Genomic DNA, 57,303 nt, shown 5'->3' on the forward strand with positions numbered 1-57,303 from the left:
TTTTTTCTTATGTCTTTCGATTAAAGAGGTTTTAGCCATGATTGCGGGCTCCTTATCTCAGGTTCCGGAACGGCATACCGAAAGCGGCGAGAAGGCTATAAGCTTCTGCGTCCACCTTGGTGTTCGTTACGAAGGTCAGGTTCATCCCGTAGAGAGTGTTGATCTTATCCACTTTGATCTCGGGGAAGATGATTTGTTCTTTGATGCTAAAGTTATAGTTTCCGCGTCCGTCGAAACCTTTCTCGGAAACTCCCTTAAAGTCACGCACCCTTGGTAGAGCCACGTTCACCAAACGATCCAGAAACTCATACATATAGTTTCCACGTAAGGTAACAGTGGTACCGAGACTCATACCTTCACGGAGTTTAAATCCCGCGATGGATTTTTTAGCCTTGGTTTTAACCGGGCGTTGTCCGGTAATCAATGCGAGTTCTTCCACGGCTGCTTCCAATGCTTTCGGGTTGGTATGAGCCTCGCCCATTCCCACGTTTAGAACGATTTTTTCCAAACGAGGAACTTGCATGATGGACTTGAAGTTATATTGTTTCTGAAGAGCGGGAACGATTTCTTTCCCGTATTTTTCTCTCAATCTAGCTGCTGCCATGACTTAGATCTCTTTCCCGTCCGCTTTTGAAACACGGACTTTTTTACCTTTATTCTCTTGGTAGCCCAGACGAACTCCCTTCTTCTTTTTGGAATCGTAGAACATTACGTTGGAAATGTGCATTGGAGCTTCCACTTCTACGATACCACCTTGCGGGTTCTCTTGGGTAGGTCTTAAGAAACGTTTACGTTTGTTCAGTCCTTCTACTACTACACGATCCCTTTTCTTATCGATAACCAGGATCTTGCCTTTTTTACCTTTCTCTTTTCCTGCAATGACTACTACTTCGTCATCTTTATGCAGGCGAACGGACTTGAATTTTGTATATTCGGATCCCCGATACGTCAGCTTAGACATTATAAAACCTCCGGCGCTAGGGAGATGATCTTAGCGTATTTTTTATCGCGAAGTTCGCGAGCTACTGGCCCGAAAATACGGGTCCCTTTCGGGTTTCCTTTGTCGTCGATAATTGCGACTGCGTTATCATCGAAACGGATATAAGAACCGTCCGGGCGACGGATTTCTTTTTTAGTTCTAACAACAACTGCGCGTTGAACGGCCTTGTTATGGACCTTCTTCCCCGTGGAATCCTTTAAACCATAAGCTGGTTGTGCGTCCTTAACGGCGACGATGATCTCGTCTCCTACGGAGGCGTAACGTTTTTTAGAGCCTCCTAGAACTTTAATACACATAACTCTTTTGATTCCGGAGTTATCGGCGACTTGGAGGATGGTTTCCTGTTGGATCATCTTACTTTGCCTTTTCTACGATCTTAAATAGACGGTGACGCTTTTCACGGGATAGAGGTCTGGTTTCGATCGCCAGAATTCTATCTCCTACTTGGCATTCATTTCTTTCGTCATGAACCTTCATTTTAATGGTTCTACGAACGATCTTCTTAAACTTAGGGTGAGTCTTACGAGCTTCCACGAGCATCACGAGGGTTTTATCCATAGCGGTGCTCACGACTTTACCTTCGCTCAGAAGTGATTTTTTTATATGCTTCTTTGCAGTTTCCATAATCAGTTCGTTCCTTTAGCTGCTTTTTTAACAGAAGCATTCGCCTTTGCCAGAGCTTGTCTCTTGCGAGTCGCTCTTGAATAACGTCTGGCTTTAGTGGAACCAGGCTTCGCAGCCAACTCTCTGTTCTTTTGGATAGTCAGAAGACGCGCGATTTTCTTTTTCGCGTTAGCAATCACCTTCGGGTTTTCCAAAGAACGAGCCACTCCGTATTGGAAACGTGCCGTACGAATGATCTTACGAGCGTCTTCCAATTGTGCTAAAATTTCTGCGTCTTTCAATTCTGCGAGTTTGATCTTTTTCACAGTGTAGACCTCTTCACAAATTCGGTTTGAACCGGCAGTTTATAAGCAGCCAGATCCAAAGCTTTTTTAGCGGTCGCTTCGTCGATCCCGCTCATTTCGAATAAAACTCTACCAGGTCTGATCTCTGCGATCCAGAACTCAGGGTTACCTTTACCTTTACCCATACGAGTTTCCGCTGGTTTTTTGGTAATAGGTAGATGAGGGAAGATCCGAATCCAAAGTTTCCCGCCTCTTTTAACCTGACGGTTGATAGTGATCCTTGCCGCTTCTATCTGTCTTGCAGTCAAACGTCCGGAAGTAACGGCTTTCAAACCGAACTCTCCGAAGGACACTTTGGAACCGCGCTCGTCGTTTCCTTTCAAGCGGCCCCTTTGTCTTTTTCTGAACTTAACTCTTTTAGGTGATAACATCGTTTTTTACCTTTGGATCATCAAAGACGATCAGTTGGTCCTTCTCTTAACGGCGTATTTATCTTCTTCGGACTCTTCTTTATTGCTAATGAAGTCCCCGGTATAAGTCCAAACCTTCACTCCGATTTGTCCGAAAGTGGTGCTGGCTTCACGGAATCCTAGATCGATTTTCGCTCTAAGCGTATGAAGAGGAATTCTTCCTTCACGATAACCTTCGCGACGAGCCATGTCCGCTCCGTTCAAACGACCAGAGATAAGGATCTTAATTCCTTCTACTCCACCTCTCATCGCACGACGAAGTTCTTGTTTCATCACGCGGCGGAACGGTTGGCGCTCTTGGATTTGGATCGCGATAGACTCAGCGATACATTGTGCGATCGTCTCCGGTTTCTTAACTTCGATAATGTTGAGGTTAAGAGGTTTTTCGGTCATAGTCTTAAGGACTTTTTTAACGGCTTCGATATTCGCACCGTTTTTACCGATTACCACACCTGGCTTAGCAGTGTGAAGGTTTACATTGATCTTCTCAGGAAAACGCTCCACTACAACTTTTACAACGCCTGCTTCTTTGAAACGGCCTTGGATAAATCTACGAATTCTAATATCTTCGTGCAGGTTCTTCTTATAGTCTGCTTGCGAGAACCAGATGGAATCCCATCCGCGGGTAATTCCGATACGAAGTCCGATTGGGTTAACTTTCTGTCCCATGATTTCCCCTATTAATCCGAGATTACCACGGTTACGTGGCTGGTTCTCTTACGGATCCTTGCAGCTCTTCCACGAGCACGAGGACGGAAGCGTTTTAGGATCGGGCCTTCGTCCACCAGGATCTTTTTAATGAACATCTTGCCTGGATCAGCATTATCACTTTTCACAACTGCGTTCGCGGAAGCGGATTTGATAAGTTTGAAAATAGGCTCGATGGCTCTTTTGTTCGTATATTTCAGAATATCCAGAGCTTCTGCAACTTCGTAGCCACGGATCTCATCCGCAACAAGGCGAAGTTTACGTGGGGACATTCTGACAAATCTTGCGATTGCTACGGCTTCCATTATTTCTTAGCCGCCTTTTTATCGGTGTTTCCATGACCACGATAAGTACGAGTAGGAGCGAATTCTCCCAACTTGTGTCCTACCATGTTATCATTGATGAAAACAGGGATAAATTTGTTTCCGTTATGAACCATGATTGTGTGACCGATCATGTCCGGGAAAATCGTACTTCTACGAGACCAGGTTTTAAACGGTTTCTTTTGGTTTTCAGAGTTCAGCTTGATCACCTTGCTCATGAGGTGACTGTCGATGAACGGACCTTTTTTAGAAGATCTCATGATGATTACCTGCTCCTATTTCCCTTTCTCTTCTGGATGATGAACTTGTCGGAAGGTTTAGCCCTACGACGAGTTTTGTATCCTTTGGTTGGAATACCCCAAGGAGTCACCGGGTGGCGTCCTCCGGAAGTACGTCCTTCACCACCACCATGTGGGTGATCAACCGGGTTCATTACGACCCCTCTGACCTTAGGACGTTTTCCCAACCATCTGTTTCTACCGGCTTTACCGATGGAAACAAGGTTATGATCTCTATTGCTGCAAACTCCAACGGTTGCGTAGCAGTTCTCATGAACTTTACGAACCTCGGAACTTGGAAGTTTCAGAAGAATATATCCTCCGTCTCTACCTGCGATAGTAGCGAAGGATCCTGCAGTTCTTGCGATCTGCCCGCCTCTTCCGATTTTCAATTCCACGTTATGTACGTTAGTGCCTGGAGGGATCTTTCCGAGTGGAAGCGCGTTTCCGATCTTAATCTCTACGCCTTCTCCGGAAGAAATTTTATCCCCTACCTTCAATCCTTCTGCGTTCAGGATGTATGCATATTCTCCGTCAGAGTAGCTGACAAGAGAGATGAACGCGGAACGATACGGATCGTATTCTACCGTTTTTACGGTAGCTGGAATCCCGGTTTTGCGACGTTTGAAGTCGATGATACGATATTTGCGTTTTACTCTTCCGCCTTTTCTGCGAACCGCAATTTTACCGCCTTCTCCGCGACCTGCTTTGTAATTTAAGCTGATCGTTAAAGGGCGATACGGTTCCGACTCGGTAATTTCCTCGAAAGTTAATACCGATTTGAAACGGCTGGCGGAAGTAACGGGTTTAAATTTTTTAATTCCCATTTCTTATGCTTCCTTTCCGAAGTCGATGCTCGCTCCGTCTTGGAAAGTCACGATTGCTTTTTTCCAATGAGCTTTAGGAGCGGGTAGATGACGGAATCTTTTTACTTTTCCGCGATACACTTGGATATTTACGGCAGAAGGTACTACATTGTAAATTTTGCGGAAAGCTTCCTTCACTAGAGTTTTGTTTGCTCTAGGGTGAATTTCCACGGTGTATTTTACGGTTCTTTTACCGGCTTTTTCACCGATCGTTTCCAGGTCTTGGGACTTCTCGGTAATAATCGGAGATAAGATCACTTCGTTAAGATTCATTTTCCTTCTCCGTAATGTTTGAGAATTTCTCCCAAAGCGCCTTCAGTGATTACAAGATTTCTGTTATACAGAATGTCTCGAACCGCGATACGTTTGGAGTTGATGTATTTTACGGTAGGGATATTGCGAACGGACTTTTTAAGGAAGTCGTTCTCTCCACCTACTAAGAATCCGATCACTCCGGTGTTCTTTAATCCGATATTATTAAATAAAGTAGAGAAAGCTTTCGTGCTGAATTCTTTCGGATCCAGATCTTCTACTACTTTAATGACCGCGTCTTGAGCCTTCTTATTCAAAACGGAAAGTACCGCTCTGCGTTTCACTTTTGGAGAAACATTATAAGAATAATCTCTCTTGCGAGGGCCGTGAACAGTACCACCGCCCACCCACTGAGGTGCACGGATAGAACCCTGACGAGCTCTACCGGTTCCTTTTTGGGACCAAGGCTTTTTACCACCCCCGGAAACTTCCGAGCGGGTTTTGGTATGATGATTCCCGGAACGGAGGTTAGCATTCTCCGCTTTGATGGCGTCGTAAATCGCGCCACTGCTATATTTGGATTCGAACAACGCTGATGGAAGTTCGATTTCCGAGAGCAGTTTTCCTTCTTTTGAGTACTTCTGTGCTTTCATGACTAACCGCGGTCTTTATATCTTCTCAATAGTGATGATGGAGTTTGCAGGTCCCGGAACGGATCCGCTTACAAAAACCAAATTTTCTGCTTCGTGAATACGAACCACTTTCAGGTTCAATACAGTCTTTGTATCAAAACCCATGCGGCCCGGTAATTTACGACCTTTGAATACTCTTCCAGGAGTGGTGTTGGATCCCATGGATCCAGGGTGTCTATGAAAACGAGAACCGTGAGCGCCTGGTCCACCATGGTGTCCGTATCTTTTGATAACACCTTGGAAACCTTTACCTTTGCTAGTTCCTGTAACTTTTACAGTATCCGAAACCGCAAACACGTCTTGTGCTTTTATCTCAGCTCCGGCAGCCGGCTCTTCGCCGAAATTCCGGAATTCCTTCAACACTCTCTTAGGAGCAAGGCCTGCTTTAGCCAAATGACCCTTTTGTCCTTTGGTCAGGTGTTTTTCTTTATCATCCTGAAAAGCCAACTGAATCGCGTCGTAACCGTCCGTAGCTGCGGACTTGACTTGGGAAACTGCGCAGGGACCTACTTCTAAGACGGTCACAGGAATAATGTTTCCTTGCTCGTCGAAGATTTGGGACATCCCTATCTTTTTACCGATTAATCCCTTTGCCATTTTTTCTTCCCTTAGGATTTAATATCCACTGAAACACCTGCAGGGAGCTGTAGCTTCATCAAAGCTTCAACTGTGTCTTCGTTGGTGTCCAGAATGTCGATGAGCCTTTTGTGAGTTTTCATCTCAAACTGCTCTCTTGATTTTTTATTTACGTGTGGAGAACGGAGGACTGTGTATATTTCCTTCTTCGTTGGAAGAGGAATCGGACCGGAGACAGTAGCTCCGGTCCTTTTGGCAGTCGCAACGATCTCGTAAGTTGATTGGTCGATCAACTTATGATCGAAAGCTTTAAGCTTTACTCTGATCTTTTGGCCAGCCATTCCCTTTCTCTTACTCGGTGATCTCAGCCACTACGCCGGAACCGATAGTCTTTCCACCTTCGCGGATCGCGAATTTAAGACCTTTGTCCATAGCGATCGGGTGGATCAACTCGATGCTCATTGTAACGTTGTCACCAGGCATTACCATTTCCATACCGTTAGGCAGGTTACAAACGCCGGTGATGTCGGTAGTTCTGAAATAGAACTGTGGACGGTAGTTATTGAAGAATGGAGTGTGACGTCCACCTTCGTCCTTAGTAAGAACGTAAACTTCCGCGTTGAATTTTTTGTGAGGAGTGATTGATCCCGGCTTAGCAAGGACCTGTCCTCTCTCGATGTCCTCTTTTTTGGTTCCACGAAGAAGAGCACCGATATTGTCTCCAGCTTCTGCGGAATCTAAAAGTTTACGGAACATTTCGATACCGGTAACAACGGTTTTAGTAGTAGGACGAATACCAACGATTTCAACTTCGTCGTTGATTTTCAAAGTTCCTTGCTCTACTCTTCCGGTTGCCACAGTTCCACGACCAGTGATAGAGAATACGTCCTCTACTGGCATTAGGAAAGGTTTGTCGGTAATACGTTTCGGATTTGGAACGTAAGTGTCCAGAGCTTCCATCAACTTAACGATCGCTTGGGTTCCGAGTTCTGAATCCTCTCCTTCGAGAGCTTTCAGAGCGGATCCGTAAACGATAGGGGTATCGTCGCCAGGGAAGCTGTATTTGTTAAGAAGGTCGCGAACGTCCATCTCAACCATTTGGATCATCTCTTCGCGTTCGTCCGCAGCAAGCATGTCCGCTTTGTTGATGAATACGATGATATAAGGAACACCTACCTGACGAGCGAGCAGGATATGCTCTTTCGTTTGAGGCATTGGTCCGTCAGTTGCGGAAACAACTAGGATCGCAGCGTCCATCTGAGCAGCACCGGTGATCATGTTTTTAACATAGTCAGCGTGACCTGGGCAGTCAACGTGAGCATAGTGGCGATTCGCTGTCTCATACTCTTGGTGAGAAGTAGCGATGGTGATCCCACGAGCTTTTTCCTCAGGTGCGTTATCGATTTGGTCGTAAGCTACGGCTTTGTTTTTTCCACCCAATACTTTTGCAAGCGTAGTGGTGATTGCTGCCGTTAGCGTGGTTTTTCCATGGTCAACGTGTCCGATTGTACCAACGTTTAAGTGTGGTTTGGACCTGTCGAATTTCTCCTTAGCCATAGCGTTTTAAACTCCTTACTTTATTAACAAATCCGAATACGGACTTGTTTGTTAAAACAATACAGAATGGTTATCAAAGTCAAAAAGGGTGTCCAAAGACAGGACGCCCCTTCCCTGTGCCATATTTCTAAGGACACCGCTAAAGCCAAGCAAGTTTTGCGTAGAAGCGCTTGCCTGGATCAAATGACGCCCTTCGGTCAACTCAGTGACCTTACGAATCTTCGCGTCCCTCTTAGCCAAACTGGCCAATATATCTCCGAGATATTGATTCGGTGTAAGAATCTCTAACTCGGAAAGGGGACCAATGAAATCCGAATGATTCGGAATTATGTCCTTTAAACCTTTGATGACAGCTACTTTGATCAGGGAAGAAACATCGAAAGACTTTGTCTCATTTGGAGGCTCGTAACCTTCGATGATCATTTGTAGACCGAGAACTTCCTCTCCGTCTATTCCCCGGGCGGTGACTTCCGTAAATGCGGATGAAATCGCCTCTTTGATTGGATCAGCTAGCTGAACATTAAACCGCACTCCCTTGGAAAAGTTGTGAGAACTTTCCAAGGACGCGAGCACCTGACCGCTCGAGATCTTTTGATCGAACGCGGTATGCTGAAATGCGACCTTTTGAACCAAATTTTTCCATAGAGCAAATCTTGCAACTTTGATTCCACTTGTTTGAAAACTTTTCGAAAAAGATTCCTTCAAACGGGAAAGAGAGATCTCTAAATGCAACTCGCCTGTCCCTGATAAGCGAAATTGTCCCGTTTCCAGGAGAATATCCACGCTTACCGCTTCGTCTAGCCAGGCCAGATCCTGGAGGCGATCCCAAAGCTCCTGTCGATCTTCTTCTTTTTCCGGTTCAACCAAGATCTGGAATTGTTTTCGGATCGGAGAAAGTAACGTTTTGGTTCCATTTTTTGTATTATGTCTCGAAAGAATTTCTCCCGGAGTCCAATCAAGGAGGGAAGTGGTTGCGAGAAGTTCTCCTACTTCTCCTTTGCTGACTTCGTCGTAGTCTCTTGCGGAAATTTGGTATAAGTTCTCTATCTTATGTTTCGTTTCTCCGTGAAAGAAGAAGTCCCCGATCTTAATGGGGGCCAATGTTTGGAAATGAAGAAGTTTTCCAAGTTCCGGATGGATCTCTCTTTTGAAGGCAATCCCGATTTGTTCTTTGGGAGAAGAGTGAGAAGGTTTGCCTAGAGCGAGAACCTCCAAGAACGAAAGTAATTCCCGTACGCCAAGACCTTGTAGAGCGGACCCTCCGAGGACGGGAAAAATTTTCCCTTCCCAAAAACCTTTTACCAAACCCTCCAGCGCCAGTTTAGGAAGAAGGTCATGGTTTTTTAGATATTCTTCCGAAAGATCATGATCCCATTCTATCATAGGTAGGAGCTCCGACTCCTGACCTTCTCCTTTTAAAACAGGAATACTACCGTCTTCTTTGAATAAAAGGATTGGTTCTTTTCCCAAGGCAACTTCCAGATCCACTAGAGGGGAAAGAATATCGGCTCCGTGGCGATCCAGTTTATTTAAAAAAAATAATATTGGTTTTTGTGATTTTCGAAGAGCCTCCACATTCTGGAAGGTTTGGGATTTTAATCCTTCGAACGAATCGATGAGAACGAGGCCGAAATCGGAAACCAGTAGTGAAGCATTTGCCTGGGACTGAAAATCCAAATGCCCCGGATTATCCACGAACTGTAGAATGACCCGAGAATTTTCCGCATCCGGATACGGGATCCTGGCCACAGTGGATTGGATAGAAATTCCTCTTTCTATCTCCTCGGGAAGATAGTCCGACTCGGTGGTACCTTCTTCTATTCTGCCCGGAGCGGAAATTTTGCCGGTCTCGAATAAGATCCTCTCTAAGAGTGTGGTTTTGCCCGCATCAATATGTGCGAATATTCCTGGATTTAAGAATGGTACTGACATGAGGAAAGACTGCTTGCGAAATCCATTCGCTCTTTTGCGAGACTCTAAGTCAATTCGAAGAGAGCTGCATAGTTCGCACAGAGATCACGGAGAACACAGAGGTTTTTCTCAGTGGCCTCCGTGCGAAACTATCCTCTAAGTTGGATCTTTTTGGTTCGACAGATCTCCGCGTAACGAAGCGCACTTAAGCGCGGTTTTCTTTTCATTGTAGTATAATCCACTTCTACCAAACCGAAACGAGGACCGTATCCGTCGTTCCATTCTAAATTATCCAGAAAGGACCAATGGTAATAACGCTCAACCCCTACTCCCTCATCCAGAAGACGTTTGATCTGATAGAGATGGTCCACGATATATTTTTCTCTCTTCTCGTCTTTTGCGTCCGGAATTCCATTCTCCGTGATATAGATAGGAAGTTTGTATCTGTCCCAAGTACGACGGCAAACTTTATATAGGCCTTCCGGATAAATTTCCCAACCCAGATCATTCTTTTCCGAATCGGAAATACTAGGATCCACCATAGGAGTGGCGAATAGATTCCCGGGATTATAGCTAGCTTTGAACAGATGTCTGGAATAATAATTGATCCCTATAAAATCGCAAAAAATCCCCTTCCCCTCCGGATAACCGAATCCTAAAGGAAAACAAAGTTTGCCTTCCACAAAACCTTTCATTTGGATCTCGTGAAATAGATAATCGCTTAGAAAGCGGCCTAGTTTAGCCAGCGGATGAGAATTAAAAGGTTCGAATATGGCAAGGTGGTGGGCGAAACCCACTTTTGTTTCTCCTTTAAAACCTTTTTCTTTCCGGATCTTATGAATGAGCTTATAGGATTTGAGATGTGCGATCACTAAACGTTTAGTGACTTTCATATAAGCGACAATATCGCCGTGACTTCCCGGTGGATATTTTCCGTCCATGTAACTATCGTTTGCGAATACGTTCGGTTCGTTGATCGTGCACCATTCCGAAACCAAATCCCCAAAACTTTTAGCGGAGAAGTCCACGAAGCGAATAAAATCCTCGACCGCATTTTCGGAGAGCCATCCTCCTTTTTCTTGGAACCACTGAGGACAAGAAAAATGATGGAGAGTTACAAGCGGTTTGATCCCTGCTTGGATGAGTCTCCGAAACTCGTCTCTATAATGTTCTACCCCTTCCTTAGACCATTCTCCTTGTTTGGGCTCTATTCGACTCCACTCGATACTCATTCTATAACATTCTTGGTGAAGTTGAGAAAGAAGTTCTATATCCTCTACATACTTACGATAATGATCCGCTCCCGTGATGGAAGATTCTCCGTCTCCAACTTTTCCGATGAGAGACCATGCATACCAATTATTATTGATATCACCTCCTTCTATCTGCGTTGCCGCAGTTGCACATCCTAATAAAAAATCTTTTGGAAGTTCGAAATTATTGCTCATTTGGTTTCTCCTTTTTTGCTCTCGGTTCTTTTTCCGGAATAAGTGCGATAACGATCAGATCGATTTGAGTTTGTATAAGGGTCATACCTTCCACTCCGAATTCCCTATGTATAAGATTCTCGCGAAGTGCGACCCTTTGTCCTAATGCCCAGAGAACAGTGGTAATCGTAGGTACTAAGATAGATGGCGGAGCAGGAAGTTTCAAACTTCCGTCTTTTTCTCCTTTCTCTAAAATTTGAGAGATTAAACCTTCTGTGACTTGGAACTCCGCATACATGGATTTTTCGGAAGAAAGATCCAATTGAAAATTCGGTCTCTCTCGAAACACGAAGTCGAACTCTGCAGCAAAACGGACCAAGTCTTTATGTATCTCCAGATGGCGGGCTAAGGTTTCCAAAAAGTAAGAAAGCTCCTGTCTTCCCGTTAAACCGGAACCTCGGAGTAACCTGAATGTTTCCTGCTGGAATTCATTCCAGGGAGCCAAAAGTTTACGGAGTACCGCAATCACGAGAGATTCTTTTGTCTCGAAATAACGATACAAATTGCGCCTAGTACAATTCGCCAGGGCCGCAATCTCTTCCATAGAAACTTCCAGGAGTCCTTTGGTCAAAAAGAGGGATTCTGCGGCTTCTAGAACGAGTTCTCGGGTTTGTTCTTTTACTCCCACTTTCCCCTCTTCTCGAAATGTCACAATATGTGACATTTTTCTATAGTCTTAATCGAAAAGAGTCAAGCGATTTGTGTAATTTTTCATCGATCCAAATCCCACAAAAGATTTTCAGATTTCTATTTCTTGCACTGGCTAGTTACATACGGCATTTTCCTGGCACATAAAAAAGTACTGTTAAGCTCCGCCCAAATTCTTATCCTGTAAAATATCCCAAATCGAATAGGCCCACCTTAAGTATATTATGAAATATTAATTCATTCTTCATGCTTGTAGGTGGGATTAGTTCCATATTGAAGCCATGAACCTTCAAAAGAACAAATTGATCATCGTCTCGAACCGACTCCCCGTAAATCTTACTGTTCGCAAAGGTAAATACTATTCTCGTAAAAGTGCAGGCGGTCTCGCGACGGGAGTTTCTTCTTTTTTGGAAAAACTCGGTCCTGATACTAAATTTGTGTGGGTCGGTTGGCCGGGTCTTTTCGTCCCGGAAGTAAAAAGAGAGGAAGTAAGCAAAACTCTTGAAGAAGGATTCGGATATTTTCCCGTATATCTTTCCGAAAGTGAGTTAAAACAATTTTATTTCGGTTTTTGCAACAGTACTATCTGGCCGTTATTCCATTATTTCCCGAGTTATACGAATTATTCCCAAGAAGAATGGCAATCTTATAAGGAGATCAATTTAAGATTTGCGGAAAAAGTACTTCGTGTTTACGAACCCGGTGATACCGTGTGGATACACGATTATCATCTCTTTCTTTTACCTTCATTACTTAGGGAGGCGGTTCCTGATATAAAGACCGGCTTTTTTCTGCATATTCCCTTTCCTCATTTCGAAATTTACAGACTTTTGCCTATGTCGTGGAGAAAGGAAATACTTTTGGGGATCCTAGGAAGCGATCTAATAGGATTCCATACTCACGATTACACTCAATATTTTTTAAGATCTGTACTTAGAATATTAGGATTAGATAATCATTTCGGGCTTATTAATCACGGCGATAGATTCATAAAGGTGGAAACTTTCCCGATGGGAATAGATTTCGAAAAGTTCCGGCAATTCTCACTTACCGATTCATGCGAAGTTTTAAGACAAGAATTAGGACGCGGTATCAAGGATAAAAAATTGCTGCTAACGGTGGATAGGTTGGATTATTCCAAGGGAATAGCGAAACGATTGGAGGCATTCCAATTATTTTTGGAAGAACATCCCGAATGGAAAGAGAAAGTCGTTCTCTTGATGATTATCGTTCCTTCCCGCTCGGAAGTGGAAGAATACGGCAAAATGAGGGAATCAATAGAGAAGATGGTGGGCAGGATCAACGGTCTTTATACCACGATGGAATGGTCCCCGATCATTTACCGTTACAAGTATTTTTCTTTCGAAGAATTAGTCGCATTTTACGGCATTTCGGATGTCGCTTTAGTCACTCCTCTTCGGGACGGTATGAACTTGGTCGCTAAGGAGTTTCTGGCTTCGAGGCCGGACGATTCTGGAATGTTAGTTTTATCCGAAATGACCGGGGCCGCAAAAGAATTAGGGGAAGCGATCCTTATCAACCCGAACAATCCCCAAGACGTAAGTAGCGCGATCCTTGAGGCTCTTACCAGTCCGATTGAAGAACAAATAGTAAGAAACCTTCCTATGATCGAACGTATCCGTAAATACGATGTAATCAAATGGGCCTCGGACTTTTTGACCCGACTAGACGAGACCAAAAAGAATACCAGAGATCTATCCGCTAAAATTATAGAAGGAAAGATCCAAGGTGAGATCCTGACTAGATTCTTGAATTCATCGAAGAGGGTCCTGTTCTTTGATTATGACGGTACTCTGGTCCCTTTTGTAAACAATCCTGCGGAAGCGACTCCGGAATTCAAACTAAGACATCTTTTGTTACGCCTTTCCTCCGATCCAAAAAATACCGTCTACATCGTAAGTGGAAGAGATAGGCATTGGCTGGACAAAACTCTTTCCGGGTTAGGCTTATGTTTTATCGCGGAACACGGAGTCTGGTACAAGGTTAACGGAGACTGGAAATTATTTAGGGAACTTTCCTCAGGCTGGAAATCGGATCTCTATCCGATATTGGAAGAATACTGTAGACGTCTTCCGGGTACTTTCATCGAAGAAAAAGAATTCTCTTTGGCTTGGCATTACCGCGGAGCGGAAAAAGATGCTGCTGACTCTATGACTCGGGAACTTCTGAACGATTTAGTCAATTATACCGGAAATTTGGATGTTCAGGTCTTAAAAGGTAATAAGGTTATTGAAGTAAAATGTTCCGGAGTCAATAAGGGAATTTCTTCTAAACAAATCGCTTCGGAAATTTCCGCTGATTTTATTTTGGCGGTGGGAGATGATTGGACTGATGAGGATATGTTTCGTGAACTTCCAAAATACACGTATTCCATAAAGGTTGGAATCGGCCCAACAGATGCCCGCTACTATCTCAGATCCCCCGAACAAGTATTAAACTTAATCGAATTATTGGCAAGACCTCTACCGGGAGAAGACAATTTTGGATAAACATATATATTCCTCCGGGATCATCGGAAATTGTTCCTTCCTAGCGTATATCTCCAAAAATACGGAAGTAGAATGGTTATGTTGGCCTAAGTTCGATTCCTCTTTTATTTTCGGCTCACTCTTAGATCGGGACAAAGGAGGGTCCTTCCGTATCGTGCCCGAAGATCAAAGCGCAAATTTCGAACAAAAATACGAAGAAAATACAAATATCATTCGAACAAAGGTGACTTGTCCCGACGGGATTTTTTTGGTAACAGATTTCGCGCCCCGTTTTTTCGAGGCTGAATTACATTATAAACCTTTAATGCTTATCAGAAAGATTGAACCTATAGAAGGTTCTCCGAAGATCAAAATAATCTGTGATCCTAGGGATTCGTACGGGAATTTCCTACCGAAAGCCAGTTTGGCCAGCAACCATATACTATTTACCGGTCTAACATCGGAACTCCGACTAACTACAAATATATCACTTCACTATATTCTTAAAAATACATCCTTCGTTTTGAACGAAACCAAATACATGGTATTAAGTTACGGCGATCATCCGGAAAACCCTTCCGAAAGGAAGATCCAGGATTTGCTGGATCGAACCAGAGAATATTGGAGAAATTGGGTAAAACACTGCTCCATAGGCGAATTCCAGCAAGAAGCAGTCATTAGATCTGCTTTAGCTCTGAAACTCCACCAATTCCAGGATACGGGAGCGATCATCGCTGCAGGAACTACAAGCCTTCCCGAATCTCCTTCCAGCGGGAGAAATTGGGATTATCGTTACTGCTGGATCAGGGACGCTTACTATACTCTTAGCGCGTTGAACGGCATAGGCCATTTCGAGGAGATGGAGCATTATTCCCATTTTTTAGAAAATATAGCTTCGACCAAAAGAGAGAGAATACAGCCTTTATTTTCCATTTTAGGCGAGGAAATTCTGGAGGAGAAGATCTTAGATCTGGAAGGTTATCTGGGAAATAAACCGGTTAGGATCGGCAATCAGGCGTTTACACATATCCAAAACGACGTTTATGGACAAATTCTACTTTCTATCATGCCTTTATATTTGGATGCAAGGTTTCATAAAAAAAGTAAATCTTCCTCTGGACAATCCATATTAAATCTTCTTAAACATATAGAACGGACAATGGACGAACCGGATGCCGGTTTATGGGAATTCAGGAATCTTCAACAGAAACACTGTTATACTTTTTTATTCCATTGGGCGGGTAGCGCAGCGGCTGAAAAAATCGGACTTAAATTGAATGATAAGGATATTTGCGACTTAGCAGCTTCCCTTAAGGAAAGATCCACGCTACGTATCGAGGCATGTTATGATAGTAGAAGGGGCGTTTATACGCAAGCGGAAGGTACTGAACATCTGGATGCCAGTCTATTACAATTGATCAGCCTTGGATATCTGAAAGACGAGCCGGATAAAGCGAAACAACATTTAACGGTCCTGGAATCGGAATTAAAAACGAAGGAAGGATTATTTTTCCGTTATAAACATAATGACGATTTCGGCCCTCCAGAAACGGCCTTTCTTGTTTGCGCGTTCTGGTACGTGGACGCATTAGCCTGTGTGGGAAGATTAGAAGAAGCAAAAGAATATTTTCTAAATCTTCTATCGTATACAAATCATCTTGGTCTATTCTCAGAAGACGTGGATCCGGTAAACGGATCCCAATGGGGAAATTTTCCCCAAGCATACAGTCATGTCGGACTAATGAATTCTGCATTCAGGATCTCAAGAAAAATGGACATACCTTTATTTTTATGCCCTTAAGATCAGGATCGAGACTTTTTCCCCGTAAAAACAGCAAGTATCGGGTTTCTAGTTTTATCCGTCCTGTTTATACTTTGGAAACATGAAAGGACAACAAAACACTGACTTCGATAGGATCTCGGAAGCGATCTTTTATCTACGTAAGAATTTTAAAATACAACCGAGCCTGGAAGATGTGGCAAACAAACTAAGGCTTAGCCCTCATCATTTCCAAAGAATGTTCACCGACTGGGCCGGAGTAAGTCCGAAAAAGTTTTTACAATATACTACTTTGGAATACGCGAAAGGATTATTGAAGAAGAACGGTTCCTCCCTATTGGATGCCGCCTTGGACTCGGGACTTTCCGGAACAGGAAGATTACACGATCTGTTTATCAATATCGAAGGAATGACCCCGGGAGAATATAAGAACGGAGGAAAGGATCTTTCGATTAATTACAGTTACGCGGAATGCCCCTTTGGCAAAATATTGGTGGCCTCCACTCCAAAAGGAATTTGTTATATTTCATTTTTCGAAAATGAAAAGAGGGTTTTCCAAGAGCTAAAGTCCCTTTTTCCGAATGCAACGTATCACCAAACCGTTGATATGATCCAACAAAATGCTTTATTCATATTCACTCATGATTGGAGTCAATTAGGTAAGATCAAATTACACCTAAAAGGTACGGACTTTCAACTCAAAGTATGGGAAACACTTTTGAAAATCCCGATGGGAAAACTTTCCACCTACGGACAATTAGGAGAACAAATTGGAAATCCTAAAGCGACAAGGGCGATAGGCACCGCAATCGGAAACAACCCGGTTGCTTTCCTTATTCCTTGCCATAGAGTGATCCGTTCTTCCGGGGAGTTCGGAGTATACCATTGGGGAGATTCCCGTAAAGTAGCAATGATCGGTTGGGAAGCCGCCAAGACGGATATGATCAACAGGAACGATCTATGAATTTATTCCGAGAAGAAGCGTATAGAAATCTTTTACCTTATGAAGGGTTTGTACGGTATTTTGGTCCAGTTCTTGCTAAATCTTCGGCGGACGGTTACTTGGATGTACTTCTAAAGGACATACCTTGGAAAAATGACGAAGCTATTATATTCGGAAAACATATTATCACCAAAAGAATGGTAGCTTGGTATGGGGACGCGGATTATCAATATACTTATTCCAATACGACTAAGAAGGCACTCCCTTGGACAAAATGGCTTTCGGATCTTAAAACTTTAACGGAAGAGATCACCGGGACCAAATTTAATTCCTGCTTACTCAATCTATACAATAATGGACAAGAAGGAATGGCATGGCATAGTGACGACGAAAAAGCATTAGGAAAAAATTCCACAATCGCGTCCTTGTCGTTCGGAGCGGAAAGGAAATTTTACTTTAAACATAAGTCCACGAAAGAACAAATTTCCTTACTATTGGAACATGGAAGTTTATTGATCATGAAAGGGGAAACTCAAGAATTTTGGCTACACAGTTTGCCTAAAACCAAATCGATCCAACAACCTAGGATCAATCTGACATTTAGAACAATGCTCTATTGAGGTAACGGTTCCAGATATTTTCGAACCAAACGGGCAGCGGCATAGTATGCGGGAGAAGGATTATATTCGTATTCTTTCAGACATACTTCCGTAAATTTGATCGCATGTTCGTCTCCATGTTCTATAGCTCTTTCTATCATCTCTTGCCTGGATTCATTCTCCGATTTTTCAGGCAGTTTCAGATCCGATCTTTTACCGAATGTAGAAAACAACGCCGCCCCGGATTGCCAGGAATATCTTAAAACCGATTTCTTTTCGTATTCATTCAAAAACGGTAATATACTTCTAAGAGCCGACGCACTTGTGACAGAATGGATAAAAACGATCGCTGAAAGTGTATCCTCTACATTATTCAAGACTACTCTAGAAAAAACTTCCGACAAACCGGAGATAATTTCTTCCGGTTCGTCCGACACATTCAAATATCCGATCACCGGTGCAAAATTTTCGTATTCTCCCAATCCTTGTAGCGAAGAAACGATCGTACCTGAAAAATTTTTGGATTCCTCGGGAATAAAATCCACCTTTTGGATGGCGTCTTCCGGTTGTAAACCCAGTAAAGAATCGAAAGAAGTAGGCAATTCCAAATAAGCAGAAGCCCAAACTGCCAAGCCGGAAGCGAGTTCCCTCTTTTTACGTTTAGTTTCCTTTCTAGAAAGACTTCGGACCGCATGTCCGGTACGGATCACCCCATGAGTAGCATCGGCACAGATACCCGGAGCAAGTTTGACAGCCCATTCGGAGAGAGTATTCTGCCAAGAACCTCCCTCTAACTCAGCATTAAAAAATATTTCCCATTCCGGATAAGTATCAGGAATCCCTAAAAATGTTTTCCAGTCTCCGCCGTAAATTTTGTTCCTAGGTTTCTTTTTCTCCATGAACTGATTTCCATATCTTTCCAACCAAGGAAAGATACTGTCTTTTTTCCCCATGGTGAGTAATGCCTCACAGGCCATGGGAGCATGATTACTTAATCCGTTTTTCAGATCGGGACCGAAAGGTTCCAAAAATACCAAAATTTTTTCCAGGGTTTCCTCATCATCCATTATAACCACCTTGATACTTGCAAACCAGTATATTAAAATAACAGAATACTTTCGAAACCTCTTAGGATCTTAAATTGGATCCCGTCCTGAGACGTTTTCCGTATTATGAATTCCATTCCGGTTTTTACATCATCTCCTAAACTAAGATTAGGCTCCAAAGGTTGACTTAAGGGTTTAAAAAAGTTATCCCAATGTACGGGAATCACCATCTTGGGAGAAGTTTTAACAACTGTTTCTTCGTAATATTTAGTCTTAAATCCTTCTTCCTGCTTTCCTAACATCGCGATCCCTAAAAATACTACATCGGCTTTCAGGCCTTCCCAGGCATTCTCTATATAATTCGTGCTCCCTTTGATCAAGATGGAATGTTTTCCATGTTCCACTAAAAAATCGTAAGTCCCGCCTTCTATATAATCTTCCGCCTTAGCCGGTTGAGACAATACTTCCGTTAAATCCGGCCTGTTCGGATCCGCAGCATTCGTCTTTCCTAAAATTTTGAAAGGAGGAGTATGTTTCGAATTTAGTACGGTGATCTTAAACTTACCGATCTGGATCTTTTTACCCGGTTGAAATAAAGCCAACTGTTCGTCCGGGACTCCTCCTCCTTTTCCGATTTGAATGGTGGAAATAGAACCGTATAATTTTGCTCCGGTCTCTTTCGCGATAAAAGGAGAATCCATAGAATGATCGTAGTGAGAGTGACATACCAAGATCCCTTTTAACCGGTTTATACCTGCAAGAAGCATAACGTATTTGATCTCTTGTTCGTCGGACGAAATTTTAGAGAACATCGTACGAAAAAGAGAAGGCCTAGAAAAAAATCCGTCCGTTAAGATTTGCGTCTCTCCATCATCCAATAGGATGGAGCTGGTCCCTAAGAACACCGCTCTTACTTTTCCCTTAGGGATCTCGGAAGAAAGATCCTTTGGATCATTGCCTATAAAATGTTCCTTATAGTCCTGGATATTCGCTGAAGCAGTCAGACAGTTTTGCAATAATACGACCGCAGTCAAAAGACTAAAAAAACCGGACCTGGAACCTCTTTTGTTCATAATACCTGCCGAAAATAACTTTCATAAAGTTATATATACTTTAAACTTCTGCCAAGTAGAAATTTCCGAATGATAACAAAGTTCTTTAAGACCGGAAAGGAATTCCGCTCCTGGCTTTCCAAAAATCATAAAAAAGAGACCGAACTTCTTCTAGGATTTTATAAAACAAAATCCTCTAAAAAAGGAATTTCTTATGGAGAAGCGGTAGACCAAGCATTATGTTTCGGCTGGATAGACGGGATTAGAAAGAATATAGACGAAGAAAGTTATTCTGTCCGATTTACTCCCCGAAAGATAGGAAGTATTTGGAGTCAGGTTAACGTAAAACGTATACAAGCGCTGATACAAGAAGGTTTAGTTCAAGAGTCCGGCCTCCAAGCATTCCATTCCGAAAAGAAAAAAACCGCACAATATTCTTTCGAACAGACGAAAATAGAACTTCCTTTAGTATATAAAAAACAATTCCAAAAAGATATGAAGGCGTGGGAGTATTTTAATACGCAAGCCCCCTATTACCGGCGAACCTCCATTTGGTGGGTGATCAGCCCCAAAAAGGAAGAAACTAGACTTAAACGGTTGGATATTCTTATTTCCGATTCCAAATCTCAGAAGAGGATAGATGCGGTTACTTGGAAGAAAAAAGATCCTAAAAACTAGGCCGAACATTTTACGATATAAAAATCGGGTTTTTAGACGGTAATTCCTCTCAAAGAGACCGACTAGTTCGTTTCCCGGAATCACTTCAATTTTGGAACCTGCCCGGGCAAAGTGAAATAAAAGGTAGCGCCTTCTCCTTCTTTAGATTCTGCCCAGACCCTTCCACCATGACGAGAAGCGATCCTTTTTACTATTGCAAGACCTACTCCTGTGCCTTCAAAATCCGCATTGGAATGTAATCTTTGAAAGACCCCAAAAAGTTTATGATAATATTGCATATTAAAGCCTGCACCATTATCCTTAACGTAAAAAACGGTTTCTCCATTCGATCCCAATGAGCCTACCCGGATTATGGGCAATTCGATTTTTTTGGTATACTTGATCGCATTCGAGATAAGGTTCACCCAAAGTTGGCGAACGGCAGGTTGATCCGCCCTTATATTCGGAATATCTTCTATTTCGAATCGGATCTCTCTATTCGATTCTAAGTTTATTAATTCATTATATACTGCGACAGCCAGGTCCTTCATGGGAATTTCCCCTTCGGCAAGCTCCGTTCTTCCCAACCTGGAAAACTCCAGAAGGTCATCCACTAACTGCCCCATCTGCTTGGCATTTTCTAGAATTTTGCCGATAATTCTTTTCCCTTCCGCATCAAAATTCACTCCGTAATCTTCCATCAGGATCTGAGTAAATCCGCTGATCCCTCGGATTGGCGCTCTTAAATCGTGAGAGATCGAATAAGAAAAGGACTCCAATTCTTGATTGGCCAAAACCAATTGTTCCGTCCGAATTTTAACTCTCTCTTCCAGTTCGTTATTCAATAAACGGATCTCATTCTCCGCCTCTTTGCTAGCGGTAATGTCTTGATGGACCACAATCACTTCTAAGATATTTCCTGCAGTGTTTTTAACGGGATAAAGGAGCATTTGCAACCAACGGTGCCTTCCGGAACTCCCGATTAACTTAGGATCATAAGAAAAAGGTTCGGAGATCGCCGGCATTCCTCCGAATGCCTTCTCAACAAAAGGAAAGAATCCGGCTTCCTTTATCAGTGGATCTTTTAATATATTATAATCTACTAATACATCTCTCCTGGTATTCCACATTTCTTCCCAGGCGTAATTTGCTCCAGTGCAAATCCCTTCCGGATTATATGTCAAAACAGGATAAGGGAATTGTTCTATAATGGTCCTAAACCTATTCTCACTTTTGAATAGATCCATGGTCCTGGAATTCACCAACTTCTCTAATTCATGATTCAATTCCGATAATTTTCTCTCAGCTTCCGTCCTTGCTTTATCCGATTTTTCCAATTGATTGGCGACGAACCAAACCAAAACGAAAAAAGTAAGTATGATCCCGGTCATCAAGAAGCCTACTCCCAGTTCCAAACTGACAGGATTCAATTTATTCAAATAGATGCGGAAATAACCGAATAGAATCGGAATAACGATCAGGAACGGAATTAAAACCCGCGCTAAAATCCCCCCTGAAGTTTTGCTAGTAAAAACCTTCATAAATCCGAACTGTCCGTTGATCAATAGAAGGGCGAAGGCGAGTAGAATAAAACTAACGGCTGTATGAATAGCCATAGGAATATACGAAAGAATTCCGTAAAATTCCTGAACCTGATACAAGTAACCGATGAAGGAGAAAAGTCCGACCAGAAGGACCAAAATACATAGATAATTGGAAATTGAGTTGAATAGGTCCTTACGATAAGAACTTAAAAAAACGGCGGTTCCAAGCACAACAAAATCGAAAGCGGTATTCGGCGCCATTCGGTTCGGAACACCTTTTACGATATCCTTTGCTATCTTATCCGAAAAAAGAATGTTATCCATTCCCAAATCGAATCCGCTTGCGATCGAATACAATTTAGAAACGCCGACAAAAATGACAAATAACGCTATAAAACGTATAATGTTGCGCGACGTTTTTAGATCAGGCAGATTTAAATTGAGATAAAGTGCAAGTCCGATCAGAACGAAAGAAAATGCAGACATTGGATTCATTGCGACCATGGAAGCCCTGGGTCGTTTCAGGATCTCAATATCCAATAGCCATCCGAGAAGGACCAAAATTCCTATCAAAGAAGGAATAAAAATGAATACGTTATGCTTACTTTTCAAGAGGAACTTCCGGGGGCCCATCGGAAATAAATTTCGGATCTTAGATTAAGATATAAAAAGAGATCCCGATTTGGAATCCCTTTTTTTAAATATACTAGGTTGATTGAATTTCTTTCCGGAATTTTAACCCGGCCAAACCGCAAGAATTAGCCCTATAGCCGCTAAAGAAACCAAATTATACGCCGCATTGATAAAAAACAATTTCCAGGATCTAGATTCCCAAGCTACGGAACCCAAAAGCATCGGTACATAAAAACCTAGCCAAGTATAGAATGCGGCATAGGCTCCGTACATCCAAGCAGGTCCGTCTCCAGGAAGATTCCAAGAAGAAGGTTTCCAAACAAATAAACTATGAGCTAAAACATACGCGGTCAGAAAAGAACCTATGATCATGATGACCATCGATTTGATCATCTGCTTATTATCGGGTTGTAAATTTTCATAACCCATCTCTTTTGCCCAAACCTTCCCGAAGATCGGGCCGAACCAAAGGAATCCAATCACAATGTTTGCAAGAACTCCGACCAAAATTGCCAAATAATTTAGCGGTATTACCGGTAGCATAAAATCTCCTATTTCAGCCGGTGCTTTTTAGCAGAATCCATGATTCGGTCAAGTAATTTCGAAACCGATGTAAGAAAGAGAAGTTAAAGTTGTTATTTTTTCACATTGGCAACGGATTCTTCTATTGCGGATCTGAATTCCGAAAAATTTCTCCAGAGAATGATCGAAGTCCGACTTACTTAAAGTATAAATTTCACAGGCGCTCGTAGCTCGAACTGTCGCAGGTCTATGCTCGTCCGTTACCCAGGCCAACTCACCGAAAAACCGACCTTCTTGCAAATTCAGTAAAACCGTTTTATCCTTGCTTTCAGAAAAGAGTCCACTTGGGTCATTTTTTTCATTTGGGACGCTTTAGCTAGATCAATATTTTCTAATATACTTGCTATATTACCGATAACGGTTGCATACACGCCTGCGCCTAACATAATAACAAATATCGTATATATTCTTTGTATGTCCGTAGAGGGTGTGATATCACCGTATCCCACCGTGGCGATAGTAGTAACAATGCTCTGATATATTCGGACTGACCGGTCTGATAATTGCGGATCACTTGTGATCGCAAGACGACCCATTTACCTTCTTTATATTCGGGAGTGAAACAATTCCAAATGATATCCAACGCAAAGACTGAATCTATAAAAAAATAAACAGTCGTAAGAAGTATATTCTGATCGTAAGAAATAACGATCCGGAGAGGAGACTCCAAGGATGCCCAAAATATTCAAACGAATACGAGTATATCCCAATATACTCTAACACGATTATTCGAGCTTATCATATATTTTACCGAAAGAACTGATTTATATATCGGATCGAGTAAAGGCCTTTCGGCAGGGCCGCGTATGAAAAAGAAAGTAGGTTAACCTAAATATTCCAAAACGACCATAGCCATATCGTCGTGAGAACTTTGTTCCTCTTGAGTGAAATGTTGGATTTTTCCTATCACCGAATTACAAAATACTTCAGGCTCTAATTCGGAAAAGCTTTTGAGCAGATCTAAAAATCTATCATCTCCATAAAAGTCGCCTTCCCTCGATCTTGCTTCCGGAAGGCCGTCAGTGTATAGTATAAGTTTATCACCTTTACTTAATTCGGTTTTCAAAGTCTGATAATTCGGAGTGGATAGGAATTCATTGATCGCAATCCCGGCAGGACGATAGGTCTCATGTTTTCCACTGGATTTACGGATCAAGATCGCTTCCGGATGTCCGGCATTTGCGATTAGGATCCGTCCAGACTCAGGATAGAATGTGATCATGGTAGCAGTCACAAAATTTCCGTTCAGTTTCCCCATCAGCTGGGCTCTCATCTTTGCGAGCATGTACCCCGGATCACTTAAATAGTCGGACCAATCTGCAAGAGCCATCTTGACCATAGCCGCCACCATTGCTGCACCAGTTCCGTGTCCGGTAACATCGCAGATAAAGATCCCTATAGCTCTGCCTGTTCGATCGGAGATCAGATCGACAAAATCCCCTCCCACATGAAGCATCGGAATACATCTATATGCAATTCTTACATTATGCGCTTTAGGAAGAACGGAAGGTAAAAGTGAAAATTGTATCTTTCCGGCGATAGCAAGGTCCTTCTCGATCAATTTCGCCTTAGCTTCTATATCTAACTTTTGCTCTTCTATAGTTTTGGTCCTTTCTATCACTAAGGTTTCCAATGAATCGTTGAGAGTTTTTTGCATTTCCAGATTTTCTTTCTGGGCTTCGAAAATCTTACGTTGTGCGTCTTCTTTCTCTTTTTTCAGAATATTGATCTTATCAGCCAATGCAAAAGAGAATATCAAAGCGGACATGGAAGAGCCTATATATAATCCGTCATCCGCCCAATTGGAAACTCCGACCAAATTCGCGAATTTTAAAACAACAAACATTCCCGATATACATAAGAAACTGAATGCCAATAAAAAATATCTTGCGGGTCTATAATTTTTAAAAAAACAAATTGAGGCGGCAATCAAGACCAAAGAAGGAGCAAGAATACTCAGAGCAAGACTTACTTTTACGGTAAACTCCGGAGGTAAAAATAGTGGAGAGAAAGTCAGAAGAGCATGGATCACCCAAGTGAAATGCAAAGAATAATTCAAATAACGATTTATATTTTCCGCGGTATTCAAAAACTTTTGGGCGAATAAAACCAAAGAAGACATACATATCCCGGTAAAGACCACGTACAAATTCCTCTGTAGATCCGGATATTCCGACCAAAGGTATTGGAACCCGTGACCGGTAAGAACTAATTGTATCCCAAAAAAACCGAAAATATTAGTCACGAAAAACAGATAGCTGATATCGCGAGTAGATAAGAATATCAATAAATGATAAAGGATCATCACGCACATGATCCCGTAATATAACCCAAGACCCAAATGTACATCCGCGTTTTGATGATAGAAAGTCTCGGGATCCCAAAGGATCAATGGAAACACCAACCCCCCGCTTGTGTTCAACTTCAGATAAAAAGTGCGGGTCTGTTCCGGTTGGAATTCCAAAGTATAAATAAAATTCCTATGATTGACTTTTCGGACAGGATAAGGAAAGGCCATCCCACTCGAATTGACTAACTCTTGTTTACCGGAAGAATCTTCCCCATAAAAGTCCACCCGATCTATATTCGTATAGTCAACTTCTAAAATTTTTCGGATCTGTGTCTTTTCTGGGTTTTTAAGGGTAATCCTGATCCAATAATCGAAGTTAGTTTGTCCGAAGTTCAGCGGATCCATATCCGATTTTTTGAATTTAGCCGAATATTCCGCGGAAGAGACCCTTTCAATCCCTAAACCCTTATTAGGATCTTCTAAAAAATAGACCTCAGTACTAATTCTTTTACGTTCTATCTGGGAAGATAATGGAATGGCCTCCTGCGATAATAAAGACGAGGCCGAAAAACATAAAATTAGAACGAAAGCCCGGTAAAGATCCATGGGAATACTTTTGTAGGAATATTTTACTCCTCCCTTCTTTAGGAAAGAATAAAATAGTCCTTTCAAGTTCCCAATAGCGGATGATTTCTCAGTACATGATGTCGGTTCGGAGCCGGTTATTCTTCGACTTCTTCCAATTTCCGATCGTGAGTAACCGGATATAAACGTTTTAAGTAAAGTTGAGTGGCCTTGTCATCCGGGAAGATCGAGATTACGTTCTCAAACTGTTGTTTTGCTTCTTCGAATGAGTTGGAATAAAATGCCTTTACACCCTTTTCGTAGGATTCTTTGGTCTTTAATTTCAGATCCTGGTGTTGAGGTTCGTCTCCGTCGAACACTTCATAAACGGAAACAGGCCTTTGTTTACCCTTTACTTTAACTCTATCCAAAAAGCGGAAATGGAATTTGCCGTCTTTTTTTACTTCTTCTATCGTACTTTCACTGACAGCAATTCTGGAACCGTATACTTTAGTAAGACTTTCTATCCTAGAGGCAAGATTGACCGTGTCGGAAATTACCGTACCTTCCAACCTTTCTTCCGCGCCTATTGTTCCTAACATTAAGGAGCCTGAATGAATACCGACACCTATCTGGATAGGAATATAACCTTGGCGATGTCTATGTTCATTATATTCCTTTAGGTATCTCTGCATTTCCACACCGGCGGAAACGGCATCTATTACGTTTCTTTGAAATAAGGCCATGATCGCATCGCCGATAAATTTATCTATAAATCCGTTATGTCTTTGGATGATAGGACTCATCCTACTTAAATAAGAATTAATAAAATTAAAATTTTCTGCCGGAGTCATTTGTTCGGACAAAGTGGTAAAAGAACGGATATCGCTGAATAGAACAGCCATCTCTTTCTGGATCTGATCCCCAAGTCTTACATCCAAAATGGAGTCTTTTCCTAAATTGGCTAAAAAGTCTTTCGGAACGAATCTAGCGTAAGACTCAGTGAGTATCTTTTGCATTTCCAAAGTCCTTGCCTGGGCTTCTTCCTTTTCCTTTTTCATAATATTGATACGGTCCGCCAAAGCGATGGAAAGAAGAATAACCTCCATAGTAGAACCCAGATACAATCCGTATTCGGTCAAGAAGGTAGAACCCAAAACATTGATAAAACGAAGGACCACTACCGTTCCTGAAATGGTAAGAACAGTGAAAGCCAAAAGAAAATAACGTGCCGGACGGAACTTTTTCAAGAAGCTGATCACGGTAGCGGTAGGAATAAAGATCAGAACCGGAAGGGTCAGGACCAACGCTAATTTTACCGTAATCTCCGGAGGTAAAACCAAAGGAGTCAGAACGATCAATCCATGGGCGACAATCAGGGCCTTCATGGATTTATCCAACCATTTCGGAACATTTTCCTTTGTATTCAAAAACCTTTTTGTAAATAGGAGAACGGAGGCCATACAGATCCCCGTAAATACTACGTAAAAATTCCTTTGTAAAAACGGAAATGTTGGCCATAGGTATTGGAAACCATGCCCCGTGAGCACCATCTGTATCCCTAAAAAACCGAGGATATAACATACGTAGTAAAAATAGCTTACATCTCTTACGGAGAAAAAGATAAAAATATTATAGAGGATCATTACGATCATCACTCCATAATATAAACCTAAACCATGCTGCACATCGGCGTTGTATTGCGAGAAGGTCTCCTTATCCCAAAGTGTAAGAGGAATATTCAAACCACCGCTGGTCCATGTCATCAAATAATAAGTTTTTTGTTGCCCGGGTTGTAGATCGATCTGATAAACGAAATTGCGATTTTTGAAACTTCTGGCAGAAAAAGGAAAAAGCATCCCGCTTTCTTCTTTAGAATAAGTTCCATCCAGATTAGGTTTATAAAATTGTACTATATCAATATTACTGTAATTTATCTCGATCAATTTGGAAACGGATTCAGGAGTATCGTTTTCAAAACTTAATCGAAACCAGTAATTATAATTCAATTGGCCGAAATCCAAAGAATCCTTATCGGATTTGATAAATTTTGATCCCACATCGGGCTTGGTAATATCTTCGAAAGTTAATTTCCTTTCCGGGTCTTCCAGATAATAAACTCCCTTACCCAAAGGTAGTCGTTCAATATCTTTGCTAACGCGTATTTTATCATCTGCTGATAAAGAAGAACCCACCAATAACGCGGTGAAAACGATATAGAGAATAAAACTTTTACAATTCATAATTTACCAAATTTTAAACATTTATTAGATGGACATTTTTCAGATAGAACATCAGATATGTGACGAATGAATCCTCAAACAATCGTCACCTCGATAGAAATCCAGGCATCCCCTGAAAAAATTTGGAGCATTTTTACCGATTTCCCTAAATTTCCTTCCTGGAATCCTTTCTTAAAAAGGATCCTCGGCAAACCAGCGAAAGGCGGAACGATTATTGTTTTCGATTATTATTTTACGGGAGTGTATCTACCAACCAAAGCGTTGATATACGAACTCACCGACTCTAAATCCATATCCTGGAAAGGAGCCTTTCCTCTCTTTTTCAAATATATGTTTGCCGGAGATCATCGATTCACTTTCGAAAAGATAACTCCCGGCCGCACCAAATTCAGTCATACTGCGATCTTAACCGGGATCATGCCTTCTTTATTTAATTCGCATATCCAAACCGCAGTACGTAATTCACATATAAAAATGAATCAAAAATTAAAAGAGTTAAGCGAAGATAATTTCTGATTCGCTATCAGTCAAAAACTCCTTTTCTTTTCCATGATTCGAAATTTCGGATTCCTTTTTTAGCCATGATCGGATAGATCAAAGACAATAAGGAAGGGAATAATAACGCAACTCTAGCCAGTAGCCCTTGAGAATAAGGAATGTAGATCTCTGCCTTATCCGTTTGGATTGCCTTCCAAATTCCTTTTGCAACAGCCGAAGGTGGTAAAGGCGGGTTTATATAAGCCATCGGAGAACTATCCCTAGATGCCATATATTTGGTCATTGGAGATTGTATTGTGCCGGGAAGAATGGAACTAACTCGTATTCCGATCTCTTTCCATTCTAGATACAAACTTAAAGCAAACCCTCTAAGCGCAAACTTGGTCGCACTATAAATAGAATGATGAGGCGCGGGAACTATTCCAGCTAAAGAAGATAGGATTACTAACTTACCTTTCGACTTTTTAAGATGAGGCAACCCTAATTTAGTCAATCGAATTGTGCCTATGATATTGATCTCTATCTGTTCGTCTATTTCGTCTTGAGTAAGATTTTCGAATTTAGAAGGTCTCATGATCCCCGCATTATTCACAAGCACGTCGATCTTTCCGAATTGTTTTACACATTCTTTGATCGCCTTTTCCGAATCCGCTGCCTTAGAAATATCACAAGCGAAAACAATATGATCTTTTCCTAATGTTTCTGCAAACTTCTTCAGTTCGGAAGATTGTTTCTGCAAATCCGTCAAAAAAAGAAGGTACCCTTTTTCGGAAAGAAGGGCCGCGGTTTCCCTACCGATCCCCCCTGCTGCTCCCGTTAGAAAAACGACTGGTCGGTTTCCCTTCGACATACTTACCCTTTTTTCACTCCGTTGGAATTCTTACGTAGGAACTCCACTATTCTAGGGAATACGTCCGTATCGCTCTTTTTCCCCATTAAAGTGTCTTGATGGCCATAACCCTCGGCGATAAACAGTTCGTTTTTATTTCCCGGATTCAAACGATTTAATGTTTCATAAGCTATAATATTAGAATCTTTGAATACTTTGTTCTGGTCGCCGGTCATGAATAAGACAGGCGTTTTGACCTCGGAAGCCTTATCCAGATAATTATTCGGCAAAGAATCGTATCGAATATCAGTAGGCCTGTATTTGATCATGGACTTACGACCCACAGCCTTTCTGATATGCCGATAATAGTTCATAGAAGTCGCTCCGAATAGATCCCCTACCCTTCTATGAGTGATATCCGGAAGATTTGCGTGCTCATAACAGGCAGGCCAGCCGGTTCCCCACATCAGACTCAGCATATGACAAGCAGGCTCGTCGCATTCGTGATGAAAAAGGCTCACGAATCTGGACAATAGTTTTCCTGAAGCCAAGCCGGGAAGATAATACCAACGAGGATTCACATTCGGAAATCTGAAAATAGACTCCATCAAAAAAGGAGAGAATGCCAATTTGATCTTAGACCAAGTCGGTACATTAGGTGTCAGAGACACACTATTCGAGACGACACTAGTGACTCCGTCTATTTTTCCTCCGAACAAACTCATGAAAAATGAAATGGAACCCACACAATGTACAACAAAATGGATCCTTTTCCCCGCACCAACCGCGTCTTTAACTACTTTTAAAGCCGCCGGTACATCATATAGAGCGATATCATCTAGAGTATATCTATGAGGAAAAAGATTATAATTAAAACGTAAACTTCCCCTCCAGTCGAAACTCCAAACATCGGTAAATCCGTTTTCATGCAGATATGTCACCAAATTTTTATGTTCGGGCATAACGAACATATCCGTAGAAGTAGTGAGTCCGTGCATCAGCACTACGACGTCCTTACTTTCTTTCTTCTGAAAACGAACTAAATTGAGAGCGATCTTATCCTCGGTAGTGAATGGATGAAAAGTGATTTTGGAATTTTTGACTCCTTCCAGGGTAAATACCGGAATATCTCTTTCTCTCCATAACTCCGGTTCCGCTTTTCTGAACTGGGCCCCGTAAATTTCCCATAAATTTCCTAAAAATAACTCACCGAATCTAAACAGAGCGTCTTTTCTCTCGGAAAAAGTACGACCATTGGATTTGAAAGTAGTCATCTGCTTAATAAAATCTTTTTCTAATATATGCAGGATACCTTTCGCCAAAACCTTTGCTTTAGGTTCCGCTTTTTCATCCACGTATCCTTCAAATACCGTGGTATAAAGTGTAGAAGTGTCTCTCCAGATATTCAAGATACCGTCGTCTACTACCTTCTTAAATCCGTTTAAAGTTATTTTTTTCCCGGCTTTGTTCTTTAAGAACAAACGGTATTTCATATGTTTTTCGTTAGCCGAAGGTTTTCCGTAATCCACGAAACAATTGAAAACCCCTTTTTCCACTTCGAATCTTCCGCCTAGAGGCTGACATTCCACCCAACCGATGGCTTCACCGGTTTCGTCCGGATCATACACAAAAAACTGAGTATCGTTCACTCGGATCGTTAAGTGAAACATCAGATAATTGCCTGCCTTTTTCCCGGCAGCGTAATCTTCTTGATAATTAAAAGATCCCGGCATGGAAACGAAACCTTTCATTTCCTCCGTGAATTCCAAACTTACCGGATGAGAATTGACTCCTGTTTTGCCGGGCTTAGATTTGCCGGCACTTTTTTTTGATTTTTTTTTCGTCGCTGTAGCCAATCGAATATCCTACCTTAAACTTGCATTCGGCTTCTTGCCTGTAATTCCTTCGGCCACCATTTCCGAAAGAGCGGAGATGGTCATAGAAGGGTTGGCGCCAACTGCGGTTGGCAATAAACTTCCATCCGCAACATATAAACCTTCGTATCCGAAAACCTTACCGAAAGTTTTCGGCTCCGAAGAACAGACTCCCGTGCCGGCAGAAGACCCTATGATACAACCACCAAGCGGATGAACGGTAACGTTATTACGGACCGGCCAGGAATAAGTCGGCATAGGGAATCTGGTCTTTGCATCCGTAAATTTAGCGAACCTCTTGTTCACATCCATTATAGAGTTATAAAGTGTTATGTTCTCCTTCTGAGGCCAATGGATCTGCAAATTTCCCTTTTTATCCAAATACATCTTTCCATCGGAAGTATCTATACCCATACAAAGAAGTACCGCAGATGTGTAGGAAAGATCTCCTTTTAAAGCTTCGCTCATCAGAAATCCCACTCTACCGAAAATTTTCCCGTTTATGATACTCTTGAAAAGTTCCCCTATAAAATGAAGAATATACTTCAATTTGAATATAATAGGAATAGCACCCGAGACGAAATAGGAAGCAAATACCGGATAACTTGCATCTTCCAGTAAGAACGCTTTTTTGGGATCGAAACCTGAGAATAAATTATAATCCGTATACTGAGTAATAACCGGACCGTAATTCGGATCAGCCGGCTTCTTTCCCTTAGCCGCAAAAGAAAGGAAATCCCCATTCCCTGAGAATTGAGTCCCTAATTTGTCCGAGATCTTAGGCAAGGTCTTAAACTTTGTTTTACATTTTAGTAGAAGTTCCGTAGACCCTAAAGTTCCCGCAGAAACCACGATACGTTTTGTATCCGCAAAAGACTTGATGGTGTTTCCATTCTGTAGATTTAGATAATGAACTCTATAACCATGCTCACCCGATTGGGAAGGGTCTTCCTCCCCTCTGCTATTCAAAGGAACAATCTTAGTAGCAAGGTGTTCCGTCTTGATCTCTGCCTTGTTGGAGTTCCTAGCTACAAAAAGATAATTCAGATCCAAAGTGTTTTTAGAATGGGTATTACATCCTACATCACATTCTGCGCAGTATGTACAGGAAGTTTGGATCGCTCCGAAACGGTTTTTTTCCTGGACCCCTATTGGAGTCGGTTTTTTAAAATCGTTACCGAAGAATACGTTAATGTCCGCTCTTTTGGAAATCCTGGATTCTTGCTTTGCAAAATGTTCGTATAATTCCGTGCGGACTACTTTACGCCTATCTTCTCCATTGTCCGGGATTGGTCTGGAACCTAAAACTTCTTTTACTATTTTATAATAAGGTTTTAAATGTTTCTTTTTAACAGTTTCCGGCCAGCGATGATCAAAAATATGATCGGGAGGCTCCAAAAACACGTTCGCATAGATCAAGGAACCTCCTCCTAAACCTGCGGAAAGAACTACATCTAGTTTTGGATAATTACGAATATCGAATAATCCGGTTTGCCTGCCTGCTCTTTTGAACTTGGAAGATCTAGGTATAGGGCCTTCTTCTGGGATGTTCCAGAAGTTTTTGGACATTCCTTCCGGAGACCTAGGAAAAGACCCTTTAGGATATTCTTTCCCTCGTTCGAGTACTAAAACTTTGCCTGGCCATTTTTTAGACAAACGACAGGCATTGATCGAACCGCCGAATCCGGTTCCGATTATTATAGCCTCGTAAAATTTCAAGTAGGCCTCCTAACGTCGAAAAATCTACTTATTTGCCGCATTTACCCAAAAATAGCAATAATTAATTGATTTTATTAACGTTTTTTGAATGATTCACATCCTAAATGCCTAATAGTAAAATTAAATACATCGTCATCTCCGACATTCATCTGGGAGCATATAACAGTTTACTTACATACATTGAAGAGTTCCCGGACCCCGTAAAAGATTCGGATAAATTCAAAGTAAATCCGCAGAAAACTTCTCCGGCGCTTGCAGAACTCATAAACTGTTTAAAACATATCGTTCATTCGGTTAACGGTTCCGCTAAACCTCCACAATTCATTTTATTAGGCGACGTTCTTGAATTAGCATTAGGCGATATCAACGAAGCCTCTATGACCTTCGAAAGATTTTTAGAGGTCGCATATAAGGAAACAAAACGTCATTTTTCGGAGAGTATTCTCTATATTCCGGGAAACCATGATCACCATCTTTGGGAAACAGCGAGAGAAAAGCAGTACATGGAATATATTGCAAATTTAAAGCCGAATCAGTATATCAATCAGACTTGGCACACCACAAAGATGGTAAATCCGGACTTCATCCAATCCGATCTACTTACGGGAATTTTAAGAAGAAATAAAAAGTTAAAAAAAGCCGAAGCGGTGATCGCTTATCCGAATTTAGAGATCCCTGCTAAAAACGGAAAACGTTCCGTATTCTTAACTCACGGACATTTTTTGGAAAACATCTATTCTTTGATGAGTACAATGCAGAGGATCTTGCTCCCGGATATTGATGAGGATCCCGAAGCGCCAAAACGTAGCCGTTCCGTCTGGAGCAAAATGAACGACTATAACCCATTTAAAAGGGCTAAAGAAATCACCTCTCCAAAATCCATTTACGTTCTTGAACGGGAAAATTTTGCATGGATCGACTTCTTCTGGTCTACATTAGGAAGATCCGGAAAAGTGGGAACCGGGATCGGATTGATTTACGATATGCTTCAGGATGCTAAAGCAGTAGGTAAATTAGCGCAAAACGTATCGGCATATCTATTAAGAAATTTGAATCTTCCTTTTTTACTTCGAATATTAGGGATCAAATGGCTTCTATACAAAGGTTTTTCTTACATTCTTACCAAGGTCGTTGTAAAGGTAGGGCAGGCAGAAAGAGGGATGTCCAATTCCGTACTAAGCGAAGAAGTAATCCACAACATGGACTCTTACCTTGGAGACACTCTTCCAGCACAATGGAAAGCAGAGACTAAAAAAAGTAAAAGAGAATTCCCAAAAGATTATACGTTCATTTTCGGTCATACACATAAACCGTTCGCCGTGGAAACCCAGGACTTAGGGTTAACAATTTCAGGCAAAGAAGTTTTCAATACGGGAGGTTGGGTGGTCGATACCGTCCAACCGATGTCCTCTCACGGAGGAGCGGTACTTTTCATAGACGAAGACGCCAACGTTGCCTCTTTTAAAGTATATACGGAAGGAGAAATAAAGCCGAGCTTCTTAGTCCCGGACGGAAAGATCAATCCGATGTACCAAACATTAGTGAAAAATGTGGATCTCCGAAATAAAAAATTCGCGGCCTTATCGAAATCACTGGAAGAAGAAATACGCCTTAGACGAAGATTCCTAAAAGTCAGAATCAAAGAATAAATTAAGATTTTTGCAAGTAGGTGGAGGGGGTAACGGACATCTCCTCCTTTTTATCCGGACCTACACTATTCTCGAAAATTTCGGAATAATCCTTAAAATTTGTCCCTAAGATCCTGTCCCAGAAATTAAAATAGAGACTGTAATTCCCATGGAACTTCTGGTGATGAAGATTATGGTGGGTAGATGTGTTGATCCATTTCAAGATCGGATGTGTCGTCCATCCTTTAGGAAAGAATTCATACCCTAGGTGCCACCATATATTCATGATCATAGCATAAAAAGTGTGGATTAGAAAAACGTAAAAATGAAGAGGTAGAATACAAAGAGCGGGAACTACATACACACCTTCAAGAAAAGCCTCTACCCAATGAAAATTATAAGCTGCCATGGGGGAAGGATTCACCGATCTATGATGGATAGAATGGACGTAAGGATAAATTTTTCGATGATGCATGATCCGATGAGCCCAATAAAACCATGTCTCATGCCAGATCGTGAGTAAAATAAAACTGAATATAGCGTAAGGCAATCCGTACTCTGCGAAATCCTTATACGTTTTGAGATGAAGGATCTTTAATTTTCCGAGGATATAGACCGAAACAGCGATAGCACTGAACATGATCAAAGTGATCGCAGACTGCTTTAGTTCGAAAATGATCCTTTCTTTATTTGGAAAATCTTTTTGGATCCTGAACTTCTGAAAAAAGTCCTTTTTCCAAACCCAGAAGACCAGAAATGCAAGACCGGCGATAGGATAATAGCGCAGGAAATTCATTTTTAATTGGTGAAGAGCAAAACCGGATACACAGTATTCCCAACTTAGTTCACAAACGAATCTCATTCCAACCTTCCCTCTTAAGAATAACCGATTTTAAAGATTTAGTCTTTCAAAAAATAAGTCGACGAATCCGGTACAAAACGTTCCACTAATCGATTCTAATGGCATTCAAAAGAAGTATATTCGCAAGCGCATCCGAAGACAGATTGGAAAACCTAGTTTTAGAAAGATTAAAACCCGGCGCCGATAAGGAAAAAATTGATGCCCGGATCTGGGATCTATTCGGAGAAGTTTGGTGTATCATGTTTACCGACCTTTCCGGATTTTCCAGAGGTGTTGAAAAATTCGGAATCATTCATTTTCTGCAAACCATACACGAGTCCGAAAGGGTTTTAGTGCCTATCATAGAGGATCATGATGGGATACTTCTAAAATCAGAAGGGGATAGCTTTTTAGTCATCTTCAGGAACGTAGCCAAGGGACTTCAGGCGGCAATCCGAATGCAAAAGGAATTATTAGAATACAACAAAGACAAGATCCCAGAAGAGAAAATACTACTTTGTGTCGGACTCGGTTACGGAAAGGTTTTGAAAATTGGAGATTCGGACGTTTTCGGTTCCGAAGTTAATACCGCTAGCAAACTAGGGGAGGATACAGCGGAAGCAGGAGAGATACTCGTCACACAAACCGTTTTTGATAATGCACAGGATACAGGTTTAAAATTCGAGCCGATCAAAGACGTACCTGCCGGAACGCAGGGAGCGTATAGAGTACTGTATTAAAGGTAATCGCAGCTTGTAACATACCCCTGACAAAGTGTTTTGTGTCTAACAGTAGAAAAAAAATCTAACGTTTAGATCGCAATTTTTCACATCTCAGGGTCCGGAAAAATCTTGAATTGTTCTTTAGAGCAGACGAAAACAATCCATTGTTTGACGATCGTTCTCTTGGGAGGCTAAATTTAGAATAATTAATGTCCATTTCCTATCTTTGAGGAGTATATATTCAATATGCGCCCTTTTTTGCTCGTTATCATATCGATCCTGATGATAAGTTTTACTTTCTGTAAATCTTCCGAGAATAATATAAATGAAAATTTAATTTTAGATGATTCGAAAAACTCATTCGCAATTCTACCGACCGCCAAATATTTGATTTTTGTTCCTCCCCAATCCCCCGACAACGCAGCAAACTTCCTCGGTAGATCGAAATCGAATCAAATCCATGCGAAACAAATCAGTCTCGGGACCGGGCCTGAGGAAGCCTGGATTGAAATCAAAATATACAATCAGTCCAAACAGGAAGAATGGATCTTCGTATCCGAATACCCTTGGTTAGATAGAATAGATCTTTTCGACGTTAGTAAAGGTAATCCTATAAAGCTCGGGTCGATCGGATGGAAGGAGAATGATTCTCCTAGACAGATCAAGGACCGAATCCATGCAATGAGAGTCAGTATACCGACGGGTAAAGAATATAAATTACTTGTGAGAATCGAATCCTGGGCGGATAAGTTCCTTTCCTTTCATTTGGATACCGAAAAAGGTTTCCTGGAACGAGATAAATTTCCGTTCACTCTATTTCCTGCCTATTTACAGATTGCCTCCTTAATCCTCCTCGTATGCGGAGTATATTGGTACCGAACCAAAAACAAATTGGTATTATTCTACTCAACACTTGTAGTTTGTATAACCCTTTATTCAGCATTTACGGAAGGATACGCGCAATATTTTTTACCTAAAAATGAATATAATAGTAAACTTATGTTCTCATTTGCCTTCCTTTATATAATTCTGTTGCTGCATTTTATCCGTAAATTTTTGAATTTAAGCGAAAAACTTCCGTTAGGCGAAAATATTTCCAAAGTTTTGTTAGTATTTAATTGTATCCCTTTAATCTGCGTTTGGATTCCGGAATTCCCTGCTTTTCCTTTGGAAAATGGCGGGAAAATAAATTTAATGTCCACTACTCTGCTGATTATTGGATCGGGTTTATTTCTTCTCAGGAAAGGATTTCGCCCGGCGTTGTTTTCCACTTCCGGTATAATTATTTCCGCGCTTTGTATTAATATCTTCGAACTTTCCGGAATGTACGGGATCCCGGCAAATGATTTTACACGAAATGCTCCCTATATCGGTTATATTTCGGAATACATTCTGTTCTTCCTAGGGATCACAAAGATAGCTGCAGAAAGTAAAAAGAGCAAACGTTCTTTTACCAATGTTCGAAATACGGGGAGACTAAAGGGAATTGATATACAAGAAATCAGCGATAAACTATCGGAGCTAATGGTGAAGGAAAGGATCTTTTGTGACGAAGATCTCGGATTAGAACGGCTTTCTTCCATGGTCGGCTTATCTAGGCACCAACTTTCGGAATTTTTGAATTCCATTTATGAGCAGAATTTTTACACATATATCACGGGAATACGCATCCAAGAAGCAAGTAAAGTTCTATTGGAGGAACCGGATCGAAGTATCATTTCCATTTCGGATAGTTTAGGTTTTTCCTCCCGCTCGACCTTGTACAAGGAATTTAAAAAGAAATTCGGTATAACTCCGGACGAGTTCAGAAAAAAAAATCTATCGAAACTTTCTTAAATCAAATTCAATCAGGGAATTTGTGTTTCTCCGGGTCCATGCGGACAGAAGCTTCGATACGAAACCTAAATAGATGCTTGCGAGTTCTCTTTTTTCCTATATTCGAGAATGGTAAAATATACATTTTGGAAATACGTATGTGCGAAACTGAAAACCAAACATGTAGATTGAGATACTTTTATAGAAAATCTCTCTATATGTCTTTAATCTTCACAACATTAGCAGGATTTTTTCATTGTAGTAAGGACCCGAACAAAGCGGAATCAGGACTTTTGCTTAGTTTAATGGATTCCGCCTCCGCGGTCCCCACTTCTTCCTCTTTTCAGTTACCAGATACGAACCAATCGATCTGTTACGATACCTCCGGGACGGTACGCTCTTGTGCTGGGACCGGAGAGGATGGAGAATATATAGATACACCGGCCCCTTACAATCTAACCATTACAGATGGCGGAGAAACGGTTACGGAAACTAGCTCCAAACTTGTTTGGACGAGATGTGAGGCCTCACAGGTATGGGACGGGACCAATTGTTTAGGAACAAATTATGCATCCGTAACATGGGAATATGCGAATTCCTTCTGCTCTCAACTAACAATCGCAGGACGATCTTGGAGACTACCTTCCGTTCGAGAAGCGATTCTCATTTTTGATTACAATATTACTTCAGGCCAAACTTTGCCTTCCACCTACTTTCCAAACCTACCGATTGGCGGAGGATCATTTTGGACGGATACTCCAGTTCGTCATTTACAAGGTGAATATGTTTATGCGCAAGATCGAGGAACAATAGACTGGGATGTGAGTATAAGTACTGCCGGGATCCGGTGTGTATCAGGACCTCAGATACCATTTGCCGAATTTGCGGATCTGGGAGATGGAACAATATCGGAGCAATATTCTGGACTTATCATTAAAAAATGCGCCCAGGGCGAATCAGATGATTTAGTTTGTACCGGAACCCCAAACAATATGACTTGGCAGCAAGCATTGGATTCTTGTGAAACATTGGACTTTGCCGGAAAAACGAATTGGCGTGTACCCTCTGTCAAAGAGATCTATTTCCTTATGTCCAGCATACATACTTATGGTCTGCCTGATTCCTTATTTCCTGGAACGGTCGAAAAACAAATCCTTTGGACCTCCACAACGTTTCCTAATATTCCCTCAAATGCCCTTACAACCTCTTCAATCGATGAAGTTCCCTTTACGGCAAAGTCTACTTCCTCTGGAATAAAAGTTCGCTGTGTGGCAGAAAATTAGAATTATCATTTACTTATGGGAATAGCTCATTAGTGTTTCTTCCAAAAAAATCTGAGTAAAATAATGAAAAACAAATACCTTCTAATTGGATTAAATGTTCTTCTCAGCCTTTTGATCTTAGGTTGTTCAACTGTCCGATACGGAAAGCTCTCCTACGTAGAAATGAGCCCCACAAAAATAGATCCAGCAAATGGAGCTTTAAAATTCAAGGGGCGTTGTGCGACTATAATCGGTCCGGATAATATGTATTCAGAGATCGGTCAAGTTCTACAGGACGCGAAGCTGAAAGGGCTGAAAAATTTTCGAGCGGGAATCTTTCACGAATCTACAGAGGGTCAACTTGTAAGTTGTGTTTCCGTAATAGGCGAAAAAGAATGAAGCAAAGAATCCTAATCTCAATATTTATACTCTTAAGTTATTATGGATGTATTTCAATCCCGTGGGAATCTTCCGGGACTTTTATTGCAGCCGAAGGTTTCAAGGATTACAAAAACCTAAAGGAAGAGCGGGTAGAAGGGAAAAGTTGTACATATTATGGACCTTTTTTTCCAATCTTCGTCTTTGGCAAGGGAACATTAAAAGATGCATTTAAAGAAGCGTTACTACTATCCCCTAAAGGAACACAAGGGCTTAGCGATGTAGAAATGTATCATACTGATTACAGTGTCCTGCTGTTCAGTTGGAAATGTGTTACGGTTAATGGCTATCCCGCCCAAAAAAAATAGAAATCTACTCCGCTAAAAATCGGTCGAAAAAGACAAAAATAAAAAAGGGACTCTTTCGGAGTCCCTTCATAAAACCTGTTCGCGGTCTCATGCAACCGCGGACGTTTGTGAATAAAAGATTTTTACCAGCGATAGTGGCTGAATGCTTTGTTCGCATCTGCCATTTTTCGGATATCTTCCTTCTTCTTGATTGCTGCTCCGGTGCCTTTTTGAGCCTCGATAAATTCTGCAGCAAGCTTGTTGGCCATACCTTTTTCGTTTCTTTCTCTGGAATAACGGATCAACCATCTGATCCCAAGAGCTAAACGTCTTTCAGGACGAACTTCGATAGGAACTTGGTAAGTCACACCACCCACACGACGGGATTTTACTTCCACTTGCGGTTTAACGTTTTCTAATGCTTCTTTAAAAGTAACGTAAGGATCGTTTCCGGTCTTTTTTTGGACCAGATCCAGAGCATCATAAAATAAAGATTCTGCTACGGATTTTTTTCCGTCCAACATCAGGCAGTTGATAAACTTCGCGATGTTTGCATCTCCATAAACCGAATCCGGCTGGATCTTGCGTGGTTCTACTTTTCCTCTTCTTCTAGACATTCCTAATAACTCCCTTACGCCTTAGGTTTTTTCGTTCCATATTTAGAACGACCCTTACGACGTTTATCGATACCAAGAGTATCCAAGGTACCACGGATAATATGATAACGAACCCCTGGAAGGTCTTTTACCCTTCCCCCGCGGATCAGAACAACGTTGTGCTCTTGCAGGTTATGTCCCTCACCGGGAATATAAGCGGTCACTTCAATACCGGTTGTTAAACGAACCCTTGCGACTTTTCTTAAAGCCGAGTTCGGTTTTTTCGGAGTGAAGGTAGTCACCTTCGTGCAAACTCCCCGGCGTTGGGGGCTACTTTTTAATGCAGGAGATTTAGACTTGTTAATCTGTTTTTTCCTGCCGTGACGTATAAGTTGGCTAATTGTAGGCATGAGTTTCTTCTTTTTAGCAGGCCGGTGACCTATTTTACCAGTTCTACCGACCCTGCTCTATTGTAAAGCTTTCCTTTAATTCTCGTTGTCTTCCGGAATGGCCATCGGAATTTCTTCCTCTTCCACTTCCAGAGGACGATCTAGATCCCCGTAAGTTTCTTTGAACACCGCGACATCGCGATATTTTCTCATTCCGGTTCCGGCTGGGATCATGTGACCGATAATAACGTTCTCTTTAAGTCCCATCAAGTTATCGGTCTTTCCTTTGATTGCTGCGTCAGTTAACACCTTAGTTGTTTCCTGGAAGGAAGCAGCCGAGAAGAACGACTCAGTATTCAAAGATGCTTTCGTTAAACCTAAAAGAATCGGAACACACTGAGCAGGAGATCCCCCTTCAGCGATCACTCTCTTGTTTTCTTCCAAGAAAGCGAAACGATCCACTTGTTGTTGGTTTACGAAAGATGTGTCTCCGGAATCGGTGATTAAAACCTTACGCATCATCTGGCGAACGACCACTTCGATGTGCTTATCGTTGATATGCACCCCTTGTAATCTGTAAACCTCTTGGACCTCTTGGACCAGATACACTTGGAGTGCGGTTACACCTTTTACTCTCAAGATATCGTGTGGATCCAAGTTTCCATCGTCTAACTGGTCTCCTCGTTTTACGAAGTCCCCGTGACGAACACGTAATTGTTTTCCGATCGGAATGGTTACTTTTACTTTATCCAACTCTTCGTTATCCGGAACGATATAGAGAACTCGTTTTTCTTTTACGATCTCTCCGTTGTCTTCGATCTTTCCGTCTATTTCAGCAAGAGTTGTGGCGTCTTTAGGACGACGAGCTTCGAAAAGTTCGTCTACCCTAGGAAGACCACCGGTAATATCCCGGGTTTTTTCGGCAACAGTTGGGATCTTGAAGAGAATATCTCCCGCTTTCACCTTGTCTCCGTTTTGGATGGAGATGATCGCATCCACAGGAACCAGATATTCTTCCTTGCTTCCGCCGGAAGTTACCACGATCCTTGGGATCAATTTTTCCCTACGTTGCTCGATTACTTTGTAAATAACGTTAGATGTTTTAACGTCCTCGTCCCTACGAACGTTCTTACCGACTTCCAGATCCACCCAAGAGGCGATTCCTTCAATCTCGGTAACGCCGATCTCGTTGAACGGGTCGAATTCTCCTAATGCCTGATTCGCTTCTGTGATCTGTCCGACTTTTACGTTCAGAGTGGTGGAAGTTTTTACAGGAACAACCGCTTCCTCTCCCAGAATTCGGAAGAGACCGTCCGCAATTTTTACCGTTCCCGGAGCATCGGAAGTGACATTCTCTCCGGACGCAAGAGTTGCAACCAACTCTCCTTTATCCACTTTTTGTCCGTTCTCAACCCTTAAGTTGGTTAGGTCGGAGGAATTGAACTGTTGGATCAATCTTTGTACTACGATGGAACCACGACGAGAGAAGATCAAACCTCTATCAGGAGTTTGTAATGTTCTACCGTTAATCGCGTTAACTACCGCGCGGTAACCCACTTTGTGTTCTTTCTCTTGTACTTTTGCGGAAGCGGCACCACCGATGTGGAATGTTCTCATTGTAAGCTGAGTTCCAGGTTGTCCGATGGACTGAGCCGCGATGGTTCCGACCGCTTCTCCGATCTCCGCAGGAGTCAGACGAGCCATATCCATTCCGTAACATTTAATACAAATTCCCCAACGAGCTTCGCAGGTAAGTGGAGAACGAACTTTGATTTTTTCGTAACCAAGGTTCTCCAATTTTTGCCCAACTTCTCTTGTGATCAAAGATCCTTTCGGATAAACCACACTTTCGGTAACTGGGTCGACGATATCCTCGGAAGTGTAACGTCCGAATACACGGTCGCTCAGAGAAACGATAACGTTCTCCCCTTCTTTGACGGTTCCGAGCGTGATACACTCTTCGGTTCCGCAATCTTCTTCCGCTACGATCACGTCTTGTGAAATATCCACTAAACGACGAGTCAGGTAACCTGCGTCAGCGGTTTTTAACGCCGTATCCGCAAGACCTTTACGAGCGCCGTGAGTGGAGATGAAAAATTCAAGAACGCTCAATCCCTCGCGGAAGTTGGAACGGATCGCCAATTCGATGATCTCTCCGGAAGGTTTCGCCATCAGACCACGCATACCGGCCAACTGACGGATCTGTTGTTTAGATCCACGAGCGCCGGAAGCCGCCATGATGAAGACAGGATTGTAGCCGCCTTTATCCTTCTCTAGTTCTTTGAACATGGAGTCCGTGATGAGATCGTTGGTTTTAGTCCAGATCTCGATCACTTTTTTCTTACGTTCTTCGTTAGTGATGATACCTTTACGATATTCTCCGTCGGCTCTTTCTACTTCTTTGTTAGCGTCGCCAACTAAAGTAACTTTACCCGGAGATACTCGGATGTCTTCGATAGAAATAGTCGGGCTAAATATTGTAGCATAACGATATCCTAATTTTTTAATATCGTCCAGCATCAGAACGGTTTGAGCCGGTCCGTATTTCTCGTAAACTTCCGCAATGATCCTGTTCGTCTCTTTATCGGAGAGAGCACGGTTCACATAAGGATATCCTTCCGGAAGGACGGTATTGAAGATCAAACGACCTGCAGTTGTCTCCAGGATCTTTCCTTGGTGAAGAACGGAAATTTTAGTTCTATATTCTATCACTCCTCGGTCGATCGCGTAAGTAACCTCATCCAGGTTCGCGAACGATTTAAGAGGAACTCCCGCTTCGGTTGGAAGTTCGGAAGTTAGATAATAAATTCCGAGTACGATATCCTGAGTAGGTCCGCAGATCGGGTGTCCGTTTGCAGGGTTCAGGATATTGTGAGGAGAAAGCATAAGCATCCATACTTCCAACTGCGCCTTTGGAGTCAGCGGAACGTGGATCGCCATCTGGTCCCCGTCGAAGTCAGCGTTGAACGCGTGACATACAAGAGGGTGAAGTTTGATCGCTTTTCCTTCAACCAACACAGGAAGGAATGCTTGGATCCCTAAACGGTGAAGAGTAGGAGCACGGTTCAACATAACCGGGTGCTCTTTCACTACGGTTTCCAGAACGTCGAAAACTTCTTTTTCTTCCGCTTCTACTTTTTTCTTAGCGGATTTGATGTTAGGAGCCAGGTCCAGATCCACCAAACGTTTCATGATGAAAGGTTTAAATAGCTCGAGAGCCATCTTCTTAGGAAGACCCATCTCGTGGTATTTCAGCTCAGGACCGACTACGATAACGGAACGACCGGAATAATCCACACGCTTACCGAGTAGGTTCTGGCGGAAACGTCCCTGCTTTCCTTTCAACATGTCTGAAATGGATTTAAGAGGTCTGTTACCCTTACCTTTTACGGTACGTTTGCGGCGGCTATTATCGAATAACGCGTCTACCGCTTCTTGGAGCATACGTTTTTCGTTACGAACGATGATCTCAGGAGCTTTTAACGCGAGAAGGCGTTTTAGACGGTTGTTTCTGTTGATAACACGACGATATAAATCGTTCAAGTCGGAGGTAGCAAAACGTCCACCTTCTAACTGAACCATTGGACGAAGTTCAGGAGGAATGACAGGAACCACATCCAGAACCATCCACTCAGGACGGTTTCCTGAATCGCGGAAAGCTTCTAATACTTCCAAACGTTTTAGAATTCTTTTATCGGAGATCTTTTCTTTTTCTTGGATCTTTTGGCGGATGATACGAGCTTCCGCGTCAACGTCGATACGAGAAAGAAGTTCTTTGATCGCGTCCGCGCCGATACCTGCAACGAACTTGTCGCCGTATTCGTCTAGGTATGCGTGATATTCTTCCTCATCGATTAATTCGCCGCGATTTCTTCCGGTATCAGCCGGATCGATGATCACATATTTTTCGAAATAAAGAACGCTCTTGAGCTGATTGATGGTCATGTCCAAGAGAAGTCCCATTCTGGAAGGAACGGAACGATAGTACCAGATATGAGAAACAGGAGCAGCAAGCTCGATATGACCCATACGCTCGCGACGAACTTTGGAGTGAGTTACCTCAACACCACATTTGTCGCAAACCACACCCTTGTAACGGATGGACTTGAATTTTCCGCAGTAACATTCCCAGTCCTTTGTGGTTCCGAAAATTTTCTCACAGAAAAGACCGTCTCTCTCGGGCTTTAAAGTACGGTAGTTGATTGTCTCAGGTTTTTTGACTTCTCCGTAAGACCATTCTTTGATCCTTTCCGGAGACGCTAATCTGATTGTTATTGATTCAAAATCGTTATTGGATCTCATGCTACCTTTCTTCCCTTAGGCGTTCTCGATCGTTTCGAACTTAATCTTCTTCTTGCTCTTGGAATATTCGTCTTCGTAGTCGGAGATATCAACGCTGTTACCTTCCGAGTCTGTGATGACGATATCCAATGCAAGACCCCTGAGTTCCTGCACCAACACGTTGAAGGATTCCGGAATTCCAGGTTTAATGGAGTGGATCCCTTTAACGATCGCTTCGTAGATTCTCGCTCTTCCGAGCATATCGTCGGACTTGATAGTGAGAAGTTCCTGAAGAGTATGAGAAGCGCCGTAAGCTTCGAGAGCCCAGACCTCCATCTCTCCCAAACGCTGACCACCGAATTGAGCCTTTCCTCCGAGTGGTTGTTGAGTAACCAAGGAGTAAGGTCCGGTAGAACGAGCGTGGATCTTGTCGTCCACCAAGTGAGCGAGTTTCAACATGTAGATGTAACCGCAGAATACCTCATTCATAAAAGGTAAACCGGTACGTCCGTCGTATAATTTGAATTTAGAGCTGAGAGGAAGATTTGCTTCTTTGCAATACTTCTCTACGTCCGCTTCCGTTGCTCCGTCGAACACAGGAGTTTCGAAATTGATTCCCAGTTTGCTTGCAGCAAGTCCGAGCTGAGTTTCGAAAATCTGTCCCAAGTTCATACGAGAAGGAACACCTAACGGGTTCAGAACGATATCCATCGGAGTACCGTCTTCCATATAAGGCATGTCTTCTTCCGCCATGATACGTGCAACGACACCCTTGTTACCGTGGCGTCCTGCCATTTTATCTCCGACCAGAAGTTTACGTTTACGAGCTACGAAAACTTTCACCATTTCTTCTACGCCGGCAGGAAGTTCATCTCCCTTCTCGCGTGAGAAACGTTTGATATCGATCACAGTTCCTTCGAAACCGTTCGGCATACGAAGAGAAGAATCTCTTACTTCTTTTGCCTTCTCTCCGAAAATAGAGTGAAGAAGTTTGTATTCAGGAGTAAGATCAGTCTCTCCCTTCGGAGTCACCATCCCGACCAGGATATCTCCCGGTTTTACTTCTGCACCAATACGGATCACACCGGTTTCATCCAGATCACGGAAAGCTTTGTCCGAAAGATTCGGAATATCTCTTGTGATCTGCTCTTGTCCAAGCTTAGTCTCTCTTGCTTGGATCTCGAACTCTTCGATGTGTATTGAAGAGAAAATATCGTCTTTTACGACTTTTTCGGAGATAAGGATCGCATCCTCGAAGTTGTAACCTTCCCAAGGCATGAACGCCACAAGAACGTTACGCCCGAGTGCCAGAGTTCCATTGTCCACAGCAGGACCGTCAGCAAGAACGGTTCCCTTTTGTAGAATGTTTCCGTTCTCATCCATTCTTTCACCGGACACGATCTGTCCGGCAATAGTGGTTCCTCTGCGGACTTCTTCGCCGTTAGAAACGATCGGTTGGTATTGTTTGTTTCCGGAAATAAGATTGTATTCGCGAACGTTGCCGTTATCCGCAGTCACTTCGATTTTTTCTTTGCTGACTTTCGTAACTTTACCGTCGATCTCCGAGTGAACCACTCCAACGACCGGTGTTTGGTTGAAACAAGTTCCTTGGTTGGTCTTCTTAAATTTGGTAAGATCGTAAGTGTCGGATTCTTTTCCGCCCTTGCGCTCGATTACCACCTTCTCCGCATCAACGTATGTTACCACACCGTCGTGTCTGGAGATAATACAAATACGAGAATCGTAAGCCGCACGGGTTTCCATTCCGGTTCCCACGAAAGGAGCCTCTTGCCTCAGAAGAGGAACCGCCTGACGTTGCATGTTAGAACCCATAAGCGCACGGTTCGCGTCATCATGCTCTAAGAACGGGATGAGCGCAGTAGAAACGGATACCACCTGCATTGGAGCTAAGTCCATGTACTGGATCTCGTTCGGGTTGCGGAAAGGGTAATCGGATCTGTGACGAGTAGAGATCAGTTTATTCTTAAACTCTCCCTTCTCATCCACAGGTGAAGAAGAAACCGCGATAGAATGATATTCTTCCTTATCCGCGGTTAAGTATTCTATGTTATTGGATACTTTGCTGTTTTTTACCACTCTGTAAGGAGTTTCCAAGAATCCGTAATCGTTCACTCTCGCATAAGAAGACATGGAGAGAATGAGTCCGATGTTTGGACCTTCAGGAGTTTCGATCGGACACATACGGCCGTAGTGGCTATAATGAACGTCACGCACCTCGAATCCGGCTCTATCTCTGGAAAGACCTCCAGGTCCTAAAGCGTTCAAGCGACGTTTGTGAGTGAGCTCTGCCAGAGGGTTTGTCTGGTCCATAAACTGGGACAATTGGCTGGATCCGAAGAACTCATTGATAACCGCAGTGATCGGTTTAATGGAGATCAGAAGTTGAGGTGTTTGAGTTCCAACTTCCTGAACAGTCATTCTTTCTTTGATCACTCTTTCCACACGAGTAAAACCGACTTTCAATTGGTTTGCGATTAGCTCACCAACGGAACGGATACGGCGGTTTCCTAAGTGGTCGATATCGTCCGGATAATAGTTCTCGGTTTCGGAGATCAAGTTGAGAAGGTAACGTACAGTCTCGATAATATCCGCGGGTCTAAGAACTCTTTCTACCGCACTTGAAAATTCTTTCGGGTTATTGAATTCGAATTTGCTATTGATCTTGTAACGACCTACATCGCCCAGATCGAAAGTTTTAGGAGAGAAGAATAGACGGTTTAATTCCGCTTCCGCGTTCTCGATCGTGGAAGGTTCACCTTGTCTCATAATGCTATGGAATTTCAGAACTGCGTCTTCGTAATCGTTGACTCCGTCCTTTTCCAAACAATTGACTAGAACCGGATTATCCTTGTCTTTAGGATATTCCACCAGATCCACTTCTTTTACCTTCATCTCTTTCAAGATGGAGATATTGTCCTCATTGATCTTGGAACCGGCATCGAGCATTACCTCTCCGGTTTCCATGTTGATCACGTCGGCGATTACCCTGCGTCCGATCAGACGTTTGAGTTCCTTCGTGGAAGCTCCTCCTATTTTCGCTTTGGAGGATTTATAAAATAAACGTAATATTTCTTCGTTGGTCCCGTGTCCTAAAGACTTAACAAGAAGAGTTGCAGGGAATTTTTTCTTACGGTCTATCTTTGCGACTAAGATTCCCTTGTTGTCCATTTCGAATTCCAACCAGGATCCGCGATACGGGATCACTCTGGCCGAGTATGTATCTCTTTCTTCATCATAAGAGAAGAAGATACCTGGAGAACGGTGAAGCTGAGAAACTACAACTCGTTCAGCTCCGTTAATGATAAAAGTCCCCTGTTCGGTCATTACCGGAAGATCGCCCATGTAAACGACCTGCTCGCGGATCTCTCCGGTTTCTTTGATAATGAGTCGAATAACCGCTTTTAAGGGAAGAGCGAAAGTGGCATCTGTGTCCTTACATTCTTGAGGAGATTTTTTAGCCTCTCCTAATACATAGTGACTGTATTCCATCACCATGTCGTTGTTCGGACTTTCGATAGGGAAGGTTTCTCTAAAAACCGCTTCTAATCCCTGATTTTTTCTTTTAGTGGGGTCCTTAACTTCCGATTGAAGAAACCAATCGAAGGACTTCTTCTGAATCTGAATCAAGTTAGGAAGGTAATCCAAATTGGTGATCTTACCGAAGTTTACCCGTTTTCTCTCTACTTGACCGTACATTCGTGTGCTCCCTGGGGTGATGGAAAATTATAACTGCGCGAAAAAATACAATAAGGCAAGGACGTCCGCTGGCCTCCTTGCCTGAGTGAAAGGATTGTAATCAGATATCGAGGAGACAAAGCCTCGGCTTCCTGATTAGACAGCCTTAAGTTCGATTTGAGCTCCGACAGCTTCTAATTTCTTTTTAATGTCGTCAGCTTCCGCTTTTGCAACGCCGTCTTTAACAGACTTTCCGCCAGCTTCTACCAAGTCTTTTGCTTCTTTCAAGCCAAGACCGGTAATCTCGCGAACAACCTTGATAACTTCGATTTTTTTATCGCCGAAACCTTTCAATACAACGTTGAAAGCAGCAGGCTCATCTGCTCCTGCTGCTGCTCCGCCACCTGCTGGTGCCGCTGCAGCTACTGCTACTGGAGCCGCTGCGGAAATTCCGAACTTCTCCTCCATTTTTTTAACTAGATCGGCTGCTTCCACAAGGGTAAGTTTGCCGAGTTGCTCTAATAACGCTTCAGTGGTAGACATTTTGTGCTCCTTTGATTCCGTTTGGTCCTTTAAACTACTTACTAAAATTTGTTCTTACTGATTGTTCTTCTCTGCGACTGCTTGGATAGCTCTTGCAAGTCCTGCGATAATTTGGTTCAGACCAGAAGCGATACTTCTTGCCGGACCGTTGATACCGCCTGCGATCTGAGCCAAGAGTTGTTCTCTTGACGGAAGACCTGCGATTGCTTCCACATCTTCTGCATTCAGAACGGATCCGTCTAAATATCCCGCTTTCAGAATAAGATTTTTATTCGTCTTTGCGTACTCTTTTAGAATTTTGGCTGCGCTCGGAAGATTTGCATCCGCAAATATCGCCGCTAGAGGTCCTTGGTATTCGGATCCAAAGGCGATGTTCTTATCCTTATGCTTCTCGGATTCTTTCAGTGCGAGCAGAAAGAGATTATTCTTGATCACTTTCATCTCGGAACCTTCTTTACGAAGTTTCGCGCGAAGATTTGTGATCTCTTCTACTGTGAGTCCGCTGTAGCTGGCTAGGATAAAGTCGCTACGTTTTTCTAATCTGCCTTTTAATTCGGCTACTGCTTCAATTTTTTCCTGGCTGGGCATTGTTCCTACTCCCGTCTACGACATCCTTAAATGGATGTGTTGACCAGTTCCTTAACGTCTACTTTCACACCGGCACCCATGGTTGGGGATACGGAGAAAGTTTTCAGATAATCACCCTTTGCATCCGAAGGTTTATCCCGGAGAAGAGTTTGAACTACTGTGCGAATGTTTTCTACAAGTTTACTTTGATCAAAGCTGACCTTGCCAACTCCTAAGTGAACGACTCCACCTTTGTCCGGACGATATTCGATACGTCCTGACTTTAGCTCGCCAACCGCTTTCGCAACGTCGTTTGTAACCGTTCCTGCCTTAGGTTTAGGCATTAAACCTTTACGTCCTAAGATCGGTCCTAGTTTACCTACTTCCTTCATCATATCAGGAGTAGCAACGCAAGCGTCGAAGTCGGTCCAACCACCGGCCACTTTTTCGATCAAGTCCATATCGCCCACGAATTCCGCACCTGCGTTTTTCGCGTCGTTTTGTTTGTCTCCTTTACAGAAAACCAGAACTCGAACCAGTTTACCGGTTCCGTGAGGAAGAGAAATAGTTCCTCTCACGTTTTGAAGAGATTTATAATTTACTTTCGTAGCGATTTCTATCGTTCCGTCGAACTTAGTGTAAGAAGAGGCTTTCGCTAATTCTACAGCTTTTTCGATCGGATAAACTTTTGTTGCGTCGACTTTCTCTTTAGCCGCGCGATATTTTTTTCCGCGTTTCATGAATTAACCCTCTACCGTAACGCCCATGGAACGACAAGTTCCGGCGATAATTTGAACAGCTGCGTCCAGATCGTTCGCGTTTAAGTCTTCCATTTTGGTTTTAGCAATTTCTTCCAATTGCTTACGAGTGATCTTCCCTACCTTAACGGTATGAGGAGTTGCGGAACCGGTCTCTAATCCGATCGCTTTTTTCACAAGAAGAGCTGCCGGAGGGGACTTGGTAATGAATGTAAAACTCCTGTCGGAGAATACCGTAATTACAACGGGGAGCTTATAACCCATTTGGTTTTTAGATCTCTCGTTGAACTGCTTGCAGAACTCCATGATGTTCAATCCTGCCTGACCGAGAGCCGGTCCGACTGGAGGAGCAGGGTTGGCCTTACCGGCTTCAACCTGGAGCTTAATCTGCTTTACTACTTTTTTTGCTGCCATTGGCGAAACACCTTATTTGTTTCTCCCGGTTCTCCCACCGGTCAGGGTTCGGTTTTGACCTGTAGATAATCTAATTCCACAGGGGTAGAGCGACCGAAAATCTCCACCTTCACTCTGAGTCTTCCTTTGTCTGGGAAGATCTCATCTACGACTCCGGTAAAATTAGCGAAAGGCCCGTCGATAATCTTCAGGCTATCTCCCACTTTAAACAACAATCGAGGAGTCACCGGCTCCTCTGATTGGAACTCTCCCGTTTCCGCGAAAAGATTTTTCACCTCGTCTACGGAAAGAGGCTCAGGTCCTCCATCTTTCGATCCCACAAAAGTGGAAACAGAAGGAAGACTTTGGATCATAAAACGAAGGTCCTCGTCCATATCCATCTCAACAAGAACATAGCCCGGCATAAGTTTTTTCTTAGTAACCTTCTTTTTGCCGTTCTTCATCTCGGCGACTTCCATGGTAGGAATGCGCACTTGAGAAATCTTCTCTTCCAGCTTACGCTGTTGGATCAGCTTTTCCAGATTCTTCTGGACCTTATTCTCGTGACCGGAATAAGTCTGTAACGCATACCATTTCAAATCAGCCATCTTAATCACACTTAATCCTACGTTCTTACAGATTCCAGAATCCGGTAAGAAGCTTCACAAACGCAGTATCCGAAAAGAATAGGAAAGCAGAGAAAAATAACACCGTGACTAGAACGACGATGGTGGACTGCATCACCTCTTGTCTATTCGGCCATTGAACTTTTTTAAGTTCTTCTCTACACTCTTGTATAAATGCGCCAAACTTCACTAATAAATCCTTCCCAATCCTCTTAGAACTCGAGGAAAAAACTCCAGGTCTGGAGAGAATCGAACTCCCACCAAGGACTTTGGAGATCCTTGTTCTACCATTAAACTACAGACCTATTCGAACTTAGCCCTCTACCAGGCTTGAACTGGTGACCCCTTCCTTACCATGGAAGTGCTCTACCGCTGAGCTAAGAGGGCATGTCTATCTACCCGCTCCCAGAGATAGGAGCTAGAAATACACAGTATTTTTACCCAGGGTCCCCGGTCAAGGTTTTAGCGGCTCTTCCCTGGTTGCTGGCATTATTTATGCAAGGAAGAAGGATTTTTGAACCTTCTTCCCGAAGTGCCAATCGACTTTGATGTGATTTCCCCAATCTTATGCGACATAAGAAAGCGATTTATATGGGAAGAAGGGAACGTACATCCAAAATTTTCCCGGCCATCTGCGAAGCGGAACCAATTTTCTAACCCCAAATCACTTTTCCGGCCTTACACTCTTGATATACATCTAATAACACCATATACTACCATATATGAAAGCTGTCAAAACTACCTTATACATTCCCGACGAACTGATTGCCAGCGCCCAAGACTATACCGGGATCCTAGAAAAGACTCGTCTCGTGCAAGAGGGACTCCGCGCATTGATTCGGGAAAAATCCGCAGAAAGAATGGCTCTCTTAGGCGGAAGCGATCCAAAAGCAGAAGGTCCAATTCGTAAAAAAATATCTAAATGACAGCGGTGCTAGTCGACACTTCCATTTGGATCAATCATCTTCGTAAATCGGATCCGAAACTTACGGAACTTCTCCGCCTTGGCTTGGTCAGACGTCATCCTATGGTAGAGGGAGAACTCAGTTTGGGAAATTTTAAGAATAAGAACTTTTTTCTAATCGAGTACGCCCAATTAAAGGAAGTTCCGATCGCAAATCATAAAGAAGTCATGATCTTTTCGGAAAGAAATTCTCTGGCGGGACTGGGAATCGGCTGGATAGACGCACATTTGCTTGCAAGTTGTATCCTAGGAAGTGCAAAATTATATTCTGGTGACTTGTCTCTATCAAAGGCTGCGGAGAAAGTAGGGATCGCGGAAATTACAACATGAATGAGTTCGGAACCCAATCTTACACCTCCCTATTTTTAGTTTTTTCGATCGGACTTGCGTTCTTATTTTCTTTGGGAGAGATATTCTCATCTCCCAAAGGAGAAAAACAAAACTTACTCGCCTTCATTTTCTTATTAGTGGGGCTTTTTCTTATACATGCATTTTTGATTACCTGCAAAATGATCATACATTTTCCCGGTTTGTATCTAACCCATCTCCCTATATCGGCGCTTATGGGTCCTTTTATAGAACGGTATCTTCTCCTTGCCATGGGAAACACTCCCGAATCTAAAAAGATTTTTTATCTGAAAATGATCCCAGCTCTTGCGATATTTCTATGGATGTCTAACTTCTATTTTACAGGAGGTATAGAAAAGATCGAATTACTTAAAGATCTACAAACCACCGGACTTCCTTTATTCTTAAAAATCCCTGTTTTAAGTACGCTTGGACTTATGTTCGTATTCTTACTTTCTACATTCTTTCGTTTATTTGCGGGTTTTAGATTCTCGGTCATCTACAAAGATCCAAGAATGCTTACGATCCTGATGGTAAGTGTTTGCATTTTGATCATTTTATTATACGGAGCGATATCGGTATCGATAGGATCAATCAGAGGTTTAGAAGGAGTCGGTTCTTTAGTTGGGATCTTTTTATGTTCTTTGTATATTCTGCGCCAAGGATATCCGGAATTTTTCTTAGAAGTCCAAAGAGTGGTAGAAGAAGAGAAAAAATACAGAGCTACCCAGCTCGGCGGATTGGATTTAGATAATATTAAACAAAACTTAGAAGACTTATTCCAAAAGGAAAAGGTATTCTTAAAGGAAGATCTGACCCTGGGATTTCTGGCGGGAAAACTGGAGATCAGCACTCATCAACTTTCCGAATATCTGAACAACGAGATTGGAAAAAATTTTTTCCAATTATTGAATGAATATAGGGTAAAAGAGGCCAAAAGTAAAATAGAATCCGATCCTGCTCAAGTTTTATTGTCCATTGCTTACTCATCAGGATTCGGCTCCAAATCCGCTTTTAACGAGGTTTTCCGAAAGGAGACCGGATTCACACCTTCCGAATACAGAAATAAAATCCGTAAAAATAAGTCCAAATAGTCCGTCTCGATCGGTCTGGACATTTATTTTATTCCGCTCCGATCGGAGAGGACGACTTCTTCATAGATCCGACGTAAACTGAATGCAGAGATCGGAGGAAAAATGGCAATCAATGCTTGTGATTTCGGTTGGGAATGTGTTCGGAATTTCGGACTATTCCAACTTTCAATGAACTTTATCAGATACTATCCTCTAGCAGGACTTGCATTCTTTATATTCTGGGTTTGGAAAAAAGGAACCTTCGAAAAGTTTCGGATCCAGAAAAATTTCCCCAAATGGGAGAAGGTAGTCTACGAGATCAAACAATCTGCGGTTACAATGGTAATGTTCAGTCTGGTTGCGGTCCTCTCCTTCAGCCTTCAAAAATTAGGATATCTTCCAAGAGCGCTTTACTTCGATATCTCCGAAAGAGGTTGGGCTTATGCAATCTTAAGTTATATACTGATCACTATCTGGCATGAAACCTGGTTCTACTGGGCACATAGGCTCATGCATCACAAAAATGTTTATTCCTTTGTACATGCTATCCATCATAAATCCGTAAACCCTTCACCATTAGCTGCTTATAATTTCCATTGGGCGGAAGCTTTTTTGGAAGCGATCTATGTGGTACCATTCATCAGTTTGGTTCCGATCCATTTCGGAGTATTTATATTTCACACATTCTATGCAATGGTTATGAATATCTGGTGGCACTTAGGGTATGAATTTTTACCTAAAGGTTGGGCAAGTCATCCTATCACAAAATGGATCAATACTTCTACCCATCATAACCTTCATCACCAGAAGTTTCACGGGAATTATAGTCTTTATTTTAATTTTTGGGACAGAGTCATGGGAACAAATTTCCCGAATTACGAGACCTATTTTGACGAGGTAGCTGGGAAGAAAGAAAATTACGAAAAAACTCCCGTTGCCTCCGAGGTAGGATTCGCGAAGTAGATGTATACAAAAACCTATCGCAAAAAGTCCGGGCTCTTATAACCCTTGGACGAATACCGATCAAATCGTTAAGTTTTAGGACGGACTATAAAATTTTCGTAATAGCTCTAATTGGAAAACCGAGTCTCCTCGGTTTTCCTTTTTTGTATTTCGGTTTTAGAATGTAATTCCACTCCCCCCATGACCGCCTCCGCCGTGACCTCCTCCGCCGCCGCCGCCAGAACTACCGCCACCCCCTCCTCCACCAGAACCTCCTCTGGAAGTACTAGAGCTTCTTCCTCCTGAAGAAGTAACGGTATGGCAGTCTGATTTACAATCATCACAAATGGCCTTACAAATAAATCCAATCCCAAGAGAATTTTCATTGGTTGCAACCAATAGACAAATTGAGAAGTTTTTATCGCAGTCTCTTACACAACGATCGTCGTTCGTACAAGATTCCAAAAAGAAAAGAACAAGAGCTATCTGAAATGCCGATTTCATCTTTTTGGACCGACCTCATAAGGAGCGAGTAATTCTTTGATCTGAACAGATTCCTCCAAACTGGCTTCCGAAAATGCGGTATGGCCTTGTTTACTTTTAATATGAACATTCGCACCATTCTTCAAGAGGAGTTTTACTATGTCCACGTTCCTATTGTAAACGGCCATCATAAGAGCTGTGTGACCGTCTCTCGTTTTGGCATTGATATCCGCACCGCTGCGAACTAAAAATTCCGCGATCTCAACTTCTCCTTCTCTTGCTGCGATCATCAAAGGGGTAAAATTCCTAGTAAAAGGATCTCTTGTATCTACGGAATAACCGGCTCTTAAACAATTCTGTAAACCGAAAAGATCTCCTTTATAAACAAAGTCGGAAGGATAAGGACTTCCCCCTCCCCCGGCAAATTGAGGAGAGATACAACTCGTTAAAAAGATGGCCAAAAGGAATAAGCCACCCCTAACGTAAAAAGGAACAAAAGGTATTGTGGAAGTGAAAAGATTCATAAGTATCCTCCTTAACAAGAGGACCAAGTTCGAATAAGAACGTTCCCGATTCTAAAAATTTTTGTTAGATTGGAAATATTTTATTTATAAGAAAAATTAATCAAGAGGAGGAGAATCAGGCATATAAATGAAGATGCGTCCGTCTTCCTCCATTTTTACATTGGAGAGAGACAATGCTTTTTTATATTCCGAAAAACAGAATTCGAACAGAGAGGATTCTTCCCTGTCTTGGAGTAAGACCCTGCCTTGGTGCACTTGAATCCCTCCGAAGAGTAATTTTCCTCCACTTACATAAATATAATTTTTAGAATTTGTTTTAGGAGAGGCAACCTCTAATTCTGAGATGAACTCTATATCGAGTGTATTCTCATCCAATTTGAGATCTTTGATTCTACCTTCTACTTCCGGATCCGGAAAAACCGAAAATGGTTCAAAATACACCTTGTTCCCGGAAATTACCAGACCTCTCCCCTTAGGAAAACGGACCAGGTCCTCGATGGACACACCAACAGTATTTAAAAGTTCTTTTGTATAAGGATTTAATAATGCCCGAACGGACTCATTTTCCACCAAGATCCGGCCTGATTCCGGATCTAACTTAACGGTGGCAATCCCTTCGAAAGATACCCAAACTACAAGTTTGACCTCTCCTGAAATCTTAAGTTTCCATGCACCGTTATGAAAAATCGGTTTAAGTTTGATTTTCCGTAGAGTGGACTCGGGAAAATTGAACAACCTTCCATTCAATAATCTTTCCAAACTTTCCAAAGAAATCCGAATATTCCCGTTCAGGATTTTAAGAGTAAAAAGTTCCGGTCGATCGAAAGGAAGAATTTCTCCGTTTTTAGGGATTGCTTCTAACGAAAGACGATCCGCCTCCACGAAAATTTCCTTCTGCCAATAGAATCTAACGTTTTTAAGAATTAAGTGTGGCCTAGCGAAATAATGAAAATCAGCTACTCGTTCCTTTTCGGATACTATGTTCGAAAAGGGTATATCCATATTTTCTAGACCGGATCTTCCAGCCAAAAAGGAAAGCAGGGAAATACAGATCAGGACAATCCCGTAAATCCAAGGACGTAAAATTCGATTCTGATTCATTTAGCTTT

60 protein-coding genes and 2 tRNA genes (1 of these 62 cut by a window edge) are annotated in these 57,303 nt (G+C 42.3%); 16 read left to right on the top strand and 46 right to left on the bottom strand.

The window, feature by feature from the left end; translation table 11 throughout:
• From LEP1GSC192_RS19535 to LEP1GSC192_RS12585, 19 genes are all read right to left on the bottom strand, one after another.
• On the bottom strand, positions 1–39 hold the 5' end (the start) of the coding sequence (locus LEP1GSC192_RS19535) for a type Z 30S ribosomal protein S14 (RefSeq protein WP_010513640.1). The gene continues 147 nt to the left of window position 1, outside the view; 39 of the gene's 186 nt are visible here — the first part of the coding sequence; it begins with the start codon at positions 37–39; the stop codon falls past the left edge of the window.
• A 13-nt stretch (positions 40–52) separates the two neighbouring features.
• On the bottom strand, positions 53–604 hold the full coding sequence (gene rplE, locus LEP1GSC192_RS12500) for a 50S ribosomal protein L5 (RefSeq protein ID WP_020770483.1): 552 nt from the start codon (positions 602–604) through the stop codon (positions 53–55).
• Positions 605–607: 3 nt separating this feature from the next.
• The gene (rplX, locus tag LEP1GSC192_RS12505) at positions 608–961 is read right to left on the bottom strand and encodes a 50S ribosomal protein L24 (protein WP_020770308.1); all 354 of its coding nucleotides are present in this window, start codon (positions 959–961) and stop codon (positions 608–610) included.
• Entirely contained in the window at positions 961–1,353 is a 393-nt protein-coding gene (gene rplN / locus LEP1GSC192_RS12510) for a 50S ribosomal protein L14 (RefSeq protein ID WP_008596038.1), read from the bottom strand. The genes rplX and rplN overlap by 1 nt, the downstream gene beginning before the upstream one ends.
• Position 1,354: 1 nt before the next feature.
• Entirely contained in the window at positions 1,355–1,624 is a 270-nt protein-coding gene (gene rpsQ, locus LEP1GSC192_RS12515; protein WP_020770423.1) for a 30S ribosomal protein S17, read from the bottom strand.
• A gap of 2 nt (positions 1,625–1,626) precedes the next feature.
• Positions 1,627–1,929, bottom strand: coding sequence for a 50S ribosomal protein L29 (gene rpmC / locus LEP1GSC192_RS12520; protein ID WP_020770488.1), 303 nt, complete (start codon positions 1,927–1,929; stop codon positions 1,627–1,629).
• Positions 1,926–2,339: a 50S ribosomal protein L16 gene (gene rplP / locus LEP1GSC192_RS12525; RefSeq protein ID WP_008593851.1), complete on the bottom strand. Its 414-nt coding sequence runs from the start codon at positions 2,337–2,339 to the stop codon at positions 1,926–1,928. The genes rpmC and rplP overlap by 4 nt, the downstream gene beginning before the upstream one ends.
• Positions 2,340–2,369: 30 nt before the next feature.
• A complete protein-coding gene (rpsC, locus tag LEP1GSC192_RS12530; RefSeq protein WP_020770479.1) occupies positions 2,370–3,047 on the bottom strand; it encodes a 30S ribosomal protein S3 in 678 nt (225 codons plus the stop codon).
• An 11-nt stretch (positions 3,048–3,058) separates the two neighbouring features.
• On the bottom strand, positions 3,059–3,391 hold the full coding sequence (gene rplV, locus LEP1GSC192_RS12535; RefSeq protein WP_008593579.1) for a 50S ribosomal protein L22: 333 nt from the start codon (positions 3,389–3,391) through the stop codon (positions 3,059–3,061).
• The gene (rpsS, locus tag LEP1GSC192_RS12540; RefSeq protein ID WP_024863921.1) at positions 3,391–3,672 is read right to left on the bottom strand and encodes a 30S ribosomal protein S19; all 282 of its coding nucleotides are present in this window, start codon (positions 3,670–3,672) and stop codon (positions 3,391–3,393) included. The genes rplV and rpsS overlap by 1 nt, the downstream gene beginning before the upstream one ends.
• 2 nt (positions 3,673–3,674) lie before the next feature.
• Entirely contained in the window at positions 3,675–4,514 is an 840-nt protein-coding gene (gene rplB / locus LEP1GSC192_RS12545; protein WP_020770459.1) for a 50S ribosomal protein L2, read from the bottom strand.
• A 3-nt stretch (positions 4,515–4,517) separates the two neighbouring features.
• Positions 4,518–4,826 carry a 50S ribosomal protein L23 gene (locus LEP1GSC192_RS12550; RefSeq protein WP_020770424.1) on the bottom strand — a complete coding sequence of 103 codons (309 nt, stop codon included), beginning with the start codon at positions 4,824–4,826 and terminating at the stop codon, positions 4,518–4,520.
• The gene (rplD, locus tag LEP1GSC192_RS12555) at positions 4,823–5,458 is read right to left on the bottom strand and encodes a 50S ribosomal protein L4 (RefSeq protein ID WP_020770349.1); all 636 of its coding nucleotides are present in this window, start codon (positions 5,456–5,458) and stop codon (positions 4,823–4,825) included. The genes LEP1GSC192_RS12550 and rplD overlap by 4 nt, the downstream gene beginning before the upstream one ends.
• Before the next feature lie 15 nt (positions 5,459–5,473).
• On the bottom strand, positions 5,474–6,094 hold the full coding sequence (rplC, locus tag LEP1GSC192_RS12560) for a 50S ribosomal protein L3 (RefSeq protein ID WP_020770359.1): 621 nt from the start codon (positions 6,092–6,094) through the stop codon (positions 5,474–5,476).
• 11 nt (positions 6,095–6,105) lie between these two features.
• The gene (gene rpsJ / locus LEP1GSC192_RS12565; protein ID WP_008593919.1) at positions 6,106–6,414 is read right to left on the bottom strand and encodes a 30S ribosomal protein S10; all 309 of its coding nucleotides are present in this window, start codon (positions 6,412–6,414) and stop codon (positions 6,106–6,108) included.
• Positions 6,415–6,424: 10 nt separating this feature from the next.
• A complete protein-coding gene (gene tuf, locus LEP1GSC192_RS12570) occupies positions 6,425–7,630 on the bottom strand; it encodes an elongation factor Tu (protein WP_020770357.1) in 1,206 nt (401 codons plus the stop codon).
• 51 nt (positions 7,631–7,681) lie between these two features.
• Entirely contained in the window at positions 7,682–9,562 is a 1,881-nt protein-coding gene (locus tag LEP1GSC192_RS12575) for an elongation factor G-like protein (protein WP_020770538.1), read from the bottom strand.
• 128 nt (positions 9,563–9,690) lie between these two features.
• Complete coding sequence (locus LEP1GSC192_RS12580) at positions 9,691–10,989, bottom strand: glycoside hydrolase family 1 protein (RefSeq protein ID WP_020770353.1); 1,299 nt, start codon at positions 10,987–10,989, stop codon at positions 9,691–9,693.
• Complete coding sequence (locus LEP1GSC192_RS12585) at positions 10,979–11,656, bottom strand: TetR/AcrR family transcriptional regulator (RefSeq protein WP_036090135.1); 678 nt, start codon at positions 11,654–11,656, stop codon at positions 10,979–10,981. The genes LEP1GSC192_RS12580 and LEP1GSC192_RS12585 overlap by 11 nt, the downstream gene beginning before the upstream one ends.
• Before the next feature lie 301 nt (positions 11,657–11,957).
• Here LEP1GSC192_RS12585 and LEP1GSC192_RS12590 point away from each other — a divergent pair, with 301 nt between their 5' ends.
• The 4 genes from LEP1GSC192_RS12590 (at position 11,958) to LEP1GSC192_RS12605 (ending at position 17,508) form a co-directional block, all read left to right on the top strand.
• Positions 11,958–14,186, top strand: coding sequence for a bifunctional alpha,alpha-trehalose-phosphate synthase (UDP-forming)/trehalose-phosphatase (locus LEP1GSC192_RS12590; RefSeq protein ID WP_020770485.1), 2,229 nt, complete (start codon positions 11,958–11,960; stop codon positions 14,184–14,186).
• Positions 14,179–15,966, top strand: a complete 1,788-nt coding sequence (locus LEP1GSC192_RS12595; RefSeq protein ID WP_020770486.1) for a glycoside hydrolase family 15 protein — start codon at positions 14,179–14,181, stop codon at positions 15,964–15,966. Before LEP1GSC192_RS12590 ends, LEP1GSC192_RS12595 begins: the two co-directional genes overlap by 8 nt.
• 82 nt (positions 15,967–16,048) lie before the next feature.
• The gene (locus LEP1GSC192_RS12600) at positions 16,049–16,909 is read left to right on the top strand and encodes a methylated-DNA--[protein]-cysteine S-methyltransferase (RefSeq protein ID WP_020770518.1); all 861 of its coding nucleotides are present in this window, start codon (positions 16,049–16,051) and stop codon (positions 16,907–16,909) included.
• On the top strand, positions 16,906–17,508 hold the full coding sequence (locus LEP1GSC192_RS12605; RefSeq protein ID WP_020770508.1) for an alpha-ketoglutarate-dependent dioxygenase AlkB: 603 nt from the start codon (positions 16,906–16,908) through the stop codon (positions 17,506–17,508). Before LEP1GSC192_RS12600 ends, LEP1GSC192_RS12605 begins: the two co-directional genes overlap by 4 nt.
• On the opposite strand, the gene LEP1GSC192_RS12610 is transcribed toward LEP1GSC192_RS12605, so the two are convergent.
• Positions 17,502–18,554, bottom strand: a complete 1,053-nt coding sequence (locus LEP1GSC192_RS12610; protein WP_020770323.1) for a questin oxidase family protein — start codon at positions 18,552–18,554, stop codon at positions 17,502–17,504. The two genes, LEP1GSC192_RS12605 and LEP1GSC192_RS12610, sit on opposite strands and share 7 nt — an antisense overlap.
• A gap of 32 nt (positions 18,555–18,586) precedes the next feature.
• Positions 18,587–19,606 (bottom strand): MBL fold metallo-hydrolase, encoded by a 1,020-nt coding sequence (locus LEP1GSC192_RS12615; protein WP_020770529.1) that lies wholly within the window; start codon positions 19,604–19,606, stop codon positions 18,587–18,589.
• A 69-nt stretch (positions 19,607–19,675) separates the two neighbouring features.
• Between LEP1GSC192_RS12615 and LEP1GSC192_RS12620 the strand changes: the two genes are divergently transcribed.
• On the top strand, positions 19,676–20,263 hold the full coding sequence (locus LEP1GSC192_RS12620) for a YdeI family protein (RefSeq protein WP_020770452.1): 588 nt from the start codon (positions 19,676–19,678) through the stop codon (positions 20,261–20,263).
• Positions 20,264–20,343: 80 nt separating this feature from the next.
• Here LEP1GSC192_RS12620 and LEP1GSC192_RS12625 read toward each other — a convergent pair whose 3' ends face one another.
• From LEP1GSC192_RS12625 to LEP1GSC192_RS12645, 6 genes are all read right to left on the bottom strand, one after another.
• Positions 20,344–22,398, bottom strand: coding sequence for an ATP-binding protein (locus LEP1GSC192_RS12625; protein ID WP_020770499.1), 2,055 nt, complete (start codon positions 22,396–22,398; stop codon positions 20,344–20,346).
• A gap of 123 nt (positions 22,399–22,521) precedes the next feature.
• The gene (locus LEP1GSC192_RS12630) at positions 22,522–22,962 is read right to left on the bottom strand and encodes a DUF1761 domain-containing protein (protein ID WP_020770305.1); all 441 of its coding nucleotides are present in this window, start codon (positions 22,960–22,962) and stop codon (positions 22,522–22,524) included.
• A gap of 48 nt (positions 22,963–23,010) precedes the next feature.
• Positions 23,011–23,241 (bottom strand): cyclic nucleotide-binding domain-containing protein, encoded by a 231-nt coding sequence (locus LEP1GSC192_RS20075; protein ID WP_020770440.1) that lies wholly within the window; start codon positions 23,239–23,241, stop codon positions 23,011–23,013.
• A 2-nt stretch (positions 23,242–23,243) separates the two neighbouring features.
• The gene (locus LEP1GSC192_RS20215; RefSeq protein ID WP_052005230.1) at positions 23,244–23,537 is read right to left on the bottom strand and encodes an ion channel; all 294 of its coding nucleotides are present in this window, start codon (positions 23,535–23,537) and stop codon (positions 23,244–23,246) included.
• Between the two features lie 287 nt (positions 23,538–23,824).
• Positions 23,825–25,963 carry a 7TM diverse intracellular signaling domain-containing protein gene (locus tag LEP1GSC192_RS12640; protein WP_020770441.1) on the bottom strand — a complete coding sequence of 713 codons (2,139 nt, stop codon included), beginning with the start codon at positions 25,961–25,963 and terminating at the stop codon, positions 23,825–23,827.
• Between the two features lie 50 nt (positions 25,964–26,013).
• Positions 26,014–28,098 (bottom strand): 7TM diverse intracellular signaling domain-containing protein, encoded by a 2,085-nt coding sequence (locus LEP1GSC192_RS12645; protein ID WP_020770460.1) that lies wholly within the window; start codon positions 28,096–28,098, stop codon positions 26,014–26,016.
• 66 nt (positions 28,099–28,164) lie between these two features.
• Here LEP1GSC192_RS12645 and LEP1GSC192_RS12650 point away from each other — a divergent pair, with 66 nt between their 5' ends.
• Complete coding sequence (locus tag LEP1GSC192_RS12650) at positions 28,165–28,614, top strand: SRPBCC domain-containing protein (RefSeq protein WP_020770404.1); 450 nt, start codon at positions 28,165–28,167, stop codon at positions 28,612–28,614.
• Between the two features lie 7 nt (positions 28,615–28,621).
• Here the strand turns inward: LEP1GSC192_RS12650 and LEP1GSC192_RS12655 are convergent, their stop codons facing one another.
• Genes LEP1GSC192_RS12655 through LEP1GSC192_RS12665 form a run of 3 tightly spaced genes read right to left on the bottom strand, consistent with a single transcriptional unit; the run spans position 28,622 to position 33,018 of the window.
• Positions 28,622–29,446: an SDR family oxidoreductase gene (locus tag LEP1GSC192_RS12655; RefSeq protein ID WP_020770446.1), complete on the bottom strand. Its 825-nt coding sequence runs from the start codon at positions 29,444–29,446 to the stop codon at positions 28,622–28,624.
• Positions 29,447–29,448: 2 nt separating this feature from the next.
• Positions 29,449–31,281, bottom strand: a complete 1,833-nt coding sequence (locus LEP1GSC192_RS12660) for an alpha/beta fold hydrolase (protein ID WP_020770491.1) — start codon at positions 31,279–31,281, stop codon at positions 29,449–29,451.
• 9 nt (positions 31,282–31,290) lie between these two features.
• On the bottom strand, positions 31,291–33,018 hold the full coding sequence (locus LEP1GSC192_RS12665) for a GMC oxidoreductase (RefSeq protein ID WP_020770435.1): 1,728 nt from the start codon (positions 33,016–33,018) through the stop codon (positions 31,291–31,293).
• A gap of 104 nt (positions 33,019–33,122) precedes the next feature.
• Here LEP1GSC192_RS12665 and LEP1GSC192_RS12670 point away from each other — a divergent pair, with 104 nt between their 5' ends.
• Positions 33,123–34,667, top strand: coding sequence for a metallophosphoesterase (locus tag LEP1GSC192_RS12670; protein WP_020770310.1), 1,545 nt, complete (start codon positions 33,123–33,125; stop codon positions 34,665–34,667).
• 1 nt (position 34,668) lies between these two features.
• On the opposite strand, the gene LEP1GSC192_RS12675 is transcribed toward LEP1GSC192_RS12670, so the two are convergent.
• On the bottom strand, positions 34,669–35,508 hold the full coding sequence (locus tag LEP1GSC192_RS12675; RefSeq protein WP_020770411.1) for a sterol desaturase family protein: 840 nt from the start codon (positions 35,506–35,508) through the stop codon (positions 34,669–34,671).
• A gap of 98 nt (positions 35,509–35,606) precedes the next feature.
• Between LEP1GSC192_RS12675 and LEP1GSC192_RS12680 the strand changes: the two genes are divergently transcribed.
• The 5 genes from LEP1GSC192_RS12680 to LEP1GSC192_RS12700 all read left to right on the top strand — a co-directional run bounded on the left by LEP1GSC192_RS12680 (position 35,607) and on the right by LEP1GSC192_RS12700 (position 40,032).
• Complete coding sequence (locus LEP1GSC192_RS12680) at positions 35,607–36,227, top strand: adenylate/guanylate cyclase domain-containing protein (RefSeq protein ID WP_020770473.1); 621 nt, start codon at positions 35,607–35,609, stop codon at positions 36,225–36,227.
• 228 nt (positions 36,228–36,455) lie between these two features.
• On the top strand, positions 36,456–38,045 hold the full coding sequence (locus LEP1GSC192_RS19290) for a 7TM diverse intracellular signaling domain-containing protein (RefSeq protein WP_020770426.1): 1,590 nt from the start codon (positions 36,456–36,458) through the stop codon (positions 38,043–38,045).
• A 137-nt stretch (positions 38,046–38,182) separates the two neighbouring features.
• Entirely contained in the window at positions 38,183–39,307 is a 1,125-nt protein-coding gene (locus LEP1GSC192_RS12690; protein WP_020770337.1) for a DUF1566 domain-containing protein, read from the top strand.
• A gap of 63 nt (positions 39,308–39,370) precedes the next feature.
• Complete coding sequence (locus LEP1GSC192_RS12695) at positions 39,371–39,685, top strand: hypothetical protein (RefSeq protein ID WP_020770298.1); 315 nt, start codon at positions 39,371–39,373, stop codon at positions 39,683–39,685.
• A complete protein-coding gene (locus LEP1GSC192_RS12700; RefSeq protein WP_036090066.1) occupies positions 39,682–40,032 on the top strand; it encodes a hypothetical protein in 351 nt (116 codons plus the stop codon). The genes LEP1GSC192_RS12695 and LEP1GSC192_RS12700 overlap by 4 nt, the downstream gene beginning before the upstream one ends.
• 122 nt (positions 40,033–40,154) lie before the next feature.
• On the opposite strand, the gene rpsG is transcribed toward LEP1GSC192_RS12700, so the two are convergent.
• From rpsG to LEP1GSC192_RS12760, 12 genes are all read right to left on the bottom strand, one after another.
• Entirely contained in the window at positions 40,155–40,628 is a 474-nt protein-coding gene (rpsG, locus tag LEP1GSC192_RS12705; RefSeq protein WP_020770512.1) for a 30S ribosomal protein S7, read from the bottom strand.
• Positions 40,629–40,642: 14 nt separating this feature from the next.
• Entirely contained in the window at positions 40,643–41,017 is a 375-nt protein-coding gene (gene rpsL / locus LEP1GSC192_RS12710; protein WP_036090070.1) for a 30S ribosomal protein S12, read from the bottom strand.
• Between the two features lie 75 nt (positions 41,018–41,092).
• Positions 41,093–45,298 carry a DNA-directed RNA polymerase subunit beta' gene (gene rpoC, locus LEP1GSC192_RS12715; RefSeq protein ID WP_020770297.1) on the bottom strand — a complete coding sequence of 1,402 codons (4,206 nt, stop codon included), beginning with the start codon at positions 45,296–45,298 and terminating at the stop codon, positions 41,093–41,095.
• Between the two features lie 15 nt (positions 45,299–45,313).
• Positions 45,314–48,994, bottom strand: coding sequence for a DNA-directed RNA polymerase subunit beta (gene rpoB / locus LEP1GSC192_RS12720; protein ID WP_020770355.1), 3,681 nt, complete (start codon positions 48,992–48,994; stop codon positions 45,314–45,316).
• Positions 48,995–49,129: 135 nt separating this feature from the next.
• On the bottom strand, positions 49,130–49,516 hold the full coding sequence (gene rplL, locus LEP1GSC192_RS12725) for a 50S ribosomal protein L7/L12 (protein ID WP_020770448.1): 387 nt from the start codon (positions 49,514–49,516) through the stop codon (positions 49,130–49,132).
• Positions 49,517–49,570: 54 nt separating this feature from the next.
• A complete protein-coding gene (gene rplJ, locus LEP1GSC192_RS12730; protein ID WP_020770520.1) occupies positions 49,571–50,104 on the bottom strand; it encodes a 50S ribosomal protein L10 in 534 nt (177 codons plus the stop codon).
• A gap of 26 nt (positions 50,105–50,130) precedes the next feature.
• Positions 50,131–50,823, bottom strand: a complete 693-nt coding sequence (gene rplA, locus LEP1GSC192_RS12735) for a 50S ribosomal protein L1 (protein WP_020770318.1) — start codon at positions 50,821–50,823, stop codon at positions 50,131–50,133.
• Positions 50,824–50,826: 3 nt separating this feature from the next.
• Complete coding sequence (gene rplK / locus LEP1GSC192_RS12740) at positions 50,827–51,255, bottom strand: 50S ribosomal protein L11 (RefSeq protein ID WP_020770515.1); 429 nt, start codon at positions 51,253–51,255, stop codon at positions 50,827–50,829.
• A 41-nt stretch (positions 51,256–51,296) separates the two neighbouring features.
• On the bottom strand, positions 51,297–51,842 hold the full coding sequence (nusG, locus tag LEP1GSC192_RS12745) for a transcription termination/antitermination protein NusG (RefSeq protein ID WP_020770487.1): 546 nt from the start codon (positions 51,840–51,842) through the stop codon (positions 51,297–51,299).
• 25 nt (positions 51,843–51,867) lie between these two features.
• Positions 51,868–52,050 (bottom strand): preprotein translocase subunit SecE, encoded by a 183-nt coding sequence (gene secE / locus LEP1GSC192_RS12750; RefSeq protein ID WP_008595351.1) that lies wholly within the window; start codon positions 52,048–52,050, stop codon positions 51,868–51,870.
• A 44-nt stretch (positions 52,051–52,094) separates the two neighbouring features.
• Positions 52,095–52,165, bottom strand: a tRNA-Trp gene (locus LEP1GSC192_RS12755).
• A gap of 10 nt (positions 52,166–52,175) precedes the next feature.
• A tRNA-Thr gene (locus tag LEP1GSC192_RS12760) sits at positions 52,176–52,247 on the bottom strand.
• A gap of 335 nt (positions 52,248–52,582) precedes the next feature.
• Here LEP1GSC192_RS12760 and LEP1GSC192_RS12765 point away from each other — a divergent pair.
• The 4 genes from LEP1GSC192_RS12765 to LEP1GSC192_RS12780 all read left to right on the top strand — a co-directional run bounded on the left by LEP1GSC192_RS12765 (position 52,583) and on the right by LEP1GSC192_RS12780 (position 55,208).
• Positions 52,583–52,786 carry a type II toxin-antitoxin system VapB family antitoxin gene (locus LEP1GSC192_RS12765; protein ID WP_020770433.1) on the top strand — a complete coding sequence of 68 codons (204 nt, stop codon included), beginning with the start codon at positions 52,583–52,585 and terminating at the stop codon, positions 52,784–52,786.
• On the top strand, positions 52,783–53,154 hold the full coding sequence (locus LEP1GSC192_RS12770; protein ID WP_020770438.1) for a type II toxin-antitoxin system VapC family toxin: 372 nt from the start codon (positions 52,783–52,785) through the stop codon (positions 53,152–53,154). The genes LEP1GSC192_RS12765 and LEP1GSC192_RS12770 overlap by 4 nt, the downstream gene beginning before the upstream one ends.
• Positions 53,151–54,266 (top strand): AraC family transcriptional regulator, encoded by a 1,116-nt coding sequence (locus tag LEP1GSC192_RS12775; RefSeq protein WP_020770462.1) that lies wholly within the window; start codon positions 53,151–53,153, stop codon positions 54,264–54,266. Before LEP1GSC192_RS12770 ends, LEP1GSC192_RS12775 begins: the two co-directional genes overlap by 4 nt.
• Before the next feature lie 102 nt (positions 54,267–54,368).
• Positions 54,369–55,208: a sterol desaturase family protein gene (locus tag LEP1GSC192_RS12780; RefSeq protein ID WP_020770507.1), complete on the top strand. Its 840-nt coding sequence runs from the start codon at positions 54,369–54,371 to the stop codon at positions 55,206–55,208.
• Positions 55,209–55,364: 156 nt separating this feature from the next.
• Here the strand turns inward: LEP1GSC192_RS12780 and LEP1GSC192_RS12785 are convergent, their stop codons facing one another.
• The 3 genes from LEP1GSC192_RS12785 to LEP1GSC192_RS12795 form a co-directional block, all read right to left on the bottom strand.
• Positions 55,365–55,691 (bottom strand): hypothetical protein, encoded by a 327-nt coding sequence (locus LEP1GSC192_RS12785; RefSeq protein WP_232421020.1) that lies wholly within the window; start codon positions 55,689–55,691, stop codon positions 55,365–55,367.
• Positions 55,688–56,194, bottom strand: coding sequence for an ankyrin repeat domain-containing protein (locus LEP1GSC192_RS12790; RefSeq protein WP_020770469.1), 507 nt, complete (start codon positions 56,192–56,194; stop codon positions 55,688–55,690). Before LEP1GSC192_RS12790 ends, LEP1GSC192_RS12785 begins: the two co-directional genes overlap by 4 nt.
• 96 nt (positions 56,195–56,290) lie before the next feature.
• Entirely contained in the window at positions 56,291–57,295 is a 1,005-nt protein-coding gene (locus LEP1GSC192_RS12795) for a hypothetical protein (RefSeq protein WP_020770484.1), read from the bottom strand.
• Positions 57,296–57,303: the final 8 nt, after the last annotated feature.

The sequence above is a fragment of the Leptospira sp. B5-022 genome (assembly GCF_000347035.1).
In the GTDB taxonomy this organism is placed as follows: domain Bacteria; phylum Spirochaetota; class Leptospiria; order Leptospirales; family Leptospiraceae; genus Leptospira_B; species Leptospira_B cinconiae.

Coding starts and splice junctions, on each gene's coding strand:
- rplE (WP_020770483.1), bottom strand. CDS start 604: ATGGCAGCAGCTAGATTGAGAGAAAAATACGGGAAAGAAATCGTTCCC.
- rplX (WP_020770308.1), bottom strand. CDS start 961: ATGTCTAAGCTGACGTATCGGGGATCCGAATATACAAAATTCAAGTCC.
- rplN (WP_008596038.1), bottom strand. CDS start 1,353: ATGATCCAACAGGAAACCATCCTCCAAGTCGCCGATAACTCCGGAATC.
- rpsQ (WP_020770423.1), bottom strand. CDS start 1,624: ATGGAAACTGCAAAGAAGCATATAAAAAAATCACTTCTGAGCGAAGGT.
- rplP (WP_008593851.1), bottom strand. CDS start 2,339: ATGTTATCACCTAAAAGAGTTAAGTTCAGAAAAAGACAAAGGGGCCGC.
- rpsC (WP_020770479.1), bottom strand. CDS start 3,047: ATGGGACAGAAAGTTAACCCAATCGGACTTCGTATCGGAATTACCCGC.
- rplV (WP_008593579.1), bottom strand. CDS start 3,391: ATGGAAGCCGTAGCAATCGCAAGATTTGTCAGAATGTCCCCACGTAAA.
- rplB (WP_020770459.1), bottom strand. CDS start 4,514: ATGGGAATTAAAAAATTTAAACCCGTTACTTCCGCCAGCCGTTTCAAA.
- LEP1GSC192_RS12550 (WP_020770424.1), bottom strand. CDS start 4,826: ATGAATCTTAACGAAGTGATCTTATCTCCGATTATTACCGAGAAGTCC.
- rplD (WP_020770349.1), bottom strand. CDS start 5,458: ATGAAAGCACAGAAGTACTCAAAAGAAGGAAAACTGCTCTCGGAAATC.
- rplC (WP_020770359.1), bottom strand. CDS start 6,094: ATGGCAAAGGGATTAATCGGTAAAAAGATAGGGATGTCCCAAATCTTC.
- rpsJ (WP_008593919.1), bottom strand. CDS start 6,414: ATGGCTGGCCAAAAGATCAGAGTAAAGCTTAAAGCTTTCGATCATAAG.
- tuf (WP_020770357.1), bottom strand. CDS start 7,630: ATGGCTAAGGAGAAATTCGACAGGTCCAAACCACACTTAAACGTTGGT.
- LEP1GSC192_RS12575 (WP_020770538.1), bottom strand. CDS start 9,562: ATGTCAGTACCATTCTTAAATCCAGGAATATTCGCACATATTGATGCG.
- LEP1GSC192_RS12580 (WP_020770353.1), bottom strand. CDS start 10,989: ATGAGCAATAATTTCGAACTTCCAAAAGATTTTTTATTAGGATGTGCA.
- LEP1GSC192_RS12590 (WP_020770485.1), top strand. CDS start 11,958: ATGAACCTTCAAAAGAACAAATTGATCATCGTCTCGAACCGACTCCCC.
- LEP1GSC192_RS12600 (WP_020770518.1), top strand. CDS start 16,049: ATGAAAGGACAACAAAACACTGACTTCGATAGGATCTCGGAAGCGATC.
- LEP1GSC192_RS12605 (WP_020770508.1), top strand. CDS start 16,906: ATGAATTTATTCCGAGAAGAAGCGTATAGAAATCTTTTACCTTATGAA.
- LEP1GSC192_RS12610 (WP_020770323.1), bottom strand. CDS start 18,554: ATGGATGATGAGGAAACCCTGGAAAAAATTTTGGTATTTTTGGAACCT.
- LEP1GSC192_RS12615 (WP_020770529.1), bottom strand. CDS start 19,606: ATGAACAAAAGAGGTTCCAGGTCCGGTTTTTTTAGTCTTTTGACTGCG.
- LEP1GSC192_RS12620 (WP_020770452.1), top strand. CDS start 19,676: ATGATAACAAAGTTCTTTAAGACCGGAAAGGAATTCCGCTCCTGGCTT.
- LEP1GSC192_RS12630 (WP_020770305.1), bottom strand. CDS start 22,962: ATGCTACCGGTAATACCGCTAAATTATTTGGCAATTTTGGTCGGAGTT.
- LEP1GSC192_RS20215 (WP_052005230.1), bottom strand. CDS start 23,537: ATGGGTCGTCTTGCGATCACAAGTGATCCGCAATTATCAGACCGGTCA.
- LEP1GSC192_RS12645 (WP_020770460.1), bottom strand. CDS start 28,098: ATGAATTGTAAAAGTTTTATTCTCTATATCGTTTTCACCGCGTTATTG.
- LEP1GSC192_RS12650 (WP_020770404.1), top strand. CDS start 28,165: ATGAATCCTCAAACAATCGTCACCTCGATAGAAATCCAGGCATCCCCT.
- LEP1GSC192_RS12655 (WP_020770446.1), bottom strand. CDS start 29,446: ATGTCGAAGGGAAACCGACCAGTCGTTTTTCTAACGGGAGCAGCAGGG.
- LEP1GSC192_RS12670 (WP_020770310.1), top strand. CDS start 33,123: ATGCCTAATAGTAAAATTAAATACATCGTCATCTCCGACATTCATCTG.
- LEP1GSC192_RS12675 (WP_020770411.1), bottom strand. CDS start 35,508: ATGAGATTCGTTTGTGAACTAAGTTGGGAATACTGTGTATCCGGTTTT.
- LEP1GSC192_RS12680 (WP_020770473.1), top strand. CDS start 35,607: ATGGCATTCAAAAGAAGTATATTCGCAAGCGCATCCGAAGACAGATTG.
- LEP1GSC192_RS19290 (WP_020770426.1), top strand. CDS start 36,456: ATGCGCCCTTTTTTGCTCGTTATCATATCGATCCTGATGATAAGTTTT.
- LEP1GSC192_RS12690 (WP_020770337.1), top strand. CDS start 38,183: ATGTGCGAAACTGAAAACCAAACATGTAGATTGAGATACTTTTATAGA.
- LEP1GSC192_RS12695 (WP_020770298.1), top strand. CDS start 39,371: ATGAAAAACAAATACCTTCTAATTGGATTAAATGTTCTTCTCAGCCTT.
- LEP1GSC192_RS12700 (WP_036090066.1), top strand. CDS start 39,682: ATGAAGCAAAGAATCCTAATCTCAATATTTATACTCTTAAGTTATTAT.
- rpsG (WP_020770512.1), bottom strand. CDS start 40,628: ATGTCTAGAAGAAGAGGAAAAGTAGAACCACGCAAGATCCAGCCGGAT.
- rpsL (WP_036090070.1), bottom strand. CDS start 41,017: ATGCCTACAATTAGCCAACTTATACGTCACGGCAGGAAAAAACAGATT.
- rpoC (WP_020770297.1), bottom strand. CDS start 45,298: ATGAGATCCAATAACGATTTTGAATCAATAACAATCAGATTAGCGTCT.
- rpoB (WP_020770355.1), bottom strand. CDS start 48,994: ATGTACGGTCAAGTAGAGAGAAAACGGGTAAACTTCGGTAAGATCACC.
- rplL (WP_020770448.1), bottom strand. CDS start 49,516: ATGTCTACCACTGAAGCGTTATTAGAGCAACTCGGCAAACTTACCCTT.
- rplJ (WP_020770520.1), bottom strand. CDS start 50,104: ATGCCCAGCCAGGAAAAAATTGAAGCAGTAGCCGAATTAAAAGGCAGA.
- rplA (WP_020770318.1), bottom strand. CDS start 50,823: ATGAAACGCGGAAAAAAATATCGCGCGGCTAAAGAGAAAGTCGACGCA.
- rplK (WP_020770515.1), bottom strand. CDS start 51,255: ATGGCAGCAAAAAAAGTAGTAAAGCAGATTAAGCTCCAGGTTGAAGCC.
- nusG (WP_020770487.1), bottom strand. CDS start 51,842: ATGGCTGATTTGAAATGGTATGCGTTACAGACTTATTCCGGTCACGAG.
- LEP1GSC192_RS12765 (WP_020770433.1), top strand. CDS start 52,583: ATGAAAGCTGTCAAAACTACCTTATACATTCCCGACGAACTGATTGCC.
- LEP1GSC192_RS12770 (WP_020770438.1), top strand. CDS start 52,783: ATGACAGCGGTGCTAGTCGACACTTCCATTTGGATCAATCATCTTCGT.
- LEP1GSC192_RS12775 (WP_020770462.1), top strand. CDS start 53,151: ATGAATGAGTTCGGAACCCAATCTTACACCTCCCTATTTTTAGTTTTT.
- LEP1GSC192_RS12780 (WP_020770507.1), top strand. CDS start 54,369: ATGGCAATCAATGCTTGTGATTTCGGTTGGGAATGTGTTCGGAATTTC.
- LEP1GSC192_RS12785 (WP_232421020.1), bottom strand. CDS start 55,691: ATGAAATCGGCATTTCAGATAGCTCTTGTTCTTTTCTTTTTGGAATCT.
- LEP1GSC192_RS12790 (WP_020770469.1), bottom strand. CDS start 56,194: ATGAATCTTTTCACTTCCACAATACCTTTTGTTCCTTTTTACGTTAGG.
- LEP1GSC192_RS12795 (WP_020770484.1), bottom strand. CDS start 57,295: ATGAATCAGAATCGAATTTTACGTCCTTGGATTTACGGGATTGTCCTG.